The organism is Gammaproteobacteria bacterium, assembly GCA_013816845.1.
GTDB lineage: Bacteria > Pseudomonadota > Gammaproteobacteria > DSM-16500 > DSM-16500 > Aquicella.
The window spans coordinates 56041-113711 of the sequence record JACDDU010000002.1 but is presented as its reverse complement, the minus strand read 5'-3'; the positions used below and the strand labels follow the sequence as shown (position 1 = coordinate 113711).

Here is a 57671-nt window from a genome sequence, read left to right as displayed (position 1 = left end):
GAAAGCTTCTTCAAGTGTTACGGCAACTTGGGCGCGTTGATCTGCGCCGCGCTGACGAAAATGTTGCTCTCCTCGGCGAAAATCAGCATGTCCGCCGCCACCGCGACCCCCAAATAATTGTGAAAAGAAATCACTAAAGCCCCCTAAATCTTCTTCAGCAAATTGACCGCCTTGAAAACCTCCGCGACCACCACCATGTTCTGCATGAGATTGCCAGCCCGGTGGAGGCCTGAAATCTTGTCCAGACTTCCATTGGCTACCCAATTGATCATAGGCAGCACGCTTTTCCTTATCTTTTAAAACTTCATATGCTTCCTGAACATTTTTAAATTTTTCTTCAGCATTCGTTTCTTTGCTAACATCAGGATGAAATTTACGCGCCAGTCGGCGATAGGCTTGCTTGATGTCGCCTTCATTTGCTTTTCGATCTACGCCTAAAATTGAATAATAATCTTTATATTCCATGAGTAACCTTTCTTTGCCTAATGCGGCTTTTATTCTTCTTCAGGAAGCCTAACTGTTAAAACATCACAATCCGCTCCGTGAAGAATGGCATTCGCGGTTGAACCTAATAATAGAGATAATCCATGTCGGCCGTGACTTCCGCATATAATTAAATCAGCATGGAGGTCATCAGCTTTTTTTAAAATTTTCGTCTTAGTGGGCCCAACTTCAATGAATTGATGATCTTTACCAATATTTAATTTTTCACCGAGTTTTTCGATACTTTGTTGTGCCTCGGCAATAAGCTGCCCTTCAATGTCTTCAATACCGAGATAGGCATAACTATAACCGGGTAAAGGTTCTACAACATGAATGATACTTAAAGTTCCCTGCGTAAAAGTCTGCATTTGACGCACCTTCTCGATCAAATATTGAGTATCTTCTGTGAGATCAGTTGCGAAAAGTATGTGCTTATACATGAGATAAGTTCCTTCAGTCGGTTTTCAGTTAAACCGTTTCCTTGGCACGCTTAAAAACAATATGATCATCTTGCAAATCAATATCAATCACATCCCCTGGCGCAAACTTACCGGTTAAAATTTCTTGTGCTAAAGGATTTTCAATATGTTGCTGGATGGAACGTTTAAGAGGTCGTGCTCCGTACACGGGATCATAACCCGTTGCTGCTAAATAATCCAATGCCCGATCGGTTATCGTTATTTCATATTCACGTTCCGCTAAACGCGAACGCAACCGATTGATTTGAAGTTTCGCAATCGTTTTAATTTGTTCCTCATCCAAAGGATGGAAAACAACAATTTCATCAATACGATTAATAAATTCAGGACGAAAATGTTTGCCCACTACCCCCATCACCGCTTCCTTCATTTCAAAATAATCACCCGTTCGGGAAATATCTTGAATTAAATCTGACCCTAAATTGGAAGTCATCACGATAACCGTGTTTTTGAAATCAACCGTGCGACCTTGACTGTCTGTCAATCTGCCATCATCTAAGACTTGTAATAAAACATTAAAGACATCGGGATGCGCTTTTTCCATTTCATCCAATAAAATAACGGAATAGGGTTTACGTCGAACGTGTTCCGTTAAATACCCACCTTCTTCGTAACCTACATAACCAGGTGGCGCGCCTAACAAACGTGATACAGAATGTTTTTCCATAAACTCAGACATATCCAATCGGATAATCGCATCTTCTGTATCAAATAAAAAATCTGCTAAAGCTTTACATAATTCTGTTTTTCCAACCCCTGTTGGACCAAGAAATAAAAATGAACCAATCGGACGATTTGGATCACCTAATCCTGCACGCGATCGACGTATCGCATTCGACACAGCGGTAACAGCTTGACGTTGTCCAATAATTTTTTTATGAAGTGCCTCTTCCATATGAACTAATTTTTCTTTCTCACCCTCGAGCATTTTGGCGACCGGAATATGAGTCCATTTGGAAACAACTTCTGCAATTTCTTCATCCGTAACTTTATTCCGTAATAAACGTAATGCTTGCGGTTGTTGATTGGAAGCTTCAGTTAATTGTTTTTCTAACTGGGGAATCTTTCCATACTGAAGTTCGGCCATCCGGGTAAGATCGCCAGACCGTCTTGCGGCTTCTAATTCGTTGCGCACTTTTTCCAATTCACTCATGATTGCAGTTGCATCATGTAAAGTACTTTTTTCAGCTTTCCAAATGTCTTCAAGTTGCTTATATTCGGTTCCTAATTTTTGTAAATCATTTTCAAGTTTTTCCAATTGCTTTTTTGAACCTTCATCTTTTTCTTTTTTTAAAACTTCACGTTCAATTTTTAATTGAATGATACGACGCTCTAAGTTATCCATGACTTCGGGTTTGGAATCAATTTCCATGCGGATATTACTTGCTGCTTCATCAATTAAATCAATCGCTTTATCCGGTAAGTTACGATCAGTAATATAACGATGAGATAAAGTCGCAGCGGCAACAATAGCAGAATCAGTTATTTCAACTCCATGATGCACTTCATACCGTTCTTTCAATCCCCGTAAAATTGCAATCGTATCAGGCACCGAAGGTTCTTCAACGAGCACTCTTTGAAATCGACGTTCAAGTGCGGCATCTTTTTCTATGTATTTTCGATATTCATCTAATGTCGTTGCACCGACACAATGTAATTCGCCGCGAGCGAGCGCAGGTTTTAACATGTTACCTGCATCCATTGATCCTTCGGCTTTTCCAGCACCAACAACATTATGAAGTTCGTCGATAAATAAAATAACTTGGCCTTCTTGCTTAGCCAATTCTTTTAAAACACCTTTTAAACGTTCCTCAAATTCTCCGCGAAATTTTGCCCCAGCAATCAAAGATCCTAAATCTAAAGAAAGTAATTTTTTATCGCGCAAACCTTCAGGAACGCTGCCATTAACGATGCGTTGTGCAAGGCCTTCGACAATGGCGGTTTTGCCTACACCTGGTTCCCCAATTAAAACAGGGTTGTTTTTAGTGCGACGTTGTAACACTTGAATCGTACGTCGTATTTCTGCATCTCGGCCAATGACAGGATCCAGCTTTCCTTTTGCAGCCTGCTCGGTTAAATCAATTGTATATTTTGCAAGTGCATTGCGTTGTTCTTCTGCATTTGGATCATCCACTGTTTGACCTCCGCGCTCTTCATCAATTGCTTTTTCTAATTTGTCTTTCACTGCACCGGCTTTTTGTAAAATATCTTTCAGCACACCATGATCTTCTAAAACCGCGAGCAAAAATAATTCGCTTGAAATATATTGGTCTTTACGTTTTTGTGCAATTTTGTCTGTTAAATTCAACACTCGGTTCAACTCATTAGCAATATGAACCTCACCCCCGGTTCCTTCCACCTTAGGCAGTCGATTAAGGGCTGCATCCAATTCGTTACGAAGTTGGGGAAGATTCACTTGTGCTTTAATGAGCAGGGAAGCGATGGAACTGTTGTCTTCCTCTAATAAAGCTTTCAATACATGAACAGGTTCGATAACCGCATGGTCTCGGCCTAATGCCATCGATTGTGCATCAGCCAGTGCTGCTTGAAATTTGCTCGTTAACTTTTCCATACGCATATCATTCTGCCTTTGAAGGGAAGTCTTCTATTTAAATAAGGGCATTTACGTATCTATCAAGCATAACATGGAACAAATTCGCTTTATTCGTAAACTGACATCTTGTTCTTTTTATAATCACTTCTTTGCGCCTGGTAGAACCCACTAAACATAACCAGGCCAAACCTCCTCAAACTGGTAAAATGTTGCTACAATCCATTCCTTTTTCTCCCATCCATGGTTTATAACAGAGGCATCACCAGTGAATCGATTACGTCTCACTGAAATTTTTTTTTCATTGCAAGGTGAAACGCGTAGTGTCGGCATGCCAACCGTTTTTATTCGGCTAACAGGTTGTCCACTTCGATGTCATTACTGTGATACGGCTTATGCTTTTCAAGGCGGTAATTGGTATGAAATTGACACCATTATGCAAAAAGTGCACTCATATGGCGCACGGTTCGTAACGGTTACGGGAGGCGAACCCCTTGCGCAACGCCCCGTCATCCACTTACTCACGCAACTTTGTAATGCTGATTATCAAGTTTCGCTTGAAACGAGTGGGGCATTGGATGTTTCAGTGGTAGATCCACGGGTGATTAAAATTCTTGATGTCAAAACGCCGGGCTCAGGCGAAGTAAATCGTAACGACTGGAATAATTTTAATCATTTACTCCCTCATGACCAAATTAAATTTGTGATATGCAGCCAGGAAGATTATCAATGGTCGAAAAAAATTATTGAGGAATTTTCATTACAGGATCATTGCGAAATTTTATTTTCCCCGAGTTATAACGAGATGAACGCTGCGAATCTTGCCGATTGGATTGTAAAAGATCGTTTAAAGGTTCGTTTTCAAATCCAATTACATAAATATTTGTGGGGAGATGCACCTGGTCGTTGATATTTCTGTGAGAATCAGTAATATAGCAGCCTTTGCTGAATCAAAGGGCCGTTAGCTCAGTCGGTAGAGCAGCGGGCTTTTAACCCGTTGGTCCTGCGTTCGAATCGCAGACGGCCCATTGATAAAAACAGCAACTTATTCTTTCTGTAATCTTCTTTGACCCCTGTTTTCCTGTTAACACATGTGCTTTGGTTTATTGCAGCCGCGTCTTGAATGATTATGGTCCTATAAACGCTGCGAGCGTTGCTTGCTGCGCAAATTGCTTAGAGGGAACAATTGCATTCATGCGGGTATTTGTGTAGCGCACAAAGCGCTGGTGGACGTTTCTGAAGCTTGTAGTGCAGTGAGAAGAAAGAATTAAAAATCCCGCGGTCAACAATGACTGCGGGATTTGTTTTTAATGACCTGCTTGTTTGATTTGTTTTAATTGTTCTGAGGCTAAGCGAGAAGAGGTAGTGCCTGGATAACGGTTAATTACTTTTTTGAAAGCGGCTTTAGCATCAGCCCATTTTAAATCTGCCGCGTAAATCAAACCAATTTTAAGTTGAGCATCTGATAGGCGAGGGCTATCTGGATAGCTTTTTACCACTGTACTAAACTCGCTCAACGCTTGATCATTTTTGCCTAGCAACCCATACAGTTCACCAAGCCAATAATGGGCATTTGAGGCAAATTGTCCTGACGGATATTTTTTTAGCATATTTTGTAAGACATTTACAGCATCATTGTACTTTTTAGCTTTAATTAAGTTATAAGCCGTTTGATAAATTTGTTGCTCTTCTGCCACATCCGGTTGATGTGACAAATCAGTCGTTTTTGCAACCACGGCAGTTTCTGTCGGTTTCACTACGACATTTTTGCTGGCTACACCATTGGGTGCAATCGTTGTTGAAGTCGTGGCGATGACAGGTTGAGCATTACGCTTTTCAAGTTCCACCATAATCGCCGCTTGTTGATTTTGCACATCTTCTAATAAGCGTTGTAAGTGTTCGACTTGGCCGCGTAAGGTTTGCACCTGATTTTGTAATACATCTATCCTTGCACTGCTCCCTGCTCCGCCTGACTCTCGATACGTTTCGCGTCGCTCCCGTGGTGGAGGTTCATTCATCACTTCAGGCTGCATGGGCACAAAAGTACCTTCTTGCCCCTGACCTTGTGGCGGCGGGGGCATAGGATACTCTTCTTGGGGGGAAGCATCATTATTTTCAGCTTGTTGTATAGCATTGTTATCCACATCAAACACGGGTGCTGACTCAGCCCACAAGGGCCCGGTACACATGATGGTGAACGCCATTCCAACAGTGCATGTCGCTAAGAGGAAAGAGAAATGATTTTTCACAGTCATCGCCTTTTAGTTAACGGTTGAGATAGACGAGGACAACACGACGATCTTTTTGAAAGTCTGCTTCGCTGTGACCGAAAGCTGCGCGTTTTTCCGCACCATAACTTACGATACGAATTTGCCCAGGGTTCACCCCACGCGAAGTGAGGATGGCCGCAACAGCTTTAGCTCGTCTTTCACCTAATCCGATGTTGTATTCTCGACTGCCGCGTGGATCGGTATGGCCTTCTAGCATAACCCGTGCATTAGGATGAGACATTAGATAATTAGCGTTTGCATAAATCGCGGGCTTATCACTTTCGTGTACATCAAAACTATTAAAATCAAAAAAGTAAATTTTTCGGTTAATCTGTGCTTGTTGGTTCCCTTCAACTCCTTCTTCACCAAAAGACGATTCTTCCCCTAGCCCTGAAGTTTCAGCACTTTGGTAAGCCGCATTAGCATCGTTAATCGCAGCTGGATCTTGCGGTTTTTTTGCATGACAACCCGCAAGTGTTACTACACAACTGGCAATTAAAAATAATTTGATCCCTTTCATTTTCATCATAACCGTGCCCCTTGGTCATCTTTATTAGAGAAAAAGTATACCGTGAATTAGTGCATACGCAAGTCTGGTCTCATGATAGAAAAGGTGACCAAGCAGGATCCTGGGCTTGCCCATTTCGATCGGGTAAGACTAGCTGCACTTTACCATCTGCTGAAACCATCGCGAGAACATTACGCCCACGATAAACAGTGTCATATAAAATCATGCTGCCATTCGGGGCAACACTGGGAGAAGCACTATCACGCGAGGAAGTTGTTAAAACGCGTGTGGTCCCTGCATTCAAATCCAAGACCGCAATATTATAAAAACCAGCCACCCGATGAATCATAGCGACATTCTTCCCATCGCGCGTATAAGAAGCACGGGCATTGTAATCACCATCATAGGAAATGCGGTTCACACTACCATTATTGATATCGACTTGATAAATTTGCGGGGCGCCACTGCGATTTGAAGTATAGAGTAATGATTTTCCGTTCGTTGACCATGCCGGTTCCGTGTTGATAAAAGTATCGTGCGTTATTTGGGTCATTACGTGAGAGTTGATATCCATCACATAAATATTAGGTGAGCCACCTTTCGATAAAACTAAGGCAAGCTTTTGTCCATCTGGAGACCAGGATGGCGCACCATTGATACCCGGGAATTGACTAAGTAATCGTCTCGCACCGGTATTAACATCTTGTAAGTAGATACCTGCCTTACGATTTTCAAAGGATACATAAGCAAGTTGCTTACCATTGGGAGACCAGGCCGGAGACATAATGGGTTCGGGTGATTTAAGTAAAGGCCTTGGGTTGAAACCATCGTGATCACTTACTTCTAATGTATGTTGACGCCCCTTAGGAGAAGCATTTACAACGACATAAGCAATTTTAGTGGAAAAAATACCCCGAGTTCCCGTTAGTTGCTGATAAATGGCATCACTAATATGATGTGCAAGGGTGCGAAGCCCCTGTTCATTAACGGTATATTTATAGTTAAGAACGACACGTTCCATATCTAACAATTGATACGCTACTTCATAGCGATTATTTCCAAGCGCTTTAACACTGCCTACCACGACATGATCCGTTCCTAAACGCTTAAAATAATCTTTGGAGAAATCACGCGGATTGTTCTGTAGCTTACTCGATTCATTCCGCCCATAGATTTTAAATCGCCCGCTCATTTGTAAATCATTGGTAATGACTTTATCGACATCTTCAGGCATTGCCGTGTCAGCTTTATTAAAAGGGACGATAGCAATAGGTATGGCCCCTGTAATCCCCTGCGTAAGCTCCATGCTCAAGATAGCTGAGGCTGAAAAAGGCAAAAAACTGAAAAAAGCTAATAGAATGATAGAGATCCCAACTCGCCGCATAACAACTCCTAATTTTTCTCAACAATTCAATATCCTAGCTAAAAAAACCCCGTAACTGAAAGGCTTTTAAGATTCAAATAAGGCTTATCTGTATAAATAATGTATAATTTTAGAACTTCTGTTTAAAATACTAAGTCATCGTCACGGAATTTATGAAAAGATTATTAAAGCAAACGAACTACACCGACAGTTTTCAGTTAGCTAAAAATGCACTCTTCTTTTTTTGTCGTAATCCGGATTTAAATATTTTTCCTTTATTACTAAGCTTGATCACCGCTTTTCTATTTTTAACCGGGTTTGCCTTCTTGGCAGCTTACCCCGCTCTCGGTTGGGTCTGGATTTTAATAGGCACTGCAATCGCTTATTTTTTTCTCGCAAGCATCAGTGCCTATCTCAATGGCATCTTAACGCAAATAGTGATTCAACGACTCAAAGGTAAAAATCCCGGCGTTGTATCAGGATTTAAATTATTAGCAAAGCATTGGCTTCAGTTGGGTTTATGGGGCCTCTTAAATAGCACCTGGGGCGTTCTCGCAAGATGGCTTGATTTGCCTCAGCAAATATTAGAACGGATAACTAAGCGTCGACGCAGATTACCTTGGCATGCAGCTGCTTATTTTGCCCTCCCTCTCATGATGGAAAAGAATTTATCCCCTTTGCAAGCGATGCGTCGCTCTTCGAAAATTATAGGTAAAGGATTTCGTCATACCCTTAGTATTAAAGCCTTAGTCAGTATTTTTTTTATCTTTGCGTTAATGCTAATCAGTGAATTTTTTGGTACCGACCCAGTATTACTGACCAAAGTCATGGTGTTATTCATTCCTTTCTTTTTAATTGTTTTTTCAATATCTGCCGCACTCGAAATGATTGTTGTTAGTGCAGTTTATTTGAATTGCGTCGAAAAGAAAAATCCAGAAGGCTTTGACAAGCAAATTTTAAATCGTGCTTTTGCAAGAGAATATGAAAGTTAAATTATCAAATTAAAATAGCTTCCGCCATCCGCTGCTCAATTTCATAAGCACTTACAGCAGGACTAATTAAATGTCCTTCTAAAAGATGACAGCCTAACAACTTTAATTCATTCGCTTGCTCTTTCGTTTCAACACCTTGAACAATTAAATCGATTGATAAGTTTTGCGCAAGCAATTGGATCGATTTAATTAAAGCAACGGTTTTTTGATTCGTTGTGATGTCTTCAATAAGCTTAGGATCTAAGCGTAGGTAATGGAGCGAAACATTTTTCAAATATGACAGTGCAAATGTATCACTGCCAAAATGATCGAGCGCAATTTTAATGCCCATATAATGCAGCATGTTAAAAGCTTTGATTAAAGATGAATAAGGAATTTCCGCTTCATTCATTTTAATTTCAAGTAATAATCGTTCAGGTTTGAAACCAAGTTCTTGTAAGATTTGTGAAATACGATAAATAAATTGGGTGCTTTCAAGCTGCTTCAGAAAAATAGGAACGCCGACATATAAAGGCTTTGATTCTAAATGTTCCCATTTTAAAAATTGCTGACATGCAGCTTTGATCAACCATTCAGTAATAACATTTAATTTTCGTTGTTTATCCGAATAAGAATATAATTCTTCAGGACCAACTAATCCTAATCGAGCATGCTGCCAATGGAGTAAAGCATCCAGCGCAAACACAGTGGATGTTTTTACATCCGCTATCGGCTGGTAATAAATACTGAATTCCTTGCAAATCGTTTCCTTGTTCAGACTGGTATGAAGTGCTAACTCGCGTTGGCTACGCGCATGTAAACCCTCTTGATAAAATTGATAATGATTACTTCCAGATTCTTTCGCCAGATGTAAAGCATGGTCAGCGCTTCTTAGTAATGCAGGGGCATCTTGACCGTCCGTGGGATAAATAGCGATACCTACACCAACAGTGATGTAGAGCTCATGACCCATGATATAAAAAGGGGCTTTCAGGGATTGTAAGATACGCTGAGCAACTACTACGGCTGTTTCGGGTTTATTCAATTGCGCCAATAGTATAGCAAATGTATCTTTGGCGAAGCGTGCAATGCTATCAACTTGACGGATGGAATCTTGTAACCGTTCAGCAACCTGCCTTAGTAAGGCATCTCCGACTTCATAACTTAAAGCATCATTAATAATTTTAAATTGATCAATATCAACAAAAACCATACCCATCGTGAAATGGTATCGTTCACTTTCCTTAATACCTTGTTGCAAACGGTCTTCAAATAATTGCCAACCTAATAACTTCGTAACAGAATCTTCGAAGGTATGATTAAGTCGGGTTTTTAAGGTGTTACTTTCAATTTGTTTTTCTTGTAAGGCAGTTTGCAATTTCACTATGTCGGCTTGATGCGATTCAACCGACTTTTTTAAAGAAATAATATATTGGGTGTTACGTATGAAATCATAAATGAGATAGGCAACAAGTCCACCCCCGATTAAAATGAAAAACAATACCCCCATGAAAACTCTCCCTGTTAGCAGTAGGGCACTTATAAAAGCTCCTTCAGCTTGGATTCTAGGATAACATATCCAAAGCTTACCTCACATCTGCTGTCTTATATCTTCAGGCTTGACCTTCAATGCAAATTCTTGAAACGCAGAAAAATCAGCTTCGCGCGTCGGAACGGGTAAAGGAGATGCTTTTAATACAGCAGCTCGCGCTGAATAATCAAGGGCTGGGTTACCACTACTCTTAACCAGTTTAACTTCTAAGACTGCACCATTCTTGGTTAAGCGAATCAGCAATTCACACGATAGCTTTTTATTAGTCCCCTCTGGAATTAACCATTTTTCACTAATAGCTTGGAGGATTAGCATTTTATACTTATTCACCACGCCCGCTGATTGTTTATTTTCCTTAGCTTGTAATTTTAATTTTTCATCTAATAAATTTTGCCGTAGGGATTTTTCCGCTTGTTCACGTAATGTTTTTTCAAATTGTTTTTTTGCTAACTCTTTTTTGTCCGGCTGCTTTTTAATTTCAGTTAATAAGTCCTGCGCCAGATTTTCAGCAAATTTTTTTATCGCTATTTTTTTATCAACTTGTTTTTTTTCTGGCTTTTTTTCTGACTTTTTTAAGGCAATAGTATCAGGTGGGGTCATTAATTTTGGTTTAGGTTTTTCAGCCGGCGGTATTTCCTTCGCTATAATTTTTAATGGTGGCGGTACAATAGGTTTGACTGCATTTTCTGTGATCTCAAGAGGCGGTGTTTCCTGAGGTAAAATTTTACTTTTAGGAGTTTCACCCAAAATAACAGCATTAATAACAGGTGGATGATTACTGTTTTCCAAAACCGGAGGAAGGGTCGCCAGTTCAAAACTTAAAACAAAAATCGACAAAATTCCCACATGGAGCACTAATGAAACTAGAACATGACGGAACTTCGCCATGTTAAGGCTCAACCTATTTTGGATGAATTAGGTTGTTGCGGTTCAGTAATCAAACCGACACTTTTAGCGCCGGCTTTTTGCAGTAAAGCCATTGCCTCCATCACTTTGCCATAATTTACATTTTGATCACCACGAACTAATACTGCTCGCTCTTGCTCACCCTCTGCAGGTAATAAAGTTGTAACTAAGTGGGACAAAGTTTGAGGGGGAATTGCTTGTTCAGGTTTTTCAGCTAAATTGAAATAAAAATTTCCGCCGGAATCAACTGTTACAATCAAAGGCTCTTTTTGCTGATCCACAATCGATTTTGCCGCAGTTTTAGGTAAATTGACTTTAACCCCTTGCGTCAATAAAGGCGTTGTTATCATGAAAATCACTAACAACACTAGCATGACATCAATAAACGGTACGACATTAATTTCAGCCATGGGTCGTCTCGTTCCGGGTTGATGCAAATGCGACATAAATAATTACTCCACAGTTGTTTCGAGTAAATCCATGGCTTCATCAGCTTGATAGTGCGGCGGCACATAAGCATGCTTTTTTGGTTCGGTATAATCAACTTCCCTCGGGTGGCTTGGTTGTGCGGCGAACCCTCGATCTTCATCTTTAGAATGACGTACCAGTACATTCACTAACTCTTCTTGAAAGCCTTCATACCGATTCATCAATCCACCAATTTCAGTTAAAAATCGGTTGTAGGCAATCACTGCAGGAATGGCTGCAAATAGACCTAATGCCGTTGCAATTAATGCTTCGGCAATACCCGGCGCAACCATCGCAATCGTTGCTTGGGAAACATTTGCAAGTGCTCTGAAAGCTTGCATAATACCCCACACTGTGCCGAATAAACCGATGTAAGGGCTGGTTGATGCGACAATGGCTAAAAAGGGCAAATGCGTTTCCATTTTGTCTTGTTCGCGTATCAGGGCAACATGCATGGCTCGTTTTGTATTCTCAATCATTAAATTAAGACTGGTGTGGGCGCGCATTTGGATTCGCTGAAACTCTTTAAAGCCCGCGCGAAAAATAACTTCAATGCCAGATAAAATTTCTTGATGTTTCGTTTGAGCATATAAGCGCGCTAAATCTTCGCCTGTCCAAAAAGATTGTTCAAACTTTTTTACTTGACGCTTCATTCTTCGGAAATAAAAAAAACGCTGCAGGATAAAAGACCATGAAAAGACAGAAGCAGTTAGTAAAATCACCATAACGCACTTCACCACGAGGCTTGCGTGTAAAAAATAATTTAATAAAGAAGCGTCATAATTCACAAAAAGTTCCCCATTTCAAAAAAGTTGCTTACGTTAAGAATATTCTATTTAAAGCTGGGACTCTAGCGAGTCGTGATGTTAAAGACCTGCTGAGGACTTAATCAATGCCTTCAAATAAATTTAAATGAGGTGCGGGCTCAAGGCGCTCAGGCGCTTTTAGACCAAAGTGATGATAAGCATATTTAGTGGCGACACGACCCCGTGATGTTCTCAACATGAAACCCTGTTGGATTAAAAAAGGCTCAATAACATCTTCAATGGTACCTTTTTCTTCATTGATGAAGGCGGCTAAACTTTCTAAACCAACTGGACCCCCATCAAACTTTTCCATTAAAGCGAGCAATAACTTTTGATCCATTAAATCAAAACCTTGATGATCCACTTTAAGAAAATCTAAAGCGAGTTTCACCGTTTCGGGCTTTACTTCGCCCGCCGCTTTGACTTCGGCATAATCCCTTACGCGACGTAGTAACCGATTGGCAATTCGAGGCGTACCTCGCGCTCGACGAGCGATTTCTGCCGCACCCTCTTGATCAAGTGGCACATTCAAGATAAATGCTGAGCGCATCACAATTTGTGTCAAATCACTCACTTGATAAAATTCAAGCCGTGCCACAATACCGAAACGATCACGCAAAGGGGAAGTCAAAAGGCCGGCACGCGTGGTTGCACCAATTAATGTAAAAGGGGGAAGATCTAATTTAATCGACCGTGCAGAGGGCCCTTCTCCAATTAAGATATCAATTTGATAATCCTCCATCGCGGGATAAAGGACTTCTTCGACTACTGGACTTAAGCGATGAATTTCATCGATAAATAAAACGTCACCGGATTGCAGGTTTGTTAATAACGCAGCGACATCCCCCGGTCGTTCAAGAACTGGACCTGAGGTTTGTTTAATATTCACAGCAAGTTCTGTTGCAATAATATTTGCTAGAGTCGTTTTCCCCAATCCAGGTGGTCCAAAAATTAAAACATGGTCTAATGCTTCACCTCGGCCTTTGGTTGCCCGCACGAATATATCCATTTGCTCTCGAACTGATTGCTGGCCGATGTAATCTTTCAAATACTTAGGACGAAGTGCGCGGTCGATCGGATCTGTCTTTTCTTGCTCAAGTTCAGGTGCGGTAATACGATCGGTTTGCATCATTACATGATCTCCCTCAACGCTAAGCGAATGAGTTCTTCGCTTGCTGCATAGCCATTATCCACTTTTGTAACGGTGCGATTTGCTTCTTGTTGCTTATAGCCTAAAGAAACCAGCGCAGAAATCGCATCTTGCAAAATAGAATGTCGCGTGTTTGTAGGTGTGAGTGCATCTAAGGGGAGCGCTTTATTTTCAGCTTGATACCAATTGGAAAGTTTATCGCGCATTTCAATGATTAAACGTTCTGCAGTTTTTTTTCCAACGCCAGGGAGTTTAACTAAACTACCTGAATCATTATTTAAAACCATCCGCACAAACTCATCCGAGGTAATGCTGGATAGGATAGCAAGAGCAAGTCGCGGCCCCACACCATTTACTTTAAGCAAAGTCCGAAATAAAACACGCTCATCTTGCGTATAAAATCCAAATAAGAGATGCGCATCTTCGCGTACCACAAAATGCGTATAGAGCGTGACTTCAGTACCGACATCCGGAAGATGATAAAAGGTACTCATGGGGGCATCAACTTCATAGCCCAACCCTTGCACATCAACAATTAATTGAGGGGGTTGCTTCTCAAGTATAATGCCGCGAATCAATCCAATCATGGGGAAGCCTCATTGTTTTTTGATAGTTTACCGTCATCAGAAAGCAACGCCCAACTTTTTTAATGTCCGAACATGCGCGTGACAAAGCGCAACAGCAAGCGCATCCGCTGCATCACTCGTCAATTTTGTGGATAAGTTTAATAACCGTTGGACCATAAACTGTACTTGGTCTTTAGTGGCAGCACCATGCCCTACTACTGATTTTTTAATCTGCCGCGCAGAATATTCGGCCATTGGCATATCAAGTGCGACAATTGCAGCCCCCCGTGCTTGACCTAACTTAAGCGCTGAGCTGGGATTTTCATTCATAAATATTTGTTCAATTGCACCTTCATGCGGTTGATAAGCTGAGATGACATTTCGCAAACCCAAAAAGATTTGTTGCAAACGTTCTTGCAGCGGTAAAGAGGCTACTTCTAAATGACCACTCGTGAGATAAATGTGACGATTGCCTTCTATACGAATAACGCCATAACCCGTTCGGCGCGATCCTGGATCCACTCCAATGATCACTGTCATCACAATTTCCTTATTGCTGAGCGCACACCTTGCAATCTGAGCTTTGAACTACATCTGCTCTAATACGTCAGAAGCAATATCAGCATTGGTATAAACTAACTGCACGTCATCTAAATCTTCCAATGCATCAATCAAATTAACGACCTTCTCAGCAATTTCTTTATCCGCAATCGGTACATTGATTTCAGCAAGCATCGTGACTTCTGCATCTTTTGGTTTAAAACCGGCGTGAACTAATTTATCACGGATCGTAATAAAATCTTCAGGTGTCGTCAGAACCTCAATACTTTTATCATCATTAAGGAGAATATCATCGGCCCCTGCATCGAGCGCAAACTCCAAGAATTGCTCTTCGTGTTGTTGCGGTTCAAAAGAAAGTTGACCTAATTTTTTGAAAAGATAAGCAACAGAACCATTGGTGCCAAGGTTACCATCATTTTTTGTGAAAGCATGCCGCACATCAGCGACCGTGCGATTACGATTATTGGTCATACAGTCAACCATCACTGCAATGCCACCTGGTCCATATCCTTCGTAACGAATTTCTTCTACGGTTTCACCTTCCATGCCGCCTGCTCCCCGCTTCACTGCACGATCAATGACATCTTTAGTCATGTTCGCGAGTTGAGCTTTATCAAGCGCTGCGCGCAAGCGTGGGTTTGAATCGGGATCGCTACTAATTTTAGCAGAAACCGTTACCTCACGAATAAGCTTGGTATAGAGTTTACCGCGTTTAGCATCTTGTTTGGCTTTATGCCTTTTAATATTAGCCCACTTACTATGTCCTGCCATATCTCACCTATTCTTTATCTTTTACTTTAACAATGCGTATACCAAGCTCAATCAGCTGCGCTGCATCGACCGTTGAGGGCGCATCCATTAAAGGACAGCTTGCGGTTTGCGTTTTTGGAAAAGCGATTACATCTCGAATGGAGGCGGCACCTGTCATAATCATCACTAATCGATCTAAGCCAAACGCAATGCCCCCATGCGGCGGACAGCCTAACCGCATTGCTTTTAGCAAATGCCCAAACTTTTCTTCAGCTTCTTCGTCATCAATACTCAATAATTTAAAGACTGCTTTTTGCATTTCAGAGGAATTGATCCGAATTGATCCTCCCCCAATTTCACTTCCATTAAGGGTCATGTCATAAGCACGAGAAAGTAGCGTAGTTGGATCTTGTTGCAATAACTCTTCAACATTTGTCACTTTGGGTGCGGTGAACGGATGATGACATGCATACCAACGACCCTCACCTTTTTCAAACATTGGGAAGTCAGTAACCCAAACAATACGGTAAGCGTCTTCCACCAACTTTAAATCCTGGCCAAGCTTAACGCGCAAAGCACCTAAAGCTTCATTCACGGTATGCGCTTTATCAGCGCCAAAGAAGATCAGATCGCCCACTTTCGCTTGCGTGCGTTCAACAATAGCTGCCGTTACCTCATCCCCTAAGAATTTGATGATTGGCGATTGTAAGCCTTCCTTCCCTTCAGCATTAATTTTGATGTAAGCAAGTCCCCGCGCGCCAAAAATGCTAATGTATTTCGTGTAATCATCAATTTCTTTCCGTGAAAGTTTAGCACCCCCCGGAACCCGTAAAGCAACAACACGGCTGTTTGGATCATTCGCAGGTTCAGCAAAAACTTTAAACTCCACAGCTTTTAGCAAATCTGCAATATCGATTAATTCTAAAGGAATACGTAAGTCTGGCTTATCTGAGCCAAAACGACGCATGGCTTCCTGATAGGTAATCCTAGGGAAAGGATTAGGAAGCGCGACATTCAGTACGGTTGCAAATAAACCGCGAATCATGTCTTCCATAATCGATTGAATTTCCTGCTCGTCAAGGAATGAAGTTTCTATATCAAGTTGCGTAAATTCAGGTTGTCGATCCGCACGTAAATCTTCATCACGAAAACATTTAACGATTTGATAATATCGATCAATGCCAGACATCATTAATAATTGTTTGAATTGTTGGGGCGATTGCGGTAATGCAAAAAAACTACCGGGTTTAGTGCGACTTGGTACTAAATAGTCACGTGCTCCTTCAGGTGTAGCGCGAGTTAAAAAGGGCGTTTCAACATCCATGAAGCCTTGATTATCTAAATAATTTCGCAAATAACGCGCAATTTTGGCGCGCATTTTTAACCGTTCAAGCATTTCGGGTCGACGGATATCTAAGTAACGATAATGCAAGCGAGTTTCTTCGCCGACATCATGATACTCATCAATGGGAAAGGGTAAGGGTAAAGATTTATTGAGGATGGTGAGTGAGGTAGCTGCGACTTCAACCGCACCCGTCCGCAAATTGGCATTAACCGTTCCTTCAGGACGAGGACGCACCAAGCCTTCAATCTGAATAACAAATTCGCTCCGTACCGTTTCTGCGTGTGCAAAAGCTTCTTTTTCGCCGGGTGCAATTACGACTTGCACAATACCTTCCCGGTCGCGCAAGTCGATAAAAATAACACCACCGTGATCGCGTCTTCGATGAACCCACCCTGCTAATTTGACAGTTTGGCCAAGTAATTCAGTCGTAATGTCGCCACAATAGTGACTACGCATGGAGTAATACCTTGTATATATTTTGATAGAGTTTAATAGGGCATCGTTATTTTATTATTTGGGGAAGCACTATTTTCTGGCTGCACCACGCCCAAAGAGATAACGAATTTTAACGCTTGATCGACACTCATATCCAGCTCTATGACACGACTACGCGGGGCCATCATTAAAAACCCTGAGGTTGGATTAGGTGTCGTTGGAATAAAATAAGTCACCATGGGTTCTTGATTGAGTACATTTTCAACATCCTTGGAGCCTTGCCCGGTTTGAAAGGCAATACTCCAAACGCCTGCGCAGGGAAATTCTACGAGTAAGACTTTTCGGAAAGAATCACCACCCGGGGTGAAAAGCGTTTGCGTGACTTGTTTAACGCCTGCATAAATAGTTCTTACTAAGGGAATACGACCGACAAAAGCATCACCAATATCCATCAATCGTCTGCCCACTAAATTTGCAGCGAACATGCCAGTTAAGAAAATAATGACAAGCGTTAAAATAACGCCAATGCCAGGAACATGAAACCCAAAAATTACATCAGGTTGCAAAGGTGGCGGTAAAAGTAAAAGGGATTTACTGAGTAAATCAACTAAGAATTTAATAACAAAAACGGTAACTAGAATAGGGATCCAAACCAACAATCCGGAAACCAAATAGTTGCGCATAAAATTGAGCATTCGATAGTAATTCATTATCTCAGATAACCCTCACACTTTTTCTGATCCCATTCTAATGAGATATGAGAAAAATAAATAGTTAAAAATAAGCAATATCCGGCATACAATGAGTGCAAATTATAATTCTCATTCAATCTATCAACCGCATCTTTTGGAGTGACGATGTCTTATATTCTTGTGCTTTATTACAGTCGTTATGGTTCAGTCAAACAAATGGCACAGCATATTGCCCGTGGCATTGAAAGCAGAGGTATTGAAGCGAGAGTCCGCACGGTTCCTCCGGTTTCACCCCATACTGAGCGCACCGCACCACCTGTTCCCGAAGCAGGCGCGCCCTTTGCCACGCTTGATGACCTTCAATATTGCGCAGGGATAGCGCTGGGTAGCCCAACTCGATTTGGGAATATGGCGGCCCCTTTGAAGTTTTTCCTTGATCAAACAAGTAGCTTATGGCTTGCAGGTAGCTTAGTGAATAAACCCGCAGCTGTATTTAGTTCAACCGGTAGCTTGCATGGCGGACAAGAATCCACTTTGCTAAGCATGATGCTCCCGCTTTTTCATTTGGGTTTTGTCCTCCTAGGACTGCCTTACACAGAGAGCGATCTCAACACGACTCAAACCGGCGGCACACCTTATGGTGCAACTCATTTTGCGGGAGCGAATAATCAGCATCCGGTGAGTGATGAAGAAAAACGACTTTGTTTAGCTTTAGGAAAACGCCTCGCTGAAATTAGTCAGAAATTGAGTTGACCCACTTAAATGCGCAGTCGGGTTTGGGGCTTTAATTTAATTGAAGTTATGACAGTATTGGTCATCATAAGCCTTTGTATCAGCATGACCGTTCCTCTCTATCAACACTATGTGGTTAAAACAAGGCGCATGGAAGCAGCAAATAAATTGCTGCAAGTTGCGCTTGCACTTGAAAACTTTTACGCGCATCAGCAACGTTATACTGGCGCGACTCTTGCGAAATTAAATTTTAATACTTGGGCGGCAAGTAATAATTATCGTTTATTTCTGCAAACCAAGTCGCATTCGTTTTTACTTACCGCTAAAGCAATGCCCTTACAGGCAGCTCGTGATAGATTATGTTTGGATTTGACTTTGGATGACTTAGGGCAGAAAGGCGTCACAGGTAAAGGTGGGGTAGAGAATTGTTGGTAGGGATTGTTAGTACGTTAGTATGGTGGGATCCTTTTCCCGATTAACCTGGCAAGAATGCAAATTAAATTATACCAAGACTTAAGCTTCTCAGGAGCTACAACTTAGGAGATGACCTTTGCTATCCCGCAATGCTCCCGCACGATCAGGATAGATAATTCTCGGCCTCGCATCTTGATTTAAGACCACAGCCCATCTCGGACTTTGATTGGCATGCAAGCAATACCAAAGCGTTGCATTATCAGTTTGGACATGGGCTTGTGGGAAAAACAATAAGTGTTGCCGATATTTGGGAAAACTGCGCCATTGTAAATAACCAGAAGCTGCAAAATCAATGGTTGCAATTTTACTTTCACGATGAGGTTTTCCGACAGTGTTTTTATCGTTCACGAATAGGAGTAAATGGCGACTGGGTGCATCTATGCAATACTCACCATCCGCTGTTCGACACAATGCCACGGGGCGATGATGAAGATAGGCTTGTCTCTTGGCAGATTCGATCACATGAATGAGTTGGGTGGGTAATGTTTCATCGTCAAGACGCGTCAAAAATGAAAGCATAGGCGGCCAAATCATCAATGACATGACTGAAACGATGACCAAAGCCATCATCATTTCGAGAATAGAAAAACCATTAAGCATTGAACTATTTCAATTAATTTTCTTTCGGACGCATGTGGGGAAATAAAATAACATCACGTATTGAAGATGAATTAGTGAAAAGCATTACCAATCTATCGATACCAATTCCTTCACCTGCTGTGGGTGGTAGACCATATTCTAAAGCTGTGATGTAATCCGCATCATAAGGCATCGCTTCTTCATCCCCGGAAGCTTTCTCAGCCATTTGAGAACGAAATCGATCGGCTTGATCTTCTGGATCATTTAACTCTGTAAAACCATTCGCAATCTCACGCCCTGCAATAAATAATTCGAATCGATCCGTTGTAAAAGGATCTTCATTATTGCGCCTAGCAAGCGGCGAGGTTTCAGCAGGATAGGCGGTAATAAATGTAGGTTGAATGAGTTGATGCTCTACCGTTTTTTCAAAAATTTCGACTAATACTTTTCCTAAACCATAACTTTCTTGCACAGGGATTTCCAATTGCTTGGCGAGCGCTTTCGCATTTTCCAAAGAAGCAAGATCATCTTCTGTAAGATGGGTATTAAATTGCAAGATAGAATCTTTCATAGTGAGACGTATGAAGGGTTGGCCAAAATCTAAAACAACATCTTGGTAAGTCATTGACGTCTGACCTAAAACAGTTTGCGCAATCTCGCGGAATAAATCTTCAGTCAAATCCATCAAATCATGATAGTCGGCATAAGCTTGATAAAATTCCAACATCGTAAATTCAGGATTATGTTGCGTTGATAAGCCTTCATTACGAAAGTTACGATTAATTTCAAATACGCGTTCAAAACCGCCCACCACCAAACGTTTTAAATAAAGTTCAGGAGCGATCCGAAGATAAAGGGGCATATCCAAGACATGATGATGCGTAATAAAAGGCTTTGCCGCAGCGCCACCCGCCAACACTTGCATCATGGGTGTTTCTACTTCTAGAAATTGACGTGTCTTTAAATAGGTTCGAATAATTTCAGTAATCTGGGAACGAATGAGGAAAGTGCGACGCGTTTCTTCATTCGCAATTAAATCGAGATAACGTTGTCGATAGCGAGTTTCTTGATCCGTTAAACCATGATACTTGTCAGGTAAAGGACGAATCGCTTTCGTCAAAAGTTTTACTTTATCAACTTTGACAGAAAGCTCACCGGTTTTAGTAATAAACAATTTACCTTCTGCACCAACGATATCACCTAAATCCCATTGCTTAAATTGATCATAAGCGCTTTGGCCAATCGCATCTTCCCGGACGTATAATTGAATGCGTCCACTCATATCTTGAATATGAATAAAGCTCGCCTTTCCCATGAGACGTTTCGTCATCACCCGGCCCGCAAGTTTGACTTGAATCGGGCATTGTTCAAGATCGTTAGCTGTTTTATCCGCATGGGTTTGAAGTAATTCCGCTGCGAGGGCATCACGTCTAAAATCAGCCGGATAGGCATTGCCTTCTTCACGCCACGTTTTTAATTTTTGACGTCGCTCTTCGATTAAATCGTGCGTGCTAACGACTACTTCCGGATTTTCTTTAATAGGTTTCTGCATGAGTCTTGGCTCTATAATCCACTTAGTAAACTGGCTTCGAGAAATTGATCTAAATCACCGTCTAAAACTGCTTGTGTATTTCCAACTTCAAGCCCTGTCCGTAAATCTTTAATTCGTGACATATCCAATACGTAAGAGCGAATTTGGCTACCCCAAGTAATTTCTTTTTTATTGGCTGCCATGGCGTCTTGTTTAGCTTTCTTTTTTTGAATCTCAGCTTCATAAAGTTTCGCGCGTAATTGTTTCATAGCTTGGGCACGATTTTTATGTTGTGAACGGTCTGATTGACACTGTACCACAATCCCCGATGGGCCATGCGTTATACGCACAGCAGAGTCGGTTCGGTTAACATGCTGTCCCCCTGCTCCAGATGCACGGTACGTATCAATGCGTAGATCAGCGGGGTTAATTTCAATAGCGACATTATCATCGATTTCAGGAGATAAAAAAACGGAGGCAAAAGATGTATGGCGTTTATTATTAGAATCGAAAGGTGATTTACGCACCAATCGATGCACCCCGCTTTCCGTCCGTAACCAACCATAAGCATAAGACCCTTCAAACTTAACCGTGGCGCTTTTTATACCTGCAACTTCACCTGCCGAGAGTTCGATAATATCAGTCTGGAAACCATGTCGCTCACCCCAACGCAAGTACATCCGCAAAAGCATATTTGCCCAGTCTTGCGCTTCAGTGCCACCGGAACCTGCCTGAATATCCATGTAAGCTGCATTTGCATCCATCTCGCCTGAAAACATACGGCGAAATTCTAAAGTAGCAATTTGCTTGGTTATTTTTTCTGCATCTTGACTGATAGCCTTCAAAATTGCCGTATCATTTTCACTTTCCGCAAGTTCCTGCAATGCTTCGGTGTCTTCTAAATGAAGTGCAAGTTTCTCCATGAAGTGAACGATTTCTTCAAGTTTTGCCCGTTCCTTGCCCAAGCTTTGCGTTTTTTCGGGTTGATTCCAAATATCCGGACTTTCTAATTCTTGCGTGATGACGAGGAGACGTGCTTTTTTTTGGTCGATTTCAAAGATACCCCCAGATACTCATTAAACGAGTATGAAGCTCACGAAGGTAGTTCCGCATGGAAGTAATTTCAATCATAGTAGACCTTTAATTTTCGCTGGTCACTTTAGCAAGTTTTGAGCACAAGTGCTACGAAAAGCACTACTTTTAAGTAGGGATATCAATATTGGTATGCAGACTTTTGGCAAAAATAAGAGCGTCTTCATTACCTGATTGAGTAGGATAATAATTCTTTCGCTCACCCACTAAATGGAATTTCATTTTTCTGTAAAGCGCGATGGCGCGATTATTTGAACGACGCACTTCGAGATAAATGATGCCCGCCCCTTGCAAGCGCGCCTGGGAGAGCGCATGTTGCAGCAATTGGCGCCCCCAACCCTGGTGTTGATGTTGACGCGCAACGCCTACATTAAGGATGTGACACTCGTGAGAAGTTAACGCGACAATGACAAAACCAATAACTTTTTTTTCTAACGCGACTACCCAACCGTCATAACCTGATTGGAAGCAAATTTTGAAGGTATCTGCAGTCCATGGTACAACATGAACAGCTTGTTCGATTTCTAACAAACTTTGCAAATCAGATTTAAAGTATTTTCTGATCATGTTAAGCCATCGCTAAAATAAAGTTAAAGAAATTGACCTATTTTACTTTGCTAATAGCGTTACCCGCACTAAGATAGTTTATCATATCGACCTTACCGACTTATTTGGAAGAATTTTTTCTCATTACCATGACTTATCGACTCACGAAAATTTATACCCGTACTGGTGATGAAGGCTATACCTCCTTACGTGGCGAACGGATTTCCAAAGACGATTTACTAATTGAAGCCTTAGGAACCGTAGATGAATTAAATGCCAATATTGGGGTCATTTTATCCCAAGTCATTGTTCATAAAGAGATTGTGGAGCTCTTGCGTCGAATTCAAAATGAGTTATTTGATTTCGGTGGTGAATTACACTTACCGGAACGTAAAGCGATTACTGCTCAACATATTAAGCATCTGGAAGAACAATTGGATCAATGGAATGAAACATTGCCACCACTGAAGGACTTTCTTCTTCCCAATGGAACACGCGCATCGGTGGCCACGCACGTTGCTCGAACCGTCTGTAGACGTGCCGAGCGATGTCTAGTCAGACTCCATCGGCAAGTTGCACTCGAGAACATCGAACTACTCCGGTATTTAAATCGCTTATCCGATCTCCTTTTTGTCATTTCTCGTATTTTAGCCCGCGAAAATGGCCAAGAAGAAATCATTTGGCAACACCTAACTTCTTGAAATAAAGCTTAAATTGAAAAACTTTTTCTATCGAGTATACTTTCACAAAAGCAGGTGTTGATCGAAGCCCTACAACCATGCTCGAGGAAGTCAGAAAGTTGATGTGGTGAGCATCCTTACTTGTTTAAGGACGCCTAAAGCATCACTGAGGCATCCACTTATCATATCGGGCCTTCGATCATGCCTGCTTTTTTTATCTCTAACGCACGCGAAATTGTTGCCTTTCCTCTGACACTTCTTCTTTGGGATAATCGTTGGTTAAATAAAACTGTGACATTTGACGTAAAAATACGGTTAACGTGCTAAGAATTTTTTCCAAACTCTCTTCGGTGACTTTTTGATAAACGTCAGCATTTAATTCAATGTCTTTGACTGACTTAAGCTGATTGACATCTTTTTGTAAGATTTCGATTTGTGGGATTAAAGTGTCTAACGTTTCAATACTGACACTACAAGCTGGTATATATCCAGCGCGTGCGTCTTCTTCCGTAACGGTCGCCAATTGGATCGCGATTGAATTCAGATTTTCTTGTAATGCTTGCAAACTATCAGCTAACTTTTTTTTCAGTTCCCAATAAAATCGAGAAAGATTCAGTTCATTCCCGCCTTGCACAACTTGGTTTAAATAATTCTTCAATGTGCTAAAGCAAGAAAGAATTGAATTTGTAACCGAACAAGAAAAACTGTCATCCGCTAAAGTAATCTTAGCATCGTGATGCGTTATAGCATTTTGACAGATCATGTTAATCTTTTTAAATTCTTCCTGCGATTTTGCGAGATAGGCACTAACAGCTTCTAAAACAAGAGCGTTATTTTGACTTGCGCTCTGATTATTATTAATAAACATACTGTACATTTTAAAAGATTGAGCAAAGTCATCGTTTTGCTTTTCATTTTCAAGAAGTGGTTTCATTTGAATGACATCTGATTTCCAACCCAATAAAATTTTCAATTGATTAAACATACATGCTCCCCAGTGTTTTCACTTATTATTTTTGATAAGAAAGTTGATGGATTACATTATATCTTAGTAAACAGGATGAAACGCCAGGTTTCAATGACGTTATAAAAGGAAATACAGATCGCGGAGCTGAAACGCTCCGCGCTTGATAGTGCTAGCTAATTGCTTGGCGCTGGGTTTGGGCTTGTATCTGTGGTAGGCGCTGTGACTTCAACACGACTAGGTTCATTGGTAATAACCGTTTCTGTTTTAGAAACGCCGGAACCCATAAAGAAGTAATAACCAGCAATAGCTAAAAACACAATAATGACAATTGCAACGATCGCAACAATACTTGAACTTGAATCGTCGGCCATGACAAAAACTCCTTTGGTTGTTAATTTCACGCAGTCATTTATTAGTATACTTTAGCCCCATTACCTTATACAGCTTTCTCTTCCTTCTTTTTGGGCAAATAAAGATCTGTAATCGTGCCTTCAAAAATTTCTGAAGCAAGCGGTATCGTTTCTGAGAGCGTGGGATGAGGATGAATTGTTAAAGCGATATCTTCCGCATCACATCCCATTTCGATGGCTAAGGCGGTCTCACTGATTAATTCTCCAGCGTTCACTCCAACAATCCCTGCCCCAATGATGCGTTTATCTTGATCAAAAAGCAGCTTTGTCATACCTTCACTTCGTGCAATAGAAAGAGCGCGGCCACTTGCAGCCCACGGGAAAGTGCTTTTATCATATTTAATCCCTTTTGCTTTTGCTTCATTTTCAGTCATACCTGTCCAAGCAATTTCAGGATCAGTATAGGCAACACTTGCGATACTTTTAGGATCAAAATAATGTTTTAAGCCTGCGATCACTTCAGCTGCAACGCGACCTTCCGGCATCGCTTTATGCGCAAGCATAGGATTACCACAAATATCACCAATCGCAAAAATATGAGGAACATTCGTACGGCACTGTTTATCAACCGGGATAAAACCACGCTCATCGACTTTGACACCGGCTTTTCCTGCATCGATCATCTTACCATTAGGACGCCTTCCAACTGCGCAAAGAATCCGATCAAATTTTTCAGGATTAGCGCTTGCTCCCTCGCCTTCGAATGTGACATACAAACCATCTTTTTTGGCTTCAACTTTTACTACTTTTGTTTTTAAATATATATTTTCATAACGAGCGCGAATGCGTTTAAAAAGTGGATTAATTAAATCTTTATCAGCACCCGGTAAGATTTGGTCCATTAATTCTACAATCGTTATCTTAGATCCCAACGCGTGATAAACGGTTGCCATTTCAAGTCCGATGATCCCGCCGCCGATGACGAGCATTGTACCTTTCACATCAGCAAGTTCTAATGCACTGGTCGAATCAAGAATTCTTGAATCATCTGGCAAGCCTGGTAACATCACAGGCGTTGAACCTGCGGCAATAATGGCATTTTCAAAGGTTATTTTTTCTTTTTTTCCATCACTTGCTGTCACTTCAATTTCGTGATCAGAAATAAATTTTCCTTCTCCGTGTATAACATTTACTTTTCTTTGTTTTGCTAAAAGCTTTAAACCACCGGTCAATTTCGCAATCACATTATTTTTAAAAGCGCGTAGCTTTTCTAAATTAATATCGGGTTGCCCAAAAGTAATGCCGTGCGGTGCTGCATCTGCTGCATCATCTATGACTTTTGCAGCATGGAGTAGTGTTTTAGAAGGAATACATCCGACATTTAAACAAACGCCTCCTAAGGCGTCATAACGTTCAATAAGTGTTACCTTTTTACCTAAGTCTGCTGCGCGAAATGCAGCAGTATAACCGCCTGGCCCACTGCCAAGCACAACAACTTCAGTTTGAATACTCATGATTTTCCTCTATAGCAACAAATTGCGAATATCACTTAGCATTTGCGTCAAATACACCATGAAACGTGCACCTTCAGCGCCATCGATAACGCGGTGGTCATAAGAAAGAGATAACGGCAACATAAGACGGGGAACAAATTGATCCTCTTCATAAACAGGCTTAACGCTTGCTTTGGAAACGCCAAGAATAGCAACTTCCGGATAATTGATGATCGGTGTAAATGCGCTTCCCCCAATTCCACCCAAGCTTGAAATAGAGAAACAACCGCCTTGTAAATCCTTGGGTAATAATTTTTTCGTTCGGGCTTTCTCACTTAATACGCTTAATTCTTTCGCAAGGTCGACTAATCCTTTTTTATCTACATCACGCACCACAGGCACCATTAAACCATCCGGCGTGTCGACTGCAACACCAAGATGAAAATAATGTTTTAAGACTAGATTTTCACCCGTTGCATCCAGTGATGCATTGAAAGTTGGAAATGCTTTTAATGCAGCAACGGCGGCTTTCATTACAAAAACCAAAGGCGTTAACTTCACGTTTTGATGATCAAGCTGTGTTTTCTGTGCTTTTCGAAAATCTTCTAAACTTGTAATATCAGCTTCACCAAATTGTGTCACATGAGGAATAAGCATCCAATTACGCTGAAGATTTTTCCCCGATATTTTTTTAACGCGCGACAAGGGCTGTTCGGAAACGATGCCGAATTGAGTAAAATCAATATTGGGTAAATGATAGGTAGGCATGCTAGAAGAAACTTGGACTCTTGCTAATTGATTTTTAACGAAAGCTTGAATGTCTTCCTTTAAAACACGCGCTTTTTTACCACTACCGATGACTTGCGCCAAATTAACCCCTAATTCGCGCGCGAGTCGTCGCACCCCCGGACCTGCATGAGTGTCACTCGCTTTTTGAACGGTGCCAGTTAGTACATTGTCATCTTGATCTTCAACATTCAAATCGTCGTTATTGTCCACTTGAGCTTTTTGCGGCTGAATTTTACTCTCTTCACGATCTTTGACTTGCTCCACCGTGGATTGTTTTGAATCAGCTTTCTTACTCTTCGCTTTTTCTGCGCGCTCTGTTTTTTTCAAAACTTCAGCTTGTTCCACTTGTTCGGCTTGATTACTGGCTTGTTCAACCGCTGTGGTTAACGTCAAAATAGGCGCACCGGTCGCAACTTGATCGCCTACTTTGACTAAAATTTCTTTAACGAGACCTGCATCGGGTGTGGGCAACTCCATGGTAGCTTTATCAGATTCTAAAGTTACAACCGGGGTATCAACTTCAACCTTATCCCCAGGTTTGACTAATATTTCAATCACTGTAACGTCGGTGCCACCAAAATCGGGGGTTAATACTTTTTTAATTGAAGCCAAGACCTATCCTCCCTTAAGTTTATTTTCGCTTAAGTGCAATTGCCCCAGGCAAAGTTGGATTATACTGTTTCTGGATTGGGTTTATTAGGATTAATACCGTATTTTTTTATGGCCTTTTTCACTAAATCAACAGAAATGATTTTATCTTGGGCTAAGGCATGAAGGGCTGCGACCACAATATAATTACGATCCACTTCAAAGAATTCACGTAAATTGGTACGGGTATCGCTGCGACCAAACCCATCGGTGCCTAAGGTCAGGTAAGTTTTATTCAAATAAGGACGAATTAAATCAGCATACGCTTTCACATAATCAGTTGCTGCAACTACGGGTCCTGCTTGTTGATCTAAACATTGCGCCACATAACTAACTTTTGCTTTCTCGCCGGGATGAAGCAAGTTATGACGGGTTACCTCTGCGCCTTCACGACGTAATTCACCAAAACTTGTTACACTCCAGATATTGGCATGGATCGAAAAGTCTTGTTCCAATAAATCACTCGCAGCGATCACTTCATTCAGAATCGTACCGCTTCCCAACAGTTGAATTTGTGGTTTAGCCTTTACAGGGGATTTGAACAAATACATCCCTTTAATAATCGCCGCTTCCACATTTGCAGGCATGGAGGGTTGAACATAGCGCTCATTCATGGCCATGACATAATAAAGCACATCTTTTTCTTGCTCATACATTTCTTGCAAGCCATGCTGAATAATGACAGCCATTTCGTAACCAAAAGTGGGGTCATAAGCCCGACAACTTGGATAAGTGGATGCGATTAATAAGCTGTTGCCATCTTGATGCTGCAACCCTTCACCTTCGAGGGTTGTTCGTCCTGCTGTCGCACCAATTAAAAATCCGCGCGCGCGCATATCGGAGGCTGCCCAAATTAAATCACCAACACGTTGAAAACCAAACATCGAGTAGTAAGTAAAGAAAGGAATCATCGGTAAGCGATTCGTTGCATAAGAAGTGGCTGCCGCAATAAATGAACACATACAACCAGCCTCTGTAATACCTTCTTCTAACACTTGACCGTCTTTCGATTCATGATAATAGAGGAACTGTTCTTTATCCTCGGGTATATATAATTGGCCAACCGGTGAATAAATCCCAACTTGGCGGAATAAGGATTCTAATCCAAATGTGCGAACTTCATCAGAAAAAATAGGTACCACACGCTTGCCAATAATTTTGTCTTTTAATAAAACATTTAAAATGCGACCGAGTACCATGGTGGTTGACATCGTGCGATCAGCCGAACCTTTTAAAATAGCATCAAAGGCTGCAAGCGCTGGCACCGCTAACGTATTAGTGACAACTTGACGTTCAGGAATATAGCCACCTAGCGCTTCACGGCGAGCTTGTAAATATTGTAACGCAGGATCATTGCTTGGTGGGCGATAAAAAGGAAGTTGTAACAATTCATCATCTTTAATAGGAAGTTTAAAACGATCACGAAAAGCTTTTAATTCATCTTCGGTCATTTCTAATTGATTATGAGCAACATTGCGGCCTTCCGCAGTTTTTGTTCCTAAACCATAACCTTTTACACCTTGCGTTAAAATGACGGTCGGTTGATTTGCATGGTGAACAGCTGCATGGTATGCAGCATAAATTTTAACTGAATCATGTCCGCCACGATGAAATAACGCAATCTCATCATCAGATAAATCGGCAACCAAAGCTTGCAATTCTTCCGTGTTAAATAAAAATTCCCGCGTGTAAGCACCACCGCGTACATAAGCTGTTTGCAAATCACCATCAACGCATTCAGTTAAACGTTTTGCTAATAATCCTTTTTTATCTTTAGCAAAAATCGGATCCCAATGACTATCCCACAAAACTTTAATGACGTTCCATTGTGCGCCACGAAATACACTTTCAAGCTCTTGAACGATTTTATAGTTGCTACGCACTAACCCATCTAAACGTTGTAAATTACAATTAACAACAAAAATTAAGTTATCTAATTTTTCTCGGGCAGCGAGGGTTAAACCTGCAATAGATTCCGGTTCATCCATTTCCCCATCACCACAAAATACCCAAACCTTGCGATCTCCCAGCGAGAGCAACCCTCGATGATCTAAATATTTTAAGAAGCGTGCTTGATAAACCCCTTGCAGCATCCCAAGACCGAGTGACACGGTAGCAAACTGCCAGAAAGTGGGCATCAGCCAAGGGTGCGGATAAGAAGAAATCCCTTTACCGTGAACTTCTTGTCTAAAATTGAGAAGCTGTTGTTCGGTAAGACGTCCTTCTAAATAAGCACGCGCATAATTTCCTTCTGCCGAATGACCTTGAAAATAAATCAAGTCACCCAATTGTTTATCTGTCGTGCCCCGGAAAAAATGATTGAGACCGACCTCGTAAAGCGTTGCAATCGAAGCGTAAGATGACAAATGACCCCCGACACCCCCCGCTGCAAGTTTTGCACGTAACACCATAACAATGGCATTCCAACGATTCGTGGCATCAATCACGGCTTCCTTTTCTAAATCGCCAGGATAAGCAGCTTGGTCTTGCGGATTAATTGTGTTGACATAGGGTGTGGCTAACTGACCAACTGGCTGGACCCCTTTTTTTTGCGCTTCTTCTAATAATTTTTTTAAAATAAATTCTGCGCGCGCTTTACCTTCATGCTTGATCAATGAAGCTAAGGCATCTAGCCATTCTTTTGTTTCGGTTGGATCATTATCACTCCGCATTTTTGTCATTTACACAATTCCTAACCTAAACTAAATGATATGCATTATTTTTGGGGGGTAAGTTTAACTAAATTGGCAGTAAAAACCAAAGACTTCGGTCTATTTTAACTCAATTAGTTTTCGGAGAGAGGGAACCTACCGCAATCTTCTATGCAAGTTGTTGAAAAAAATGAAAATATTTATCTGCTTTGTTTTACGGCTTCTTTTTGATGACGACTCGATTCCAGGGCATTGCACATTTGCTGTGCACCCTTTAGCAAACGGGGACCAGCACGATCGATCAAATCTGCATTGATGGCAAAAAAAGCATTTGCAGCGACAGCGGAAAGCGCTGACCAGGGCTGCCAAGCTTTTTGCCAATCGGATTTTTGAGTGTCGGTGATGACGACTTCTGGGTCTTCTGCGAGAATACTCTCGATACTGACGTTTGGCGCTACCCCTTGCGCTTCCTTAAAAATATTTTCTCCACCGCATAATTCAATCACTTCATTAATCCAATTGTCTTTATTAACCGTCATCCAGGTATAAGTACCAATCTGATAAAAAACACGGACTTTCGATTTTGCACTATAGCGCTTTTTAATAGCCGCCAATGTTTGCTCGAAAAGTTTAGCTTGAGCTGAAGCTTCTTCACCCAAGTGAGTCAGTTCGCCAAAAGCGCGCATGCGACGCGGGATGTCCTTTAACTTATGCGGGGCACTAACATAAATAGGAATACCCATTTTTTTAAAGGGAGCCAGTTGATGCGCAAAAGTATGACCCCAAGTGATGATGAGATCGGGTTCAAGAGCAATAATCCGCTCTAAATCAAGCCCATGAAATGCGCCTATGATGGGAATTTTTTTAGCGCCCGCGGGATAATCACAGCCTTGGATAACACCAACGATTTTCGAACCTGCCCCTATGGCAAAAAGTATCTCTGTAATATCAGGCGCAAGGCTAATGATCCGCTCAGCAGGTTTTGTAAGGTTAATCACGTTACCCACATCATCGCTTAGAAAAGCATGGCTCAATGCAGGAATAATACTGAGCATTACAATAGAACAAAACCATCGATGCATTGTTATGGATAAAGCAAGGTAAATAACGCGACTAAGATAAGCGCAACGACAAGTGTACGATCAATAAGATTGATGGCTTGATTTTCAATCGTTGCATCATTTTTTGCAATAGCATCGGTTGCACTAATACCTGCAAGTCCTGTCTCACGTAATAAAATGTGATTGTTACGCGGAGAAAGTGAAAAGTACCGGCGGTAGGTTTGGCAAACTTCAACAAAGTGACCACTTAATGCAAAAAGAAAAGCAAAAAGTCGTGCGGGAATCCAATCTAAAATTGATAAAATCTGACCGGCAGTTTTCATGAGTTTAGGATCGGGGCGCTGTTCTTTGGCGGTCGATAAAGAAATCGTTCGGTAAAGTAAGGGCCCAAGTGGACCCAACACAACATACCAAAACAAAACGCCAAATACGCGCTCATTCGCTGCAACAAAAAGATGACCCAAAAAATCTTTCTGTAAAGAAACATTTTTTTCAGAAATAGTGAGATGAAAAGTGCTTTCCAATTTTTCTTGAGCAGATGCCTCTTCATTTTTTGTCAAAGCAGTAATGCAAGCAAAAGTATCTGCCCAAAGATTATGGGGACCTAGACAATATAAGAAGAAAATTAATTGAAAACTAAGCGATAAAATTCCGTATAAAAAACTTTTTAAAATAAAATCAATCAATACCACGATCATCAGTAAAGGAATAATATTAATTGCTAATAGAATATAAGAGGAAGCGTAAGGAATCCGTTTGACTAAACTGTGTTGATAAGAAAAAAACCAACCCCAACGACGCAAATGACTCCAATCAAAAAAACGCTCAACTACTAAACCGACAAACGCAACAATAAAAGTCATGCAAGTAATTCCCTAAAATAATCCCAATTAAAAGCCGCTCCTGGATCGGTTTTACGTAGCGGAGCAATATCTGAATGGCCCACAATGGCATTGGAAAGAATACATGGATAATAAGTTTTTAAAACTTTAACAACTGCGCTTAAGGCGTCATATTGCATGGGTTCGTAGGGTAGAGAATCCGTTCCTTCTAATTCTATCCCAATCGAAAAATCATTACACCTTTCCCTCCCTTGATAGTTTGAAACGCCTGCATGCCAGGCGCGTTTATTAAAAGGAACGAATTGAATCAGCTGGCCGTTCCGTTTAATAAGCAAATGTGCTGACACAGTCAAATCCACAATCAGGGAATAATATGGATGCTGGGTGGGATCAAGCTTACCGCAAAAAAAATCTTCAATGGCGCCCGTGCCAAACTCACCCGGTGGCAAACTAATGTTATGAATCACAATTAAGTCGATTGTTGCCTCGGAAGGGCGGTCATCACAATGCGGCGAGGGCAAAAATAATGCTGGTGTTAGTAAACTGTCTTGGTTAATACTCAGTCTCATAAGATTAATTTGATTGCAAATCGAGAAGAAATATTAAAAAATGACTACCGTTTCCGGTGAGTGAAAGTAATCTGATCCAAGTATTCTAGCCGGTTCTGCCTTGAAAGCCTATGAGAAAATGACATGCAAACCGATAAAATTAAACAATTAATTGAATCTTCTCTAACAAACGCCTCCGTTTTTGTAGAAGGTGATGGTGCGCATTTTACTGCCACTGTCGTGAGCGCCGCCTTTGCGGATAAAAGCCGAATTGCCAAACAGCAAATGGTTTACGATGCTGTTCGCACGGAAATCCTAGACGGTACGCTCCATGCGCTATCAATTAAAACCTATACACCCGAGGAATGGGAACAGCTGAATAGGAATTCTTAAACATGGAAAAGTTAATTATCAAAGGCGCGACTCCTTTAAACGGAGAAATACGTATCTCGGGTGCTAAAAATGCTGCGCTGCCTATCCTTGCAGGTTCATTATTAAGCCAACATCCGATTCAAATCAGTAATATTCCCCATCTCCAAGATGTGATAACCATTGTAAGTTTGTTAGGACAATTGGGTGTAAGAGTTACTTTAGATGAACGATCCAATATTGAAGTGGATGCCAGTACGTTAAAATCATTTCACGCGCCCTACGAGCTCGTTCGTACGATGCGAGCTTCCGTTCTAGTGCTTGGCCCCCTACTCAGTCGTTTTGGACAGGCAGAAGTATCGCTTCCTGGTGGATGCGCTATTGGTACACGTCCTGTTGATCAGCATCTTAAAGGCTTACAAGCCATGGGTGCAGAAATTAAAATTGAAAATGGCTATATCAAAGCGCACGCAAAAGAACTTCACGGTGCAACCATCGTCATGGAACTTGTGACGGTGACAGGAACAGAAAATATCATGATGGCCGCAGTGTTAGCTAAGGGCCAAACAATTATTCACAATGCCGCCCGTGAACCGGAAGTCGAAGATTTAGCTAATTTCTTGATTGGATTAGGCGCTCAAATACGCGGTGCTGGCACCTCAACTATTATCATTGACGGGGTGAAAGAATTAACTGGCGGCAGCTATCATGTTCTTCCCGATCGAATTGAAACAGGCACTTATTTGGCAGCGGCCGTCATTACCCGCGGCAGAATTAAACTCAAGAACACTCGCCCTGATCTTTTAGAATCTGTTCTTTTGAAGCTTGAAGAAATCGGTGCACGCATCGATACGGGACCCGACTGGATTCTGCTCGACATGAAAGGTGAACGCCCCCATGCTGCCAATATCAGCACTGCCCCTTACCCAGCCTTCCCAACTGATATGCAAGCTCAAATGATGGCTGTCAATGCAGTCGCACAAGGGACGGGTGTAATTACGGAAACAGTATTTGAAAATCGATTTATGCACGTTCAAGAATTACAACGAATGGGTGCAAATATCGCGCTCAAGGGAAACACAGCTATTTGCACAGGCACCGAAAGATTACGCGGGGCCCCTGTCATGGCAACTGACTTACGTGCTTCAGCATCATTAGTATTGGCAGCACTCGCAGCGCATGGTGAAACCACGATTGACCGCATCTACCATATTGATCGTGGATATGAATGCATTGAAGAAAAGTTTGCCCAACTTGGCGCACAAATTCATCGGGTTCCTTCAGAGTTAGTGGAGTAAAAAAGTAGACGATTATTTTTGCCTCTGGTTTAAATCTGCGACGCAATGCATGGTCTTGATTGCAAAGACAAGTTACAGTGTTGATATTAATCGTCCATCTCATCTCTGCAAGTATGGCAAGCTGCAATAACCCGCGCAGTGCGCCACTCCATTAATTCCCCAAATAAAAATTCAACGTTTGCCTCAACCCTGCATCAATACTTGTTGTGGGTTGCCATTGCAAATGCTGTTGCGCTGCATGAATAGCGGGAACACGTAGACTTACGTCTTGGTAACCCTCACCATAATATTGTCCTGCCTCAATTGATACTAATTCAATGGCCTGCGCTCGAGCTTGGTAAGCTGGATGATGCGCATTAATTAATGAAACTATTTTTTCCGCAAGGCTGCGAATCGAAAGATTTTCATCTGGATTACCAATATTAAATATACGATTGGATGCGACTTCATTTTTATTTTCGATGATCCGTAATAAAGCAGCAATGCCATCATCAATGTAAGTAAAGCACCGTTTTTGTGCACCTCCATTGACAAGATTGATATTTTCAGCGCGCATAACATTGCCAATAAATTGAGTAAGCACGCGTGATCCACCCGGCTTTGGATTGGTAATGTCATCAAGTCTTGGCCCGTACCAATTGAAAGGTCTGAATAAGGTGTAGCGTAATCCTTTATGCTTACCATAAGCATAAATTAAACGATCTAATAATTGTTTTGACGTTGCATAAATCCAACGTTCTTTGTGCACGGGGCCTGTCACTAAATGACTATGTTCTTCATCAAAAGCATCATCCTGGCACATGCCATAGACTTCGGACGTTGAAGGAAAAATCAAACGTTTTTGTAATTCAACGCATAGCCTTACAATTGCAAGGTTTGCTTCAAAATCTAACTCAAAGACCCGCAATGGATTCGTTACATAAGTTACAGGCGTTGCAATAGCAACCAACGGTAAGACAACATCGGAGGATGCAATTGCTTCCTTAATCCAAGTGGTTTCTTGCGTTATGTCCCCTAAACGAAAATTGAATCGTTCATGCTGAAGAAGCAATGCTAATTTATCTTGATTAAGATCGATTGCAGTAATATGCCAATTCGTATGAGTAAGAATCGCCTCACACAAATGGCTACCAATAAAACCATTGGCACCGAGAATAAAAACATTCATTGAAATATCCAAAAATTAATTAAAAATTTGATACATTACATCAAGCACACGATCATGATCAGCATCCGTCATGGATGGAAACAAAGGTAAGCTCACAATTCGCTCACAGACATCTTCAGCATGCGGGAAATCGCCCAGAGAAAATCCGAATGTTTTACGATAGTAAGGATATAAATGAACGGCGCGATAATGTAATCCGGTACCAATGTTGCGCTCCTTCATCGCTTCCATAAATTCATTACGATTCATTCGGGTTACGGGTTCATTAATCAAGGGTGTATAAATATGCCAAGCATGGAAATGATCATAACTTGGTGTTTGCGGTAATTGCCATTGGGGCCAATCGGATAAAGCTTCTTGATAGCGCGCCGCTAACTCATTACGACGCACCAGAAAACCTTGCAAATCATTTAATTGATGGATGCCAATTGCAGCTTGAATATCCATCATATTCGCTTTATAACCTGGCAAAACCACTTCATAATCTTGACTACCCCCTTTGCCATAACGATTCCATGCTTGACGATCGATGCCATGAAAGCGTAGACGACCTATGTGCTCGGCTAATTGTTGATCGCGAGTCACGACACAACCACCTTCGCCTGTCGTCATATTTTTTGTAGGATGAAAACTAAAAACTTGCGTATCACCAAAACTGCCAATGGTTTTATTTTTATATTCTGCTCCCATCGCATGGGCTGCATCTTCAAGAACGCGTAGATTATATTTGGTAGCTAATTCATAAATGGGATCAAGATCAATCGCAAGGCCTGCAAAATGAACAGGCATGATGACACGCGTTCTTTCAGTAATCGCTTGTTCAATTAAATCAATATCCATGTTTAATGTTGCAGGATCGATATCAACTAGTTTCGGAACACCCCCTGCTAAAACAATCGCATTTAAAGTTGCAGCGAAAGTTAAAGGCGTTGTAATTATTTCATCACCCGGTTCCACCCCCATTCCTAATAAAGAAAAATGTAACCCAGCTGTTGCTGAAGTGAGTGGCAAAACATAGGGGGCTTGGAAATAAGCTTTTAAATTTTCTGAAAAAGCCGCAACACGGGGGCCTGTTGCAATCCAACCACTTTTTAAACAAGTTACCACATCATCAATCGCTTCTTGGCTGATCGTTGGTTTTGAAAATGGCAAAAATTCTTCAGACATAATCATCCTCGCAAAATTAGTTGCTTCGCGCCAAAAGATAAACGCCCGTCATAATAATAAATATACCGACAATACGCGTTGCACTTAAAGATTCGCCAAACCAATAATAAGCTGCAACAGCATTCACAATATAACCTATGCTAAGCATGGGGTAGGCAAGGCTAACTTCAACGCGCGATAAAACAATGAGCCATACGACAACGCTTGCCACATATAAACTCAATCCTGTAACAATCGGTGGGTTAAGCATCACTTTGGTCGCAATGGGCAATACATTGGCGCCCGTAAAATCAAAGTGACCGATTTGAGTCATGCCCGCCTTCAAGAGTAGTTGAGCTACTGCATTCAGTAACACCCCAATGAGGAGTAAAAGAAAAATCATGGGTGTGTGCCTTTTATTAAGCTTTTATTAAATGAGAATTGCATCATACAAAATTTAAGGGTTTTTTCATATATTCAGTAAAAAATTCAGCTATAATGGCGCAATTTCGTTATTCTACTAATCGCGTTTGTTTATGACTAAGTTACGAGGATTTCCTATGAGTACGTTAGTTGGAAGAAAAGCTCCCGATTTTACAGCCGCCGCAGCACTTGCTAACGGCGAAATTACCCCTAATTTTAACCTTCATAATGCCATTGCTAAAAAATATGGTATTGTGTTCTTTTATCCCCTTGATTTTACTTTTGTTTGTCCTTCCGAATTAATTGCGCTTGATAAACGTATGGATGAATTTAACGCATTGAATGTTGTAGTCATGGGCGTTTCGATTGATTCTCAATTTACCCACAATGCATGGCGTAACACGCCTGTTGCGAATGGTGGGATTGGGCCAGTACGCTATCCTTTAATTGCCGATGTTAATCATCAAATTTGCCAAGCCTACGGCATTGAGCATCCTACTGCGCATGTTGCATTGCGTGGTGCTTTCGTTATCGATAAGCAAGGCATCATTCGTTCACAAATTGTAAACGATTTACCGCTTGGCCGAAATGTTGATGAGTTACTACGCTTAATTGATGCGTTGGAATTTCATGAAAAACACGGTGAAGTTTGTCCTGCTGGTTGGACGAAAGGCAAAACGGGTATTAAACCAACAACGGAAGGAATTGCTCACTATCTTTCCTCACAAGCAAAAGATTTATAAACTGCTTTTAATTTATTAACTTTCCCACTCATCAGTGGGAAAGTTAAATAATCGATCAAAAAAGAATTAAAAATACGCAACTCCGTAATTAATCTATTCCATTCTTGCAAAAAACTTTTAAAAACCCTCTATCTCTGTTATAAACGCACCTCGGAAATTCGAATCAAAACAACAAATAAACTTGTTAGTTTTGTTTTCTTTTTTCGATTAGAGCAAATTAATTGCCGGCAAGTAACTAAAAATAAGCAGCTTCATCAGTCGTTAGGGTGAATATTGCATCAATAATATTAACATCAGGTTGATTTTAGAACTCGTCCGGATTAAACATTTCAAGGAGATCTATAACTATGAACTTAAAACTCGTTGTTGCGTCAATGAGCTTACTTGGATTGGTTAGCTGTCCGGTGTTTGCAGCAACTGATTCGAATGATATGAATACAAAGGCAAGCAAGTATTCAACAACTCAAACCAAGGTTTATCATAAAAAACCACATCATAAAATCGTTAAGCAAACTACAGTACAGGACGAATACAAAGAAGTCGTTAGCTTGCCAGTACAACCTGCACCTGTTGAAATGATTTGCACTATTAGTGAATCTTCATTGGTTCTTGATGCTGCAACCCAAAATGTGGGTCGCGCCATTCCAAATCCATGTACACCGGGTTGGTTCAATCGCATTTCCGTCAGCGGCGGTATGAATGTTGATTTAGGAAAATGGGGCAATCGTAATACCAATTTGATGGGTGAAAACTACAAACGTTTATCTCTCAATGACGTTTACTTGAATGTAACTGCTAACATAAACGATTGGGCGCGTGCTTTTGCTAGCATCAGCTACAATACAGCTACGATTAATGACCCAATTTTATCTAACACGACTACACATTATGCTGAATATGATGCTGCTTACAGCAATAATGTGCTAACGGGTTCTTCAAACGCTCTACAAATCGAACAAGCTTTCTTAACCGTTGGCAATTTCGAAGTTTCCCCCGTTTACTTCCAAGCTGGTAAACAATTCCAAGATTTCAGCCGGTATGAAATTCATCCGATTACTGAAAGCTTGACCCAAGTCATGTCAAAAACTTTAGCAACTTCTGCTAAATTAGGCTTTATTGCAAGTGGATTTAATGGATCGGTATTTATATTTGATGATCCAATTTCTAAAGTTGGCCAATCCAGCAATACGACGAACTATGGTGTTTCGCTCGGCTTTGATATGCCAACCGAACAATACGGTTTAAGCGTTGGCGCTGCTTGGCTTTATAACTTGATGGGTGTGAATGACATTGCTTACAACGTCAATCAATTCAATCAAAACAATGCTGCGTTAGGTACAACCGGTGGTTATACTTCTCGTAAATCGGGTGCTGCAGCTTATGCAGATTTCAATACGGGTCCTTTCTATATTGGTGCGCGTTACACCACAGCCTTACAACGCTTCAACGTTAACGATTTACCATCCAATGGTATCGCTGACATTGTTGCGGGAACGGGTGCTCCGATTGCTGATGCAGATGGTGCAAGACCTTGGTCCGCTGGTCTCCAAGCCGGTTATGGTTTCTCTTGCTGGGATAAAACCCAAAACATCACGATTGGTTACCAAACCTCTCGCGAAGCTGCTGGCTTAAACATGCCGAAGCATCGCTGGTTGGGTTCCTATAACATCGATGCATGGAAAAATACTAACTTTGCAATCGAGTGGGATCATGACACAGCTTACAACGTTGCCCATGGTGGTTCCGGTAAAGTTTCGAATCTCGTTTCTTTACGCGCTGCTGTTAAGTTTGCTTAAGATTGAATGTAAATGCCCGCGCATGCGGGAAAAAAGCCCGCAAAAGCGGGCTTTTTTTTGTCTTGAATTTCCTCTGCGCGCAAGTATTCTTAGTGCAATTGAGCGTCAGGGAATAATTTGCAGTATCCTAACTTTAAAAAGACTACTTCGGATTTATTCCAAATCGATTAGCAATAAAGCAAAACAATTCTGCTGTGCGTTGTGCATCATATATAGCGGAGTGAGCTTGCTGCATATCAAAAGGAATTTTTGCACGTCGGGTTGCCCGAGCAAGCACTGTTTCTCCCAATGCTAATGCAGAAAGTGAGGCCGTATCAAAAGTTGTGAAAGTATGAAAAGGACTATCCACAATTTGACTTCGACGAATAGCAGATAGGATAAAATTCAAATCAAACCAAGCATTATGTCCTACCAACACTGCTCGATAGCAGCCAACTTGCTGTAATTTCTCTTTAATAAAAGTGAAAAGACGATGTAAAGCTTGGGCTTCGGGAATGGCATAGCGTAAAGGACCATAAGGGTCAATCCCGGTTATTGCTAAAGCTTCTGGCTCAATATTAGCACCAGCAAAAGGTTCAATATGGAAGGCATGGGTTTCTTCAGGCGTTAACTTGCCATTCTCACCCAAACCAACTATTACCGCTGCGACCTCAAGCAATGCATCAGTTTGTGGATTTAAACCTGCCGTTTCTACGTCAATAACAACTGGCATTAACCCGCGAAAACGTCGAGAATATGGAGATCTTGGCTGATTCATTATTTTTATGTTTTGATTGAGAAAAATCGCAAGGTCTAACTGCCTTACTTAAAATTTTTCGATTGAAAACCATTTAAATTTCACAGTACAGTGTACCTAAAATTCTTTCGTTGAGTATAGTATGCCAATCTTTTCTGTTAACCCCACACTCGTTTCTTTGCGCGATAATATCACAACTGCTTATCGAATGGATGAAGCAGATTGCTTAAAAAATTTAGTCCAGACGCTTCGACTTCCAGAGTCCTCACTCTTTGAGATTGAATCGCATGCTATGCAACTCGCGGGTGAGAGTCGCGCTTTTAAGAAAAAGCAGGGGAAAATAGAGGCCCTGCTCGATCACTACAACCTTTCTTCGGAAGAAGGCATTGCCCTCATGTGCTTAGCAGAAGCCTTATTACGCATTCCCGATCAATCCACTATTGATCAATTAATTAGCGATAAGCTGAGCGCACTTGATTGGAAACAACATATTAAGCGCGATAACCCCTTATTTATGAATGCTGCAACCTGGTCATTATTTATAACGGGTCAAATCTATGGCGCAGATGCGCCAGAAAAAAATTTAAGTGCGACTTTAAAAAACTTAGGCGGCCGCTTCAGCATGACAATTTTGCGTCCCATTGTCATGAAAATGATGAAGATAATCGGCACACAATTTGTGATTGGGCAAACGATCGAAAAAGCCTGGGATAATGCCCAACCTTTACAAAAAAAAGGATATTTATTTTCTTTTGATATGCTGGGCGAAGCAGCGCGAACCGCAGTGGATGCGGAACAATATTTTAATGCTTACTTACATGCGATTGAAACGCTAGGAAAACATGCAAAAAGTACGAACCTTTTAGACAACCCCGGTATTTCTGTTAAGTTATCAGCATTACATCCGCGCTACGAATACACCCAACATGAAAGACTTTTACAAGAATTACCCCCTATCCTCATGGCATTAATTCATAAAGCAAAGCAGTATCATGTATCTTTAATTATTGATGCAGAAGAAGCAGATCGGCTTGATTTATCGCTCGATCTTTTTGAAATTGTTTTTTCTGATCCTTCAATTCGTGATTGGTCGGGGTTAGGCTTAGCAGTGCAAGCCTATCAAAAGCGCGCTTTTTTTGTGATTGATTGGTTGCAAGCTTTAGCAAAATCACAAGAAAAAAGAATGATTGTACGCTTGGTAAAAGGTGCTTATTGGGATGCTGAAATCAAACAAACGCAAGCCCTTGGTTTAGAAAATTATCCTGTGTTTACGCGTAAAAGTGCCACGGATGTTTCTTATCTTGCGTGTGCAAAAAAAATGTTAGCGATGCAGAGTGAAATTTATAGTCAGTTTGGTACGCATAATGTTTATACGATTGCAGCCATCAAAACAATGGCAGGAGAAAATACAAATTTTGAATTTCAAGGCTTGTATGGCATGGCTGCAGCCATTTATGATCAATTGCTAGAAGCACCGGAATTTGATGTTCCCTGTCGGCTTTATGCACCCGTAGGCACACATCGTGAGTTACTCGGTTATTTAGTTCGACGTTTATTAGAAAATGGTGCGAATACTTCTTTTCTAAATCGCTTAGCCGATCATGAAACACCCCTTGATCAATTAATTAAAAATCCCATGCAATACATTGAAGAACATCAGTATGCACCCCACCCAAAAATTCCTTTACCGAAAAATATTTATCGCGCGTGGGAAAATTCCACCGGCATTGATTTATCCAATTCGCACACTACGACGATGCTTGATCAATATTTACAACAACGTATCATCCAAGAAAATAATGCAACCTCATTAGTCTATCAACAATCATTCGGCCTGCAGCACGCCATTCAAAAAGTTGCGCCGTACAATACCGATCAAAACATTGCACGGATTGTTCCGCTTGAAGCAAAAAGTGTGGAGTTGGCACTCGTTGCTGCCACGGAAGCTTGCAACCATTGGTCAACGTTAAGTGCCGATACGCGTGCCGCTATTTTTGAAAAAGCAGCCGATTTATTTCAAGAAGAAATGCCAAGTTTGATTGCGCTATTAATTCAAGAAGGGGGTAAATGTTTACCCGATGCGATTGCTGAAATTCGAGAAACGATCGAGTATTGTCGTTATTATGCTTATCGGGCGCGTCTTGACCTAACACCAATCATTTTGCCCAGTATCACTGGCGAACAAAATGAATTGAGCTTACATCCACGCGGCGTCTTTGCCTGCATTAGCCCTTGGAATTTTCCTTTAGCCATTTTTACCGGTCAAATTGTTGCAGCACTCGTGGTCGGCAATACAGTGATTGCAAAACCTGCTGAACAAACTCCTTTAATTGCTTATCGCGCTGTGCAAATCCTACATCAAAGCGGCGTACCCACTGATGTATTGCAATTGCTAATTGGACCTGGTCGCGAGATTGGACCGCTCTTGAGCCAAGATGAACGTATTGCCGGCATTTTATTTACCGGCTCTACAGCGACTGCAAAAAGTATTGAACGCAACCTTGCGAACCGCGAAGGGCCCATTGCAACCTTTGTTGCAGAAACCGGGGGCCAAAATTCCATGATTATTGATTCTTCGGCCTTACCCGAACAAGCACTTCTCGATGTTGTTGCTTCAGCTTTTAATAGCGCGGGTCAACGCTGCTCTGCCTTGCGAGTTTTATTTATACAAGAAGACATTGCCCCGCGTTTCATTGACTTGCTGCAAGGCTATTTGCGTGAATTAAAGGTAGGTAATCCTGCTTTAATACAAACTGATGTCGGCCCTGTCATTGACGAACAAGCCCGCAATAAATTGAATGAACATGTCTTGCGTATGAATAGAGAAGGTTTATTAATCGCTAAAGCTGCTTTGCCGAAAGATGCTGAGAAAGGTTATTTCTTTGCACCTTGCGCCTTCGAAATTCCTAGCATTCACCTTTTAACCGAAGAAGTTTTTGGTCCCATATTACACATTATTCGCTTCCCGTCCCACTCCCTTGATCAGGTAATGAATGATATCATAAGCACGGGTTACGGTCTTACCTTAGGTGTTCAGAGTCGGATTGATCGTACCGTTAAAAAGATCATATCTAAACTTCCCGTGGGCAATCGATATGTTAATCGCAACATGATTGGCGCGGTTGTGGGAAGCCAACCCTTTGGGGGGGAGAGACTTTCAGGAACGGGTCCAAAAGCTGGCGGTCCGCACTATTTACCTCGACTATGCGTTGAACGTACACTTTCAGTCAATACAACAGCCGTGGGCGGTAATGCCCGCTTAGTTTCTTTGTTAGAGGATGATTAATGCCTGAAGCAAATCCAATCACTTATGTTATTTTCCTTGTCTTCACTGGCACTGCGATCTTATCGACCATAGCACTCTTTACTCGCCAGTCTCTACTCGTGGCTTATATCGTATTAGGTGCTATTTTAGGCCCCTGGGGATTAAAGCTCGTTAATAATTCTGCAGTCGTTCAACAAGCAGGAGATGTGGGCATTATCTTTCTTCTCTTCTTATTGGGACTGCATTTACAACCTCAAAATTTATTTCACTCCTTACGTAAAATGAGTTTAATTACAGCCGTTAGCGCTAGCATTTTTTTTGCAAGCGGAGCGTGCATCACTTATTTATTTGGTTACTCGCTGGGAGAAGCGATTCTTATCGGCATCATCTCTATGTTTTCGAGTACGATCATTGGTATTAAACTTTTACCCACCACTATTTTACATCATCAACATACAGGTGAACTGGTTATAAGTATTTTGCTACTGCAAGATATTATTGCCATTGCCGTTTTATTATTTCTTGAAATTTCAGGGGAACGGAGTAGCGCATGGCATTTAATTTCAATACTTAGTGCCTTTCCTATTTTATTACTTATTGCTTATATTTTTCAGCGATATATTCTTTCGCGCCTTCTCGAACGGTTTGACAAAATTCACGAGTATATATTTATCCTCTCGATTGGCTGGTGTTTGTGCATGGCACAATTGAGTCATTTTTTTGGTCTCTCTGAAGAAATCGGCGCTTTCATCGCGGGCGTTGCTTTAGCGTCCAACCCGATTGCTTTCTACATTGCCGAAAACTTGAAACCGTTACGAGATTTCTTCCTGGTCATCTTTTTCTTCACCGTCGGTGCGGGCTTTAATTTTGATTATCTCCCGGCCGTCATTTTTCCTGCCTGTACCTTAGCCATTTGCATGCTACTCCTTAAACCTTTTGTATTTAAATGGCTCCTCTACCGATCAGGCGAAATTAAACGGGTAAGTTGGGAAATTGGTGTACGTTTGGGTCAATTAAGCGAATTTTCCCTGCTCGTGATTTACCTCGCCCTGGCCACTAAAACGATACCGCCAACGACCGCTTATATGGCGGAAGCTGCTGTTATTATTACTTTTATTGTATCTTGCTACTGGACTGTCATGCGCTATCCAACGCCCTTAGCCTCGACAGATAAACTGCGTCGTGATTAGACTAAAATTGATGAGTTGAGCATTTTTTAACAAAACGTTACAATAGGCTGGCATTTTATCCGGTAAAAAACATGGGCACACATCATAATCATTCGCATGCGCCACGCTCGTTTAATTTAGCGTTCGCCATTTCGATTACGGTTACTTTAGGCTACGTGATCTTCGAAACTATTTATGCCCTGACGTTTCAATCCATGAGCTTACTAGCTGACGCTGCACACAATTTAGGAGACGTGTTGGGCCTAGTGCTCGCGTGGATTGCAAATTGGTTACTCTCGCTCCCCGCGCGTAAACGTTATAGCTACGGCTTTAAGCGAACAACTATTATTGCCGCCCTCGCCAATGCCGTCATTCTTGTTACAACTTCCGCTCTCATCGCTTATGAAGCCATCTTCAAACTATTTAATCTTACCGCGGTGGATACTAATGTCGTCATGATAGTGGGCCTGATTGGCATCCTCATTAATGGTGGTAGCTCCCTACTCTTTATGCGGGGCGCCAAAGATGACTTAAATATTAAAGGCGCTTTTTGGCACTTATTTGCAGACATGCTGCTACTCGTAGGTGTGGTAATTTCTGCCCTTGTAATTAAATTCACAGGCTGGCTCTGGATTGATCCCCTCGTGGGACTTGCCATTGTTGCTATTGTGTTATGGGGTACTTGGAGTTTATTACGCGATTCTGTTCATTTGATTTTAGATGCTGTTCCCCACTACATTGATTCGGCAGGTGTCAAAGCTTATCTCCTCAAAATAGAAGGGGTCAAAGCAATTCATGATTTACATATTTGGGGGTTAAGTACTAAAGAAGTTGCCTTAACTGCTCATTTAGTCATGCCGCAACATCAATTGAGTGATGCAGATTTTAAAGAAATCAATCACCACTTGCATACTGAATTTAGAATTAACCATGCGACCCTGCAGGTGGAACAAGGCAGTGCTCATGATCCATGCCGAAGGATTAAAACCTGTTAATTAAAGTTATTGAGCCTGCAAATTCGATAATTTTTCTTTTGCTGCTCTATGACCTTTATCTGCAGCTTGCGCATACCAAATTAAAGCTTGTTGTAAATCTATTTGTATTCCTAACCCTTGTTCGTAAACTTCGCCTAAAGCAAACATGGCATCGACAACATAGTAGGGACTTCCTGCTGCAAGACTTAACCACTGCAATGCATTTGGATAATTTTGAGTAACACCTAATCCTTGCATGTGTAATCGTCCTACTTCAAACATAGCTTGCGCATTGCCTTTTGCTGCCGCTTCTCGCATAAGCAAAAAAGCCATGGCATAATCTTGGCCTACACCACAGCCCAATTCGTAGAGCAAACCGCGCAAATAAATAGCACGATGTTTTTGTTGTCCATGTACACTTAGAAAATGGTGCATTGTTTCAAGATCAGCTGCAGATAATTTTTTTTCATGACATAAATTTCGCAGTGTCAACAAAGAAGAATCGTCTCCACTGAGGGCGGTTTGTAATATTGCAATCAATTCATTTGCATTCATTCTTTTATATCGCCAATACTTTTGGTTTAACAAGTCGCTCAAAATCACTGAACGTTATTTGAATCAATTCGGAATGCGTACCTGCGTTAAATAAAATATGATCTTGCTTGGCAAGCTTAACAGAAACAAAAACTGGCATATCATACAAATTACCAAAAGGCGGCATCGCGCCAACTTCACACCCTAAAAATTTATCTTTAAAGTCAGATTCGGTTGCAAGATCAACATGGTTTGATCCTGTCATGCTCTGAAGCGTTGAAAAATTAATTTGCTCATGTGCAGAAAGTACAACCATAGCTAAATGACCATCGACTTTTAAAATAACCGTTTTAGCTAATTGCTTACCAGAAACATGCGCAGCGGCTGCAATTTCTTGCGCGGTAATGGCCGGAGAATGGGACATTGTGATGTATTTAACTTGATGATTATCTAAAAAGTTTTTTAATTTTTTTACCGCCATAATCCTGTTGCTCTCCTAAGCCAAACCTAATTAAATTAATTATAAACCTGATTAGCAGGAAAGGGGGTTACTGAGATTAAGTTGATGAAATTTATGAATAACAATGAATAATAGCGTCCGGGTCTTGCTAAGTGGGCAAAAGATACTTTTTAAACGCATGGGTTGCGCGAGTAATATCATCTTCCACAGTGAAACGGCCTAGTGAAATACGTATAGCACTTTGAATTTCAGCATCAGTTAATCCCATTGCTCGAAGTACATAGGAGCCGTCAGAACCTTTACCCTGACAAGCTGAGGCGGTAGAAAGAGCAAGTTCTGGCAACTGCTCAAGCATCATCTTAGCGATAGTGTTTTTAATGCGGAGACTAATAATGTGGGGGACCGCTTGTCCCACAGGCGTATTTTTAGTAATAAGATGATTCAAAGGTTCCAATTGAGATAACAATTGTTGTCTGAGGTGAGTAATACGTTTGGATTCAACTTCTTGTTCAACAGCTGCAATTGCATAAGCCTCGCCCATACCAACAATTTGATGCGTAGGCAATGTTCCTGATCGCATCCCTTGTTCATGACCACCGCCATGAATCAGTGGCATAACGCGCGTACGAGGCTTTTTTCGTACGTATAGTGCACCAATTCCTTTTGGGCCATAGACTTTGTGCGCAGACAATGAAACGAGGGGAATAAGTAATTGATCGAGATTTAATGGAATTTTACCAATGCTTTGCGCTGCATCTACATGAAAAAGAATGCCACGTTTGTGAAGAATATCAGCTATTTCAGCAATAGGTTGGACAACACCTGTTTCATTATTAACATGCATAATGGAAACTAAAATGGTATCCGGACGTAAAGCTTTTATTAATTCTTCTATAACTAACACGCCTCTTTCGTCCGGTTGCAAATAAGTGACTGCAAACCCTTCCTTTTCTAAATGCTGACAAGAATCAAGAACGGATTTATGTTCCGTTTTCATGGTAATCAGATGCTTTCCTCTTTTTTGTGAAAGCCATGCAGCGCCTTTCAAAGCGAGGTTATTGGATTCTGTTGCTCCCGATGTCCAAATAATTTCTTCGGGTGTGGCGTGCAGATAATCGGCAACTTGAACGCGAGCCCATTCCACATACTCACGCGCTATGTTCCCATAGGCATGTTGAGAAGCAGGATTAGCAAAAATACCATCGATTGTCATGCACGCGGACATCTTTTCGAGCACACGCGCATCAACGGGTGTCGTTGCAGCAAAATCTAAATAGATTATTTTCATTTTCTTAAGCTAGGTGATGTAATTTCTTTTTCTTTTACTAACGCACTTTTTAAACGTTGTGCTTGCGTTAAGATACCATAAGTTGCAAGAGGTAGTCCTGATTTTATCGGGGCTTGGATTATTTTAGGGACGATACCGCGTGTAAATGCGGTAGGTCCTTCTTCCTTAAGCATTTTTTCTGCCATTGCGACCATCCCCACTTTTTCACCTTGTGTAAGTTCAACTTGAAGTCGCGTTTTGATCACATCAAGAGGATGGCTAAGGGTAGTATTGATGAGAGCAGCACCCGTCGCAGCTGCTGCTGTTTCTTTGGGAGTAGGATGATGCTTATCTTTAGCATGACCTAAGAAATAATTATAAATTCCGAATACTGTACCTGCGCAATAGGCATTGCGTAAGGCACTGGCACCCACGCCGTTATACCAGCCACCGTGGGGCAAAGATTGGGGCGTGGGACTTGCTTGCACCAGTGTTTTTAATCGATCGAGCGGATTAAAAATAATTGATTCAGTTACACCTTCCACAATCCCCGCTGCACTGCCATACAATGATTGACGTTTCTTATGATTTAATTTTTTTTTGAGAATTGGATCACCTTTTTCTTGAATTGTTGCTTGTAATTGATCTTGAATATAAAAACGATAAGTTCGTGTTAAGCCTTTATTCAAAGCAGCAAGCCCAAATCCTTTACTGAGTGACTGCAAACCTTTAAAAAATGTTGGCTTACTAACCATCTCGCTAGATTGTTTAGTGAGGCTCGCAGGAAATATAACATTCTTAAATTGCTTATAATTTCTTATCGGGCTATGAGCATTTTCTATGCGTTTTGTCATCGTATCTAAAGGATGCAATGCTTGATCAGACTCAGCGGCTATAATTGCAGACAAAAGTGATTTGGTGGATGATGAATTTTTTTTCTCATTTTGTACAGGTTGAGAGTTTTGATTTGTCATTCTTCCTCTCCTCTAAATTAAACAGCTATTTTTTAATTACACCTATATTCAGATCAACGTCAACCACTTTCAGCTCAGTTAAGAATTTATACCAAAACACTTTCCACCCTATGAGGTCTGGGATAAGATTTAAAGTATTCACATTCTAATGAAATTTTATTACTTATGATTAAAATAAAAATGTCCCTGTACTCATCATGGCATTGATGAATTTACTTAATCAATTTGCAGCGTGCCGGGGTCGATCACTCGAAAATCGTTCGATACTTATATTATTTACATTATGTTGTTTTTATTGTTTTTTTGCTTTTTTCTTTAACGAATACGCTCGCCTATCCCCTGATGAATTTTGGTTTGCGCATGCGCAAGTACAGTTTAAATTCGGGTTACCCTATCGTGACTTCGCGCCCTACAAAACAGTTTTGGGTTATTATTTATTAAATTTAATGAGTTTATCAGCTGAGCCTACCTTTGCAACCTTAATGCTTATCAAGCATGGTTTGGCGATGATTAATACAATAGTTTTATTTTTTGGCGCGTTATGGTTAATGCGCTTTTTTAAAAGTATTGCTGTTTTACTAAGCCTTGGTTTGCTCATGAGTTCGGAACTTTTTTTAAATTACGCGACTAATATTCGGGTTGATCTATTTGGATTTTGGTTTTGTTTTTTTGCCGTGATGTTACTCTTTGAGCAACGTTATTTACTTTCTGGCGTGTTAATTGGTATTGGTTTTACGATTACTCAGAAAGTGATTTGGTATTTATTCGCTGGGAATATCACATTGCTCTTCTTATTTTTGCATCATCGTTCGGCTTTTTCATTTAATGCTATCTTTAAATTTAACATCGGTACAGCCTTTGTTATTTTATCTTACTTAATAATATGGTGTTGGCTTGCGGATTTTAATACCGTCGTACAAAGTGTCTTCTTTGAAGCATCTGCTATGTATCATCTTGCCTGGTACGCAGGGGCACGCTATCTCTTTTGGAGCCACATTATTTATTTTAATCCAATTTTATTTTTACTCTTACCGGTAACTTTAATTAGCTTATTCGTAACATTTAAAATGGATTCAGCTTACCGCTACCGATTCATTGCTATTAGCATGATGTTTAGCATTTTAGTTTGCCTTATCCCCTACAATCAAATCTTCCCTTACTACATGCAAGTTGCATTTCCTGTTTTCTTTATCTCATATGCTGCTTTTTTTGATTGGCTTTTCGCTGTGGTTGCGGAACAACAAAAAAACCTCTTCTTTTTGACCCAAAAAACATGGGTGACTAGTACGTTACTCCTCAGCAACTTATTAATGATTGTCCTCCTCATATTTTTTAAAATCCCTCTATTTTATTTCTTGCTGCTCTCACTTCCTGTAATCCTTTATTTTGTTTTTAGACCATCGAAGATATTAAATACTGCCTTGATTAAAGTAAGATATTTTATTTTAAGTATTCCTATATTATTTGTTGGATTCATTTATCCTTTAATTATATTTACGCAGCAAGCGTTACGCCAAACAGGTCAATATCAACGGGCTCATATCTTCGCTGCAGAAGCCTTATTAAAAGATAAAACAGATTATATTGCTGGTGTAGATTTATTACCTTCTCGTAGCCAACCTATTAACGGTTTGAAGCATTTAATGGGACCTGCTATTGATTTCTTATATCAACCAACCCCCTCACTTCGGGCTGTGATGCTCCCTTCATTGGATCAAGACCAGCTTGCAACAGTTGATTCTATAAAAGATGCGATTGCGACATCGCAAGTGAAATTTTATATTAATAATTATCGTATGATGGCCCTGCCACCGCATTTAAAAATTTACTTGCAAGCCAATTATCAACATTTTTGGGGAAGCATCTATTTATATGCCCCACAATTTTCTCCGCAAAACTCAGACATTTTTATTAAATTTTCTGGTAAGTATCGAATTGATAGTTACAGAGATGTTTACTTAAATGGCATGCAGTTAACCAACGGAGAAACTACTTACTTAAGCCAGGGGCATTATCGTGCGAATAGCAAAGGTGACTATCGCCTTGTATTGATTCCTACGATTGAAAATCGTTATTTACTTAAGAAATTTTCTCACGATCAATGGCAATTAATCATTTGAGGAAAGTTTTAGCATTCGACATCCTAAGTGCGGCTTAGTTACTTAAAGCTTGGAATAAAGTAATGGTTCTATCTCGGCAAATAAAAATATAGAAATCTTTAAAATCCAAGTAAAATGGCAACTTCAGCGGGCGTGGAAAGAAAAACATGGCAGTAGATAACTATACACAGCAAAAGGCTGGCGGGTTTGTGGATCGGTTAGCTTTAAAAAAGCGCGAGCTTATGTACCATTTGTTTAGCACCGAATTTCCAACGGCATCCCTAGCCCATGTTCTCGATGTTGGAATCACTGCGGATAAGCATGCATTATCATCCAATTATTTTGAAAAATATTTTCCCGATAAACATAAAATTATTGCTTTATCGAATCAACCGGGAACGTTCCTTGAAGAAATTTATCCAGGATTAACTTTCTACCAGGGCGATGCGCGTTCCTTACCCTTTGAAGATGACAGTATCGATGTAGTGTTTTCTTCTGCAGTCATAGAACATATTGGTCATTATAAGCAACAACAAAAAATGCTAGCGGAATGTTTTCGAGTTGCTAAGCGTGGTTTATTTATTACAACCCCTAATCGTTGGCACCCTATCGAAGTTCATACTCTTTTACCCTTGCTTCATTGGTTGCCGAAATCTCAGCATCGCTTAATTTTAAAAAAATTGGGTTTAAGTTTTTATGCTGATGAAAATAATTTAAATTTGCTTGACCACCAAACCCTCATAACCATGTGTCGTGAGCTAGGAATTGCTGATTTTGATTTTAAATTTATTAAAACCTTTGGTTTTATTAGTAATATCATTCTAATTGCCCGGAAATCCCAATCATGATGCGTAATATGGCGGGAGCAAAATTAACGACTTTTTCAATGTTGTTTACAAGCATGCTAGGATGTGGCTTGCTTTCTTGTTTTTTTGGTAAAGAACTATGTTGGGATCTTGCTAATTACCATTATTATGGCCCCTTTGCTTTCTTTAATCATCGTGACACTATAGATTATTGGCCGGTTTCTTTTTTACATCAATTTTTAAACCCGACACTTGATTTTTTATCTTATTTTTTAATAAATCATTTTCAATCTTTTACCGTTCAATTTTTATTGGGAGCTTTACATGGGATTAATGCCTGGCTTTTATTTTTAATAGGTAAAAGTTTCGTTCGTCATAATATTTTATTGCTTTTCATAGTTGTTGTGTTGGGGATGTACGGTCCAACTGCACTACCTGCCATTGGCTCGTTTCAAAATGATCATTTAATCAGTTTGTTTGTTTTAAGTTATGTATGGCTTCAATTGCAAGCTTTAGCAGCTCCCTCCCCTGCTGACACCCCCATAAAATGGCTCATTCTTGCTGGTTTTTTCTTAGGCATGGGAGCAGGGCTTAAGCTAACAGCTGGATTATATGCGCTCGGTGGATTATTGGCTTTACTTACCTTACCGCTGCCCTTTAGGAAAAAGAGTGGCATGGCATTAAGCGTTTGCTTAGGTATCGTGATAGGTATCCTTGCTACAGCAGGGCACTGGATGTGGCATCTTTGGCAGATTTATAGTAACCCGGTTTTCCCTTTTCTCAACAACATCTTTCAATCGGATCAATTTGCCTTACAGAACTGGCGTGATTTACGCTTTATGCCTCAAACCTTAGTGCAAACGGTATTCTTCCCTTTTTATTTTTCTTGGGATGGTAGAATTTCAGATGTACCTTTTCGTGACATTCGTTTTTTAATTTTGTATGCCCTAACTCTCTTAACTTTATTTAAAGTGATGTTTAATAGACATAACCACGGGACGCTTTCATTACAAAAACGGTGGCTTACTTTTTTCTTTATTAGTTCTTATATTGTTTGGCAATATTATTTCTCGATTGCACGCTATCTTTTACCTTTAGAAATGTTAGCCCCTTTACTTATTTATTTATTGGTTGAATGGAATGTTCAAAAACCTTATAAAAAACTTATTATTACCACGATGGTTTTTTATTCTTTAATTTTTTTTATGCTACCGCAATCAATGGTACGTGCAAGATGGTTTAGTGGAACTTTTTTTAATGTTGAACTTCCTCCCGTAGTCAATCATATTCAAAATGCGACTGTGTTGACTGCTTATCCTGCTTACGTGATGGATTTGAATCCCCGGCCTCAATCTTACCTTATTCCTTTTTTCCCCCGCCATTGGCAATTTATTGGCATCCCTTTTCAGTTAGAAAAATATGCATTTGACCCCCGAACGCATCAAAAAATTGCGAGTAAATTAATTGGGGACGAACCGGTATTTCTTTTAACGTCAGATCAAAACATGCCAGAATTAAAACGAATTGCTAGTTTGTATGGTTTAATTTCATCAAAAACCTGCGCACGCATTAAGAGCGACCGACAAGCTATCACCCATCAATATGTTTTATTATGTCAAGTTCGTTAAAAGATATTTGAATCAACTTGGGGTTAATTTTCGCTGTGGATCTAGACGTAAACTTAATAAGCTTAAAAAAAAGCTTGCGAAAATTAACTGTAATCCTGCAATTAGAAAAGTAAAAGAGGGAATTAAAAGACGCATGACTTGCTGAGGCGCGAGTGGACCAAATGAATGATTTAGCCAAAACCAAAAAACATAACCGGAACCAGCAATTCCAATAGTCATACAACTTAAGCCAACTAAAAGTCCGCGTTCCAAGGAAAAGATTTTTACTAAACGTTGGTAACGACTCTCTGTATAGACTTGGTGAATTAAAAAATATTTGGCACACACTGCAAAGCAAACTGCTTGTAAACCAATAATCGTAAACAAACTACTGAATAGCATCGTATGAATATCAAGACTCACGCGCCCGATAGTTAAGGGTCCGGTTTGCAAAACGACCATTGCCACTATTCCTACCCACATCAAAACTAAACCAGGATAAAAAAAGAGCCATCGCGGGCTAAATAATAATAACAAACGTAAATGGCGCCAACCATCACGAAATCGTCGCAAGTGAGGAGGTCGGCTGCGACCATCTGGAAATAATTCTGTAGGAACTTCTGTAATTTTGAAACGATTAAGCTCAGCTTTAATGACCATTTCACTCGCAAATTCCATGCCATTGCCTTGCAAATTAAGTTGCAATAAACGCGCACGTGAAAATCCCCGCAAGCCGCAATGAAAATCACCGATTTGACTGTTAAAAAACAAACGACCAATGAATGATAAAATTGGATTACCTACATAGCGATTAAGAAAAGGCATAGCTCCTTGTTTGATGCCCCCTTTAAAACGATTCCCCATGACAAGGTCATACCCTTCGCGTAATTTTTTTAAGAAAGGAAAAAGTGCAGAAAAGTTATAACTGTCATCAGCATCCCCCATAATAATATAACGACCGTGAGCTGCGCGTATGCCGTGTTTTAACGCAGCACCGTAACCACGTAGAGGGACAGTAATGACTCTCGCCCCAGCCGTATTGGCAATTGCTTGTGAGCCATCCGTACTCCCATTATCCGCGATAAGAATTTCACCCTCAATTCTTGCGGTCACTAAAAATTGTTGAGCTTTATGAATGCATCTCGCGAGCGTTTCAGCTTCATTGAGACATGGCATTAAAATCGTTAATTCACAATTTTCCATGAGGATCGCTTCCCTGCGCGAGACTATGTTCGATAGAGGTTAGCATGCCGCGCAAAATATTAATTTCCATGACATCGGGATGAGCACGAAAAAAAAGACGGCGCATGCGAGTCATCAGTTTGCGGGGGGCGCTTGTTTTTAAAAATTCAATTTTAATAAGAACAGTTTGTAAGTGGGAAAGAAACAATTCAAGTTCATGTGAGGTAGATAAACGATAATCCCAATTCGTTTCAGCGCCTCCCCCTTGTAACGCCATACGAATTTCATAGCTCATGACTTGAACTGCAGCAGCAATATTGAGTGAGCTATAAATAGGGTTAGCTGGAATCTCAACATGAACGTGACAACGTTCAAGTTCTTCATTAAGCAAGCCGGTTCGTTCTCGACCAAATAAAATGGCAATTTCCGTATCGGATGGGTTGGTTTTAAAAAGTTCAGCCATTTCACGCGGGGTTTGATGTGGCCAAGGAATTCGTCTAGAACGTGCACTAGTTCCTGCGATAAGATGACAATCATTAATTGCTTCATCTAAAGTTTCACAAACAACTGCTTGATCAAGAACATCGGCTGCGCCCGAAGCCATTTCAGTCGCTTTTTCGTGCGGGAAGGCTTGGGGTGAAACGAGATAAAGGCGGTTCAATCCCATTGTTTTCATTGCCCGGGCTGCAGCCCCAATATTACCAGGATGGGAAGTATTGATGAGTACAATTCGAATGCGATCAAACATAGTATCTTTCTTGAAATATTTTTGATGTTTATTTTAGCATGAAGCAGAGAATTAGCCAGCTAGTCGCATGAATTGACCCAAAGTTGAAGACCCGAAATATCAGGCAATCTGGGCGAATAAATCCTGCAGACGACATCCAACAAGACTAGCATCGTCTCTCTATTCGTTTTATCATGGGCGCTTCCATAACAATAATTTGAAACCCCTCATTTATGTACGATCCTATCCTCAATATTGCCATCGAGGCAGCACGCCATAGTGGTAATACGATCATGCGCGCTTTCAATCGACTTGATCGCGTTCAAGTGGGTTATAAAAGTCCTAATGATTTAGTTACTGAAATTGATAAGCGTGTCGAAAAAGACATCATTGCTACGATCCAAAAAGCTTATCCCTCCCACGGAATTTTGGGTGAGGAAGGCACTGAAATTGTGGGGGATGATTATCAATGGATTATTGATCCCATTGATGGAACTCGTAATTTTGTTCATGGCTTCCCCTATTTTGCGATCTCGATAGGTGTCATGCATAAAAATAAGCTGGAATATGGTGTCATTTATGATCCTATTCATCAAGAGCTCTTCACTGCAGCACGTGGGAAAGGCGCGAGACTCAATGATCGCCGTATCCGAGTCAGTAGTCGTAAATCGTTAGAAGAGTGTCTGTTAGGTACTGGGTTTGCCTACCGTCACAAAGATCCTGAGAATCCGCTTCCTCAAGCGGTTCTTCAAGCGATTCTTCCGACTTGTGGCGATGTCCGAAGACTGGGAGCTGCTGCATTGGATTTAGCCTATGTAGCTTGTGGACGATTAGATTGCTTTTGGGAAATGGGGTTACATCTTTGGGATATTGCAGCGGGTATTTTGCTTATCAAAGAAGCTGGCGGCATCGTTAGTGATTTATCAGGGAGCGAAGATTATCTCAAAACAGGCAATGTGGTGGGAGCCAACCCGATTATTTTGCGGCAATTTTTAAAAACCATTCATCCGCAAATGGAAGAGAGTAAAAGACCTTAAGCTTTTCATTTCACATGATAATCTTTTGCTTTGATGATTGGCGTAAGATAAATTATGACTTAAATTTATTTTTAACGAGTATTTATGAAATATATAGCCAAAATTTACTTTGACGATGAAGCAGTTGCTGAGGAAGAAGGCAATGATGTCGAAACGCTTTATAGTTGGATGCTCACCAAAACCCAAGGTAAATTTGGTAATTTTAGTGGTGAAATTATTGAAATCGAAAGCAAAAAAGTTGTGAAAGGCTTTCGAAAATCACCGCCAGATTGATCTAGCTACCCTATCTTCCCTATAGTACAGTGCCTAGGATGTCTAATTTTATTTCTATCATGAAAAAGGAATTTTTATGGAATATTCTGCTCGCGTACAATGGAGACGAAGTGCAGCGACTCCTTTCAATGCTAAATCTTTCGATCGTACTCATAAAATCTACTTCGGAAGTGGATTTTCAATTGAAGCATGCAGTGCGCCTGAGTTTTTAGGACGCAGCGACCTACCTAATCCTGAAGAAATGTTTGTTGCATCCATCTCCAGTTGCTTTATGTTAACGTTTCTTTACTGGGCAGCTGCGGAAGGAATGACAGTTGATCATTATGTCGATGATGCGGTTGGCATCCTTGCGAAGAATGAGAGTAACAAAATGGCTATCACCGAAGTCATCCTTCAACCAAAAATTACTTTTCAAAATAAGCGAGAGCTTCCGCCAGAAGTGATGAGTGCGCTTTTACAAAAAGCACATGATAATTGTTTTATTTCCGCATCCGTTAAAACCATTGTGACTATCAAAACGAAACAACCGGCCCTTGCTTAATACCACAGTGTTGGGTTTAGCTTGCCAAACCCAACACGTTAGCTTAAATGCTTTCACCCTTAACTATGTGAGTAATAACCATTGCCTGAATTAACGGGTGGTTGATTAACATCATCGTCGGCAGACTGAGATGATGTGGCATTGCTTGAACTGCTTCCATACCCGCTTTGTGCTTGCGTAGCGTTAGTGCTTGAGTAACCACCATTAGGAACATTTTGTCCTGTCGAATGATAGCCAT

General features: G+C 40.9%; 57 protein-coding genes and 1 tRNA gene (2 of these 58 only partly in view). 19 read left to right on the top strand and 39 right to left on the bottom strand.

The window, feature by feature from the left end; all coding sequences use genetic code 11:
- The 3 genes in view from H0W64_04090 to clpB are tightly spaced (at most 29 nt apart) and all read right to left on the bottom strand, a layout consistent with a single transcriptional unit that may run on beyond the window.
- Window positions 1-465, bottom strand: partial view of a DnaJ domain-containing protein gene (locus H0W64_04090; GenBank protein MBA3660884.1) — the beginning only. The gene continues 501 nt to the left of window position 1, outside the view; only the first 465 of its 966 coding nucleotides appear in the window; it begins with the start codon at window positions 463-465; its stop codon lies beyond the left edge, outside the window.
- Window positions 466-494: 29 nt separating this feature from the next.
- Entirely contained in the window at window positions 495-923 is a 429-nt protein-coding gene (locus H0W64_04085; protein MBA3660883.1) for a universal stress protein, read from the bottom strand.
- A gap of 28 nt (window positions 924-951) precedes the next feature.
- Entirely contained in the window at window positions 952-3540 is a 2589-nt protein-coding gene (gene clpB / locus H0W64_04080; protein MBA3660882.1) for an ATP-dependent chaperone ClpB, read from the bottom strand.
- Window positions 3541-3781: 241 nt separating this feature from the next.
- On the opposite strand from clpB, the gene queE reads away from it, so the two are divergent.
- Window positions 3782-4423: a 7-carboxy-7-deazaguanine synthase QueE gene (gene queE / locus H0W64_04075; protein ID MBA3660881.1), complete on the top strand. Its 642-nt coding sequence runs from the start codon at window positions 3782-3784 to the stop codon at window positions 4421-4423.
- A 45-nt stretch (window positions 4424-4468) separates the two neighbouring features.
- Window positions 4469-4541 (top strand) — tRNA-Lys (locus H0W64_04070).
- A gap of 279 nt (window positions 4542-4820) precedes the next feature.
- On the opposite strand, the gene ybgF is transcribed toward H0W64_04070, so the two are convergent.
- The 3 genes from ybgF to tolB form a co-directional block, all read right to left on the bottom strand.
- Window positions 4821-5762, bottom strand: a complete 942-nt coding sequence (gene ybgF / locus H0W64_04065) for a tol-pal system protein YbgF (GenBank protein ID MBA3660880.1) — start codon at window positions 5760-5762, stop codon at window positions 4821-4823.
- Window positions 5763-5778: 16 nt separating this feature from the next.
- On the bottom strand, window positions 5779-6312 hold the full coding sequence (locus H0W64_04060) for an OmpA family protein (GenBank protein ID MBA3660879.1): 534 nt from the start codon (window positions 6310-6312) through the stop codon (window positions 5779-5781).
- Between the two features lie 70 nt (window positions 6313-6382).
- Window positions 6383-7675, bottom strand: coding sequence for a Tol-Pal system beta propeller repeat protein TolB (gene tolB, locus H0W64_04055; protein MBA3660878.1), 1293 nt, complete (start codon window positions 7673-7675; stop codon window positions 6383-6385).
- 152 nt (window positions 7676-7827) lie between these two features.
- Here tolB and H0W64_04050 point away from each other — a divergent pair, with 152 nt between their 5' ends.
- Window positions 7828-8646: a hypothetical protein gene (locus H0W64_04050; protein ID MBA3660877.1), complete on the top strand. Its 819-nt coding sequence runs from the start codon at window positions 7828-7830 to the stop codon at window positions 8644-8646.
- Between the two features lie 4 nt (window positions 8647-8650).
- Here the strand turns inward: H0W64_04050 and H0W64_04045 are convergent, their stop codons facing one another.
- The 10 genes from H0W64_04045 to H0W64_04000 all read right to left on the bottom strand — a co-directional run bounded on the left by H0W64_04045 (window position 8651) and on the right by H0W64_04000 (window position 17859).
- Window positions 8651-10135: an EAL domain-containing protein gene (locus H0W64_04045; GenBank protein ID MBA3660876.1), complete on the bottom strand. Its 1485-nt coding sequence runs from the start codon at window positions 10133-10135 to the stop codon at window positions 8651-8653.
- 81 nt (window positions 10136-10216) lie between these two features.
- A complete protein-coding gene (tolA, locus tag H0W64_04040; protein MBA3660875.1) occupies window positions 10217-11065 on the bottom strand; it encodes a cell envelope integrity protein TolA in 849 nt (282 codons plus the stop codon).
- Between the two features lie 8 nt (window positions 11066-11073).
- The gene (gene tolR / locus H0W64_04035) at window positions 11074-11529 is read right to left on the bottom strand and encodes a protein TolR (GenBank protein MBA3660874.1); all 456 of its coding nucleotides are present in this window, start codon (window positions 11527-11529) and stop codon (window positions 11074-11076) included.
- A gap of 6 nt (window positions 11530-11535) precedes the next feature.
- Window positions 11536-12339, bottom strand: a complete 804-nt coding sequence (gene tolQ, locus H0W64_04030; protein MBA3660873.1) for a protein TolQ — start codon at window positions 12337-12339, stop codon at window positions 11536-11538.
- 97 nt (window positions 12340-12436) lie between these two features.
- A complete protein-coding gene (ruvB, locus tag H0W64_04025; GenBank protein MBA3660872.1) occupies window positions 12437-13489 on the bottom strand; it encodes a Holliday junction branch migration DNA helicase RuvB in 1053 nt (350 codons plus the stop codon).
- Window positions 13489-14094 (bottom strand): Holliday junction branch migration protein RuvA, encoded by a 606-nt coding sequence (gene ruvA, locus H0W64_04020; GenBank protein ID MBA3660871.1) that lies wholly within the window; start codon window positions 14092-14094, stop codon window positions 13489-13491. The genes ruvB and ruvA overlap by 1 nt, the downstream gene beginning before the upstream one ends.
- 36 nt (window positions 14095-14130) lie before the next feature.
- Entirely contained in the window at window positions 14131-14613 is a 483-nt protein-coding gene (gene ruvC, locus H0W64_04015) for a crossover junction endodeoxyribonuclease RuvC (GenBank protein MBA3660870.1), read from the bottom strand.
- 48 nt (window positions 14614-14661) lie between these two features.
- Window positions 14662-15405 (bottom strand): YebC/PmpR family DNA-binding transcriptional regulator, encoded by a 744-nt coding sequence (locus H0W64_04010; protein MBA3660869.1) that lies wholly within the window; start codon window positions 15403-15405, stop codon window positions 14662-14664.
- A gap of 7 nt (window positions 15406-15412) precedes the next feature.
- Window positions 15413-17185 carry an aspartate--tRNA ligase gene (aspS, locus tag H0W64_04005; protein MBA3660868.1) on the bottom strand — a complete coding sequence of 591 codons (1773 nt, stop codon included), beginning with the start codon at window positions 17183-17185 and terminating at the stop codon, window positions 15413-15415.
- Window positions 17186-17217: 32 nt separating this feature from the next.
- On the bottom strand, window positions 17218-17859 hold the full coding sequence (locus H0W64_04000; protein ID MBA3660867.1) for a DUF502 domain-containing protein: 642 nt from the start codon (window positions 17857-17859) through the stop codon (window positions 17218-17220).
- A 162-nt stretch (window positions 17860-18021) separates the two neighbouring features.
- Here H0W64_04000 and wrbA point away from each other — a divergent pair, with 162 nt between their 5' ends.
- Both wrbA and H0W64_03990 read left to right on the top strand, forming a co-directional pair.
- On the top strand, window positions 18022-18609 hold the full coding sequence (gene wrbA, locus H0W64_03995) for an NAD(P)H:quinone oxidoreductase (protein ID MBA3660866.1): 588 nt from the start codon (window positions 18022-18024) through the stop codon (window positions 18607-18609).
- A 9-nt stretch (window positions 18610-18618) separates the two neighbouring features.
- Window positions 18619-19023 (top strand): prepilin-type N-terminal cleavage/methylation domain-containing protein, encoded by a 405-nt coding sequence (locus tag H0W64_03990; protein MBA3660865.1) that lies wholly within the window; start codon window positions 18619-18621, stop codon window positions 19021-19023.
- A gap of 87 nt (window positions 19024-19110) precedes the next feature.
- On the opposite strand, the gene H0W64_03985 is transcribed toward H0W64_03990, so the two are convergent.
- The 4 genes from H0W64_03985 to rimI form a co-directional block, all read right to left on the bottom strand.
- On the bottom strand, window positions 19111-19662 hold the full coding sequence (locus H0W64_03985) for a prepilin-type N-terminal cleavage/methylation domain-containing protein (GenBank protein MBA3660864.1): 552 nt from the start codon (window positions 19660-19662) through the stop codon (window positions 19111-19113).
- Window positions 19663-19675: 13 nt separating this feature from the next.
- A complete protein-coding gene (gene lysS, locus H0W64_03980) occupies window positions 19676-21193 on the bottom strand; it encodes a lysine--tRNA ligase (protein MBA3660863.1) in 1518 nt (505 codons plus the stop codon).
- 11 nt (window positions 21194-21204) lie between these two features.
- Window positions 21205-22303 (bottom strand): peptide chain release factor 2 gene (prfB, locus tag H0W64_03975; GenBank protein MBA3660862.1). Its coding sequence is split into 2 segments (ribosomal slippage): window positions 21205-22227 and window positions 22229-22303, totalling 1098 coding nucleotides; the frame shifts between segments, so codons are not numbered across the junction.
- 69 nt (window positions 22304-22372) lie between these two features.
- Window positions 22373-22831 (bottom strand): ribosomal protein S18-alanine N-acetyltransferase, encoded by a 459-nt coding sequence (gene rimI / locus H0W64_03970; protein ID MBA3660861.1) that lies wholly within the window; start codon window positions 22829-22831, stop codon window positions 22373-22375.
- A 128-nt stretch (window positions 22832-22959) separates the two neighbouring features.
- Here rimI and H0W64_03965 point away from each other — a divergent pair, with 128 nt between their 5' ends.
- Entirely contained in the window at window positions 22960-23511 is a 552-nt protein-coding gene (locus H0W64_03965; GenBank protein MBA3660860.1) for a cob(I)yrinic acid a,c-diamide adenosyltransferase, read from the top strand.
- A gap of 199 nt (window positions 23512-23710) precedes the next feature.
- On the opposite strand, the gene H0W64_03960 is transcribed toward H0W64_03965, so the two are convergent.
- The 8 genes from H0W64_03960 to ampD form a co-directional block, all read right to left on the bottom strand.
- Complete coding sequence (locus tag H0W64_03960) at window positions 23711-24475, bottom strand: hypothetical protein (GenBank protein ID MBA3660859.1); 765 nt, start codon at window positions 24473-24475, stop codon at window positions 23711-23713.
- A gap of 155 nt (window positions 24476-24630) precedes the next feature.
- Complete coding sequence (locus H0W64_03955) at window positions 24631-24828, bottom strand: hypothetical protein (protein MBA3660858.1); 198 nt, start codon at window positions 24826-24828, stop codon at window positions 24631-24633.
- A gap of 65 nt (window positions 24829-24893) precedes the next feature.
- Window positions 24894-26321, bottom strand: a complete 1428-nt coding sequence (gene lpdA / locus H0W64_03950; protein MBA3660857.1) for a dihydrolipoyl dehydrogenase — start codon at window positions 26319-26321, stop codon at window positions 24894-24896.
- Window positions 26322-26330: 9 nt separating this feature from the next.
- The gene (locus H0W64_03945) at window positions 26331-27701 is read right to left on the bottom strand and encodes a 2-oxo acid dehydrogenase subunit E2 (GenBank protein MBA3660856.1); all 1371 of its coding nucleotides are present in this window, start codon (window positions 27699-27701) and stop codon (window positions 26331-26333) included.
- Between the two features lie 59 nt (window positions 27702-27760).
- Window positions 27761-30418: a pyruvate dehydrogenase (acetyl-transferring), homodimeric type gene (gene aceE / locus H0W64_03940; protein MBA3660855.1), complete on the bottom strand. Its 2658-nt coding sequence runs from the start codon at window positions 30416-30418 to the stop codon at window positions 27761-27763.
- A 170-nt stretch (window positions 30419-30588) separates the two neighbouring features.
- On the bottom strand, window positions 30589-31443 hold the full coding sequence (locus H0W64_03935) for a cobalamin-binding protein (GenBank protein MBA3660854.1): 855 nt from the start codon (window positions 31441-31443) through the stop codon (window positions 30589-30591).
- A gap of 29 nt (window positions 31444-31472) precedes the next feature.
- Entirely contained in the window at window positions 31473-32312 is an 840-nt protein-coding gene (gene ampE / locus H0W64_03930) for a regulatory signaling modulator protein AmpE (protein ID MBA3660853.1), read from the bottom strand.
- Complete coding sequence (ampD, locus tag H0W64_03925) at window positions 32309-32860, bottom strand: 1,6-anhydro-N-acetylmuramyl-L-alanine amidase AmpD (protein ID MBA3660852.1); 552 nt, start codon at window positions 32858-32860, stop codon at window positions 32309-32311. The genes ampE and ampD overlap by 4 nt, the downstream gene beginning before the upstream one ends.
- Window positions 32861-32983: 123 nt before the next feature.
- Here ampD and H0W64_03920 point away from each other — a divergent pair, with 123 nt between their 5' ends.
- Entirely contained in the window at window positions 32984-33232 is a 249-nt protein-coding gene (locus H0W64_03920) for a BolA family transcriptional regulator (GenBank protein ID MBA3660851.1), read from the top strand.
- 2 nt (window positions 33233-33234) lie between these two features.
- Window positions 33235-34506, top strand: coding sequence for a UDP-N-acetylglucosamine 1-carboxyvinyltransferase (gene murA / locus H0W64_03915; protein MBA3660850.1), 1272 nt, complete (start codon window positions 33235-33237; stop codon window positions 34504-34506).
- A gap of 151 nt (window positions 34507-34657) precedes the next feature.
- Here murA and H0W64_03910 read toward each other — a convergent pair whose 3' ends face one another.
- From H0W64_03910 to H0W64_03900, 3 genes are read right to left on the bottom strand one after another with little or no spacing between them, the layout of a single operon-like run.
- Window positions 34658-35674: a bifunctional UDP-4-keto-pentose/UDP-xylose synthase gene (locus H0W64_03910; protein ID MBA3660849.1), complete on the bottom strand. Its 1017-nt coding sequence runs from the start codon at window positions 35672-35674 to the stop codon at window positions 34658-34660.
- Window positions 35675-35689: 15 nt separating this feature from the next.
- A complete protein-coding gene (locus H0W64_03905; protein ID MBA3660848.1) occupies window positions 35690-36841 on the bottom strand; it encodes a DegT/DnrJ/EryC1/StrS aminotransferase family protein in 1152 nt (383 codons plus the stop codon).
- A 16-nt stretch (window positions 36842-36857) separates the two neighbouring features.
- Window positions 36858-37223, bottom strand: coding sequence for a 4-amino-4-deoxy-L-arabinose transferase (locus tag H0W64_03900; protein ID MBA3660847.1), 366 nt, complete (start codon window positions 37221-37223; stop codon window positions 36858-36860).
- A gap of 157 nt (window positions 37224-37380) precedes the next feature.
- Between H0W64_03900 and H0W64_03895 the strand changes: the two genes are divergently transcribed.
- A complete protein-coding gene (locus tag H0W64_03895; GenBank protein MBA3660846.1) occupies window positions 37381-37986 on the top strand; it encodes a peroxiredoxin in 606 nt (201 codons plus the stop codon).
- 347 nt (window positions 37987-38333) lie between these two features.
- On the top strand, window positions 38334-39782 hold the full coding sequence (locus H0W64_03890; protein MBA3660845.1) for an LbtU family siderophore porin: 1449 nt from the start codon (window positions 38334-38336) through the stop codon (window positions 39780-39782).
- A 142-nt stretch (window positions 39783-39924) separates the two neighbouring features.
- Here the strand turns inward: H0W64_03890 and rnt are convergent, their stop codons facing one another.
- Window positions 39925-40539 carry a ribonuclease T gene (gene rnt / locus H0W64_03885; protein MBA3660844.1) on the bottom strand — a complete coding sequence of 205 codons (615 nt, stop codon included), beginning with the start codon at window positions 40537-40539 and terminating at the stop codon, window positions 39925-39927.
- A 121-nt stretch (window positions 40540-40660) separates the two neighbouring features.
- Between rnt and putA the strand changes: the two genes are divergently transcribed.
- From putA to H0W64_03870, 3 genes are all read left to right on the top strand, one after another.
- Window positions 40661-43804: a bifunctional proline dehydrogenase/L-glutamate gamma-semialdehyde dehydrogenase PutA gene (putA, locus tag H0W64_03880; protein MBA3660843.1), complete on the top strand. Its 3144-nt coding sequence runs from the start codon at window positions 40661-40663 to the stop codon at window positions 43802-43804.
- Window positions 43804-44973 carry a cation:proton antiporter gene (locus H0W64_03875; GenBank protein ID MBA3660842.1) on the top strand — a complete coding sequence of 390 codons (1170 nt, stop codon included), beginning with the start codon at window positions 43804-43806 and terminating at the stop codon, window positions 44971-44973. The genes putA and H0W64_03875 overlap by 1 nt, the downstream gene beginning before the upstream one ends.
- Window positions 44974-45044: 71 nt before the next feature.
- Window positions 45045-45947: a cation transporter gene (locus H0W64_03870; protein ID MBA3660841.1), complete on the top strand. Its 903-nt coding sequence runs from the start codon at window positions 45045-45047 to the stop codon at window positions 45945-45947.
- A 6-nt stretch (window positions 45948-45953) separates the two neighbouring features.
- Here H0W64_03870 and H0W64_03865 read toward each other — a convergent pair whose 3' ends face one another.
- The 4 genes from H0W64_03865 to H0W64_03850 all read right to left on the bottom strand — a co-directional run bounded on the left by H0W64_03865 (window position 45954) and on the right by H0W64_03850 (window position 49161).
- The gene (locus tag H0W64_03865; GenBank protein ID MBA3660840.1) at window positions 45954-46481 is read right to left on the bottom strand and encodes a sel1 repeat family protein; all 528 of its coding nucleotides are present in this window, start codon (window positions 46479-46481) and stop codon (window positions 45954-45956) included.
- A gap of 4 nt (window positions 46482-46485) precedes the next feature.
- A complete protein-coding gene (locus tag H0W64_03860; protein ID MBA3660839.1) occupies window positions 46486-46941 on the bottom strand; it encodes a YbaK/EbsC family protein in 456 nt (151 codons plus the stop codon).
- Window positions 46942-47068: 127 nt separating this feature from the next.
- A complete protein-coding gene (locus H0W64_03855) occupies window positions 47069-48208 on the bottom strand; it encodes an aminotransferase class V-fold PLP-dependent enzyme (GenBank protein ID MBA3660838.1) in 1140 nt (379 codons plus the stop codon).
- The gene (locus H0W64_03850; GenBank protein MBA3660837.1) at window positions 48205-49161 is read right to left on the bottom strand and encodes a hypothetical protein; all 957 of its coding nucleotides are present in this window, start codon (window positions 49159-49161) and stop codon (window positions 48205-48207) included. Before H0W64_03850 ends, H0W64_03855 begins: the two co-directional genes overlap by 4 nt.
- Window positions 49162-49367: 206 nt before the next feature.
- Between H0W64_03850 and H0W64_03845 the strand changes: the two genes are divergently transcribed.
- From H0W64_03845 to H0W64_03835, 3 genes are all read left to right on the top strand, one after another.
- Window positions 49368-51281 (top strand): hypothetical protein, encoded by a 1914-nt coding sequence (locus H0W64_03845; protein MBA3660836.1) that lies wholly within the window; start codon window positions 49368-49370, stop codon window positions 51279-51281.
- Between the two features lie 146 nt (window positions 51282-51427).
- Window positions 51428-52108, top strand: a complete 681-nt coding sequence (locus tag H0W64_03840) for a methyltransferase domain-containing protein (GenBank protein ID MBA3660835.1) — start codon at window positions 51428-51430, stop codon at window positions 52106-52108.
- On the top strand, window positions 52105-53694 hold the full coding sequence (locus H0W64_03835) for a hypothetical protein (GenBank protein ID MBA3660834.1): 1590 nt from the start codon (window positions 52105-52107) through the stop codon (window positions 53692-53694). Before H0W64_03840 ends, H0W64_03835 begins: the two co-directional genes overlap by 4 nt.
- A 12-nt stretch (window positions 53695-53706) precedes the next feature.
- Here H0W64_03835 and H0W64_03830 read toward each other — a convergent pair whose 3' ends face one another.
- A complete protein-coding gene (locus H0W64_03830; protein ID MBA3660833.1) occupies window positions 53707-54876 on the bottom strand; it encodes a glycosyltransferase family 2 protein in 1170 nt (389 codons plus the stop codon).
- Window positions 54863-55603, bottom strand: coding sequence for an RNA methyltransferase (locus H0W64_03825; protein ID MBA3660832.1), 741 nt, complete (start codon window positions 55601-55603; stop codon window positions 54863-54865). Before H0W64_03825 ends, H0W64_03830 begins: the two co-directional genes overlap by 14 nt.
- A gap of 212 nt (window positions 55604-55815) precedes the next feature.
- Here H0W64_03825 and H0W64_03820 point away from each other — a divergent pair, with 212 nt between their 5' ends.
- The 3 genes from H0W64_03820 to H0W64_03810 all read left to right on the top strand — a co-directional run bounded on the left by H0W64_03820 (window position 55816) and on the right by H0W64_03810 (window position 57433).
- Window positions 55816-56619: an inositol monophosphatase gene (locus tag H0W64_03820; protein MBA3660831.1), complete on the top strand. Its 804-nt coding sequence runs from the start codon at window positions 55816-55818 to the stop codon at window positions 56617-56619.
- An 84-nt stretch (window positions 56620-56703) separates the two neighbouring features.
- Window positions 56704-56892 (top strand): hypothetical protein, encoded by a 189-nt coding sequence (locus tag H0W64_03815; GenBank protein ID MBA3660830.1) that lies wholly within the window; start codon window positions 56704-56706, stop codon window positions 56890-56892.
- Between the two features lie 76 nt (window positions 56893-56968).
- Window positions 56969-57433, top strand: coding sequence for an OsmC family protein (locus H0W64_03810; GenBank protein ID MBA3660829.1), 465 nt, complete (start codon window positions 56969-56971; stop codon window positions 57431-57433).
- Between the two features lie 59 nt (window positions 57434-57492).
- Here the strand turns inward: H0W64_03810 and H0W64_03805 are convergent, their stop codons facing one another.
- Window positions 57493-57671, bottom strand: the 3' portion of a protein-coding gene (locus tag H0W64_03805) for a hypothetical protein (GenBank protein MBA3660828.1). Its footprint extends 244 nt past the window's final position; only the last 179 of its 423 coding nucleotides appear in the window; its start codon lies beyond the right edge, outside the window; the stop codon is at window positions 57493-57495.

Bases quoted from the DNA above. Each gene is read 5' to 3' on its own strand.
- H0W64_03875 (MBA3660842.1), top strand. From the start codon at position 43,804: ATGCCTGAAGCAAATCCAATCACTTATGTTATTTTCCTTGTCTTCACT.
- lpdA (MBA3660857.1), bottom strand. From the start codon at position 26,321: ATGAGTATTCAAACTGAAGTTGTTGTGCTTGGCAGTGGGCCAGGCGGT.
- lysS (MBA3660863.1), bottom strand. From the start codon at position 21,193: ATGCAGAAACCTATTAAAGAAAATCCGGAAGTAGTCGTTAGCACGCAC.
- ruvA (MBA3660871.1), bottom strand. From the start codon at position 14,094: ATGATTGGATTGATTCGCGGCATTATACTTGAGAAGCAACCCCCTCAA.
- H0W64_03830 (MBA3660833.1), bottom strand. From the start codon at position 54,876: ATGGAAAATTGTGAATTAACGATTTTAATGCCATGTCTCAATGAAGCT.
- H0W64_03865 (MBA3660840.1), bottom strand. From the start codon at position 46,481: ATGAATGCAAATGAATTGATTGCAATATTACAAACCGCCCTCAGTGGA.
- tolA (MBA3660875.1), bottom strand. From the start codon at position 11,065: ATGGCGAAGTTCCGTCATGTTCTAGTTTCATTAGTGCTCCATGTGGGA.
- H0W64_03990 (MBA3660865.1), top strand. From the start codon at position 18,619: ATGCGCAGTCGGGTTTGGGGCTTTAATTTAATTGAAGTTATGACAGTA.
- H0W64_03965 (MBA3660860.1), top strand. From the start codon at position 22,960: ATGACTTATCGACTCACGAAAATTTATACCCGTACTGGTGATGAAGGC.
- putA (MBA3660843.1), top strand. From the start codon at position 40,661: ATGCCAATCTTTTCTGTTAACCCCACACTCGTTTCTTTGCGCGATAAT.
- tolB (MBA3660878.1), bottom strand. From the start codon at position 7,675: ATGCGGCGAGTTGGGATCTCTATCATTCTATTAGCTTTTTTCAGTTTT.
- H0W64_03955 (MBA3660858.1), bottom strand. From the start codon at position 24,828: ATGGCCGACGATTCAAGTTCAAGTATTGTTGCGATCGTTGCAATTGTC.
- H0W64_03910 (MBA3660849.1), bottom strand. From the start codon at position 35,674: ATGAATGTTTTTATTCTCGGTGCCAATGGTTTTATTGGTAGCCATTTG.
- H0W64_03890 (MBA3660845.1), top strand. From the start codon at position 38,334: ATGAACTTAAAACTCGTTGTTGCGTCAATGAGCTTACTTGGATTGGTT.
- H0W64_03815 (MBA3660830.1), top strand. From the start codon at position 56,704: ATGAAATATATAGCCAAAATTTACTTTGACGATGAAGCAGTTGCTGAG.
- H0W64_03985 (MBA3660864.1), bottom strand. From the start codon at position 19,662: ATGCTTAATGGTTTTTCTATTCTCGAAATGATGATGGCTTTGGTCATC.
- murA (MBA3660850.1), top strand. From the start codon at position 33,235: ATGGAAAAGTTAATTATCAAAGGCGCGACTCCTTTAAACGGAGAAATA.
- tolR (MBA3660874.1), bottom strand. From the start codon at position 11,529: ATGTCGCATTTGCATCAACCCGGAACGAGACGACCCATGGCTGAAATT.
- H0W64_03835 (MBA3660834.1), top strand. From the start codon at position 52,105: ATGATGCGTAATATGGCGGGAGCAAAATTAACGACTTTTTCAATGTTG.
- ruvB (MBA3660872.1), bottom strand. From the start codon at position 13,489: ATGATGCAAACCGATCGTATTACCGCACCTGAACTTGAGCAAGAAAAG.
- H0W64_03845 (MBA3660836.1), top strand. From the start codon at position 49,368: ATGAATTTACTTAATCAATTTGCAGCGTGCCGGGGTCGATCACTCGAA.
- H0W64_03905 (MBA3660848.1), bottom strand. From the start codon at position 36,841: ATGTCTGAAGAATTTTTGCCATTTTCAAAACCAACGATCAGCCAAGAA.
- H0W64_03895 (MBA3660846.1), top strand. From the start codon at position 37,381: ATGAGTACGTTAGTTGGAAGAAAAGCTCCCGATTTTACAGCCGCCGCA.
- H0W64_03840 (MBA3660835.1), top strand. From the start codon at position 51,428: ATGGCAGTAGATAACTATACACAGCAAAAGGCTGGCGGGTTTGTGGAT.
- H0W64_04010 (MBA3660869.1), bottom strand. From the start codon at position 15,405: ATGGCAGGACATAGTAAGTGGGCTAATATTAAAAGGCATAAAGCCAAA.
- H0W64_03825 (MBA3660832.1), bottom strand. From the start codon at position 55,603: ATGTTTGATCGCATTCGAATTGTACTCATCAATACTTCCCATCCTGGT.
- H0W64_03860 (MBA3660839.1), bottom strand. From the start codon at position 46,941: ATGGCGGTAAAAAAATTAAAAAACTTTTTAGATAATCATCAAGTTAAA.
- ruvC (MBA3660870.1), bottom strand. From the start codon at position 14,613: ATGACAGTGATCATTGGAGTGGATCCAGGATCGCGCCGAACGGGTTAT.
- H0W64_03900 (MBA3660847.1), bottom strand. From the start codon at position 37,223: ATGATTTTTCTTTTACTCCTCATTGGGGTGTTACTGAATGCAGTAGCT.
- H0W64_04045 (MBA3660876.1), bottom strand. From the start codon at position 10,135: ATGGGGGTATTGTTTTTCATTTTAATCGGGGGTGGACTTGTTGCCTAT.
- H0W64_03850 (MBA3660837.1), bottom strand. From the start codon at position 49,161: ATGACAAATCAAAACTCTCAACCTGTACAAAATGAGAAAAAAAATTCA.
- H0W64_03820 (MBA3660831.1), top strand. From the start codon at position 55,816: ATGTACGATCCTATCCTCAATATTGCCATCGAGGCAGCACGCCATAGT.
- H0W64_04000 (MBA3660867.1), bottom strand. From the start codon at position 17,859: ATGCTCAATTTTATGCGCAACTATTTGGTTTCCGGATTGTTGGTTTGG.
- rnt (MBA3660844.1), bottom strand. From the start codon at position 40,539: ATGAATCAGCCAAGATCTCCATATTCTCGACGTTTTCGCGGGTTAATG.
- ampD (MBA3660852.1), bottom strand. From the start codon at position 32,860: ATGAGACTGAGTATTAACCAAGACAGTTTACTAACACCAGCATTATTT.
- rimI (MBA3660861.1), bottom strand. From the start codon at position 22,831: ATGATCAGAAAATACTTTAAATCTGATTTGCAAAGTTTGTTAGAAATC.
- clpB (MBA3660882.1), bottom strand. From the start codon at position 3,540: ATGCGTATGGAAAAGTTAACGAGCAAATTTCAAGCAGCACTGGCTGAT.
- wrbA (MBA3660866.1), top strand. From the start codon at position 18,022: ATGTCTTATATTCTTGTGCTTTATTACAGTCGTTATGGTTCAGTCAAA.
- H0W64_03855 (MBA3660838.1), bottom strand. From the start codon at position 48,208: ATGAAAATAATCTATTTAGATTTTGCTGCAACGACACCCGTTGATGCG.
- aceE (MBA3660855.1), bottom strand. From the start codon at position 30,418: ATGACAAAAATGCGGAGTGATAATGATCCAACCGAAACAAAAGAATGG.
- H0W64_03960 (MBA3660859.1), bottom strand. From the start codon at position 24,475: ATGTTTAATCAATTGAAAATTTTATTGGGTTGGAAATCAGATGTCATT.
- H0W64_03870 (MBA3660841.1), top strand. From the start codon at position 45,045: ATGGGCACACATCATAATCATTCGCATGCGCCACGCTCGTTTAATTTA.
- H0W64_03920 (MBA3660851.1), top strand. From the start codon at position 32,984: ATGCAAACCGATAAAATTAAACAATTAATTGAATCTTCTCTAACAAAC.
- aspS (MBA3660868.1), bottom strand. From the start codon at position 17,185: ATGCGTAGTCACTATTGTGGCGACATTACGACTGAATTACTTGGCCAA.
- H0W64_04050 (MBA3660877.1), top strand. From the start codon at position 7,828: ATGAAAAGATTATTAAAGCAAACGAACTACACCGACAGTTTTCAGTTA.
- H0W64_03935 (MBA3660854.1), bottom strand. From the start codon at position 31,443: ATGCTCAGTATTATTCCTGCATTGAGCCATGCTTTTCTAAGCGATGAT.
- H0W64_03810 (MBA3660829.1), top strand. From the start codon at position 56,969: ATGGAATATTCTGCTCGCGTACAATGGAGACGAAGTGCAGCGACTCCT.
- H0W64_04085 (MBA3660883.1), bottom strand. From the start codon at position 923: ATGTATAAGCACATACTTTTCGCAACTGATCTCACAGAAGATACTCAA.
- H0W64_04060 (MBA3660879.1), bottom strand. From the start codon at position 6,312: ATGATGAAAATGAAAGGGATCAAATTATTTTTAATTGCCAGTTGTGTA.
- ampE (MBA3660853.1), bottom strand. From the start codon at position 32,312: ATGACTTTTATTGTTGCGTTTGTCGGTTTAGTAGTTGAGCGTTTTTTT.